Origin of the sequence: Streptomyces asoensis (genome assembly GCF_016860545.1) — a bacterium.
Lineage (GTDB): Bacteria > Actinomycetota > Actinomycetes > Streptomycetales > Streptomycetaceae > Streptomyces > Streptomyces asoensis.
The window spans coordinates 1,938,455-1,996,125 of record NZ_BNEB01000003.1 but is presented as its reverse complement, the minus strand read 5'-3'; the positions used below and the strand labels follow the sequence as shown (position 1 = coordinate 1,996,125).

Below are 57,671 nucleotides of genomic sequence, written 5' to 3'. Positions count from 1 at the left end.
TCCAGTACCTGGCGCCCGTCTTCCAGTTCCTGCTCGGCGTCGTCTACTTCCACGAGGCCATGCCGGCCGAGCGCTGGGCCGGGTTCGCGCTGGTGTGGCTGGCGCTGGTGCTGCTCACCTGGGACGCGCTGCGCACCTCGCGCCGGTCGGCCCGCGCGCTCGGCCCCAGGGCCGCCCGGTCCGCCGGGCCCGTGGAGCCCACCGGCGGGACCGAGGGGACCGGGGTCCCGGAGCCCGTGGGCGCCGCGGCGGCCGCCGTGCCCGGCGGCGCCTGCGACCTGCCCGGCATCGCCGACATGCCCGGCGCCCCGGTCGCGGAGGCGGGCACCGCTCCCCTCCCGAAGCCGTAGATCCACCGGCACCGCCGGGGTGGCCGGACGGCGGCCGACGGCGACCGCGGGAGCCGGCCGCTCACGGCGTGGGGGCCGCCCGACCCGGGCGGGGCTGCTAGAAGTGACCGCATGACCGAGACATCAGGAGTACCCGAGGCACGGCCCGCGCCCGTCCACTGGAAGCTCGTGGTCGACTGCGCCGACCCCCATGCCCAGGCCGATTTCTGGGCCGGCGCGCTGCACTACGAGGTCGAGGACAACAGCGCGCTCGTCGAGCGGCTGCTGGAACTCGGCGCACTGCCGGGGGCGGCGACGGTGGAGTTCCACGGCCGCCCGGCGTTCCGCGATCTGATCGCCGTACGCCACCCCGACGACCCGTACGACCCCGACAGCGGGACCGGGCTGGGACGGCGGCTGCTGTTCCAGCGGGTGCCGGAGGCGAAGACGGTCAAGAACCGGCTCCATCTCGACCTGCACCCCGGGGCGGAACTGCGCGCCGCCGAGGTCGGGCGGCTGACGGCGCTCGGGGCGAGCGTGCTGCGGGAGGTGCGGGAGCCGTCCGGGCAGTGGGTGGTCATGACGGACCCGGAGGGCAACGAGTTCTGCGTGCACTGAGAGGGGGGCTCCGGTAGGTGAACCCGCTGTCCGGATAGCGCTCTTGACGGAATGTTGGCCACGGCTTCACCATCCAGTCACCCCAATCACTGTGGATTACCTGTGGGCGCCCAGGTGTTCGACGGGCGCCCATGGTTGTCCCCCCTGGAATTCGGAGCCCCCCACCATGAAGCTCCCCGTTTCCGGGCGCGCGACGGCCACCGCCGTCCTCGCGGCCGCCACCCTGCTCACCACCGGGTCCATAGCCGGGGCGGCGCCCGCCCCCGAGTCCGCGACGATCGCCGCCGCTCCCGACATCCCGGTGGCCAACGTCAAGGCGCACCTGACCCAGCTCCAGTCCATCGCCACCGCCAACGGCGGCAACCGGGCGCACGGCCGGACCGGCTACAAGGCGTCGCTCGACTACGTGAAGGCCAAGCTGGACGCCGCCGGCTACACCACCACCGTCCAGCAGTTCACGTCGTCCGGCCGCACCGGCTACAACCTCGTCGCCGACTGGCCCGGCGGGGACACCAACAAGGTCCTCATGGCCGGCTCCCACCTGGACTCCGTGACGGCCGGGGCCGGGATCAACGACAACGGCTCCGGCTCCGCGGCCGTCCTGGAGACGGCACTCGCCGTGGCCAGAGCCGGCTTCCACCCCACCAAGCACCTGCGGTTCGGCTGGTGGGGCGCTGAGGAACTCGGCATGGTCGGCTCCCGGTACTACGTCAACAACCTCTCCTCGGCCAACCGGGCCCGCATCACCGGCTACCTCAACTTCGACATGATCGGCTCGCCGAACCCCGGCTACTTCGTCTACGACGACGATCCGACCATCGAGAAGACCTTCAAGGACTACTTCGCCGGCGTCGGCATTCCCACGGAGATCGAGACCGAGGGCGACGGCCGGTCCGACCACGCCCCGTTCAAGAGCGCGGGAGTGCCGGTGGGCGGCCTGTTCAGCGGCGCCGACTACATCAAGACGGCGGCGCAGGCGGCCAAGTGGGGCGGCACGTCAGGACGGGCGTTCGACCGCTGCTACCACTCGTCCTGCGACACCACGGCGAACATCGACGACACTGCCCTGGACCGCAACGCGGACGCCGTCGCGTACGCCGTCTGGGCCCTGTCCTCCTGACCGGCCGGCGCGCACCCGGCTGACCGGCCCGCGCGCACCCGGCCGACCGCTCGTGCCGCTACCCGCCCGCCTTACGGGCGCGGGCGGCCAGCCGGAGCATGCGCGCGCGGGCCGACTCCAGCTCTTCGACGTCGTCGGCGGCCGGACCCTCCTCGGTGGTGAGTTCCGTCCACAGGGCGAGGAGTTCGGTCCCCAGGTTCAGGCCCTGGAAGGGGTCGCGTACGGCACGCCAGGCCGAGGCCGCGCTCTGGACGTTGCCGTACGCGGCCTCCGCGTCCCCGGCCCGGCGGTGGATCCGGGTCAGGTCGAGGGAGACGTGGAAGGCGCGCAGCGGATCGCCCGCCAGATAGGCGATGTACGCCGTGAGTTCGCGCAGCCGGAGCACCTCGGGGTGTTCGGGGCCCAGTGTCGCGGACGCCTCCACCACGGTCCGCTCCGCGAGCGCGGCCGCGTCTTCCGTACGGCCCGAGCGCACGGCCTCGTTGATCCGCGCGTTCGGTTCCGCGAGGAGGGCCGGGCCGCTCCCGTCGCCGTGCAGGGTGCGGGGGTCGTCCCCGAGCACCGCCTCGGCGATGGCGTCGAAGCCGCGGGCGGGCGCGGGCTTGGTACCCGGGTCGGGTTCGAAGGCCGCGTCGGGGACGAGGCCCTCGGGGAGCAGGGGCATGAGCGCGGGACCGGTGCCGGTACCGCTCACCGGGGCGGGCGCGGGAACCGGGAGCGGAAGCGGGACGGGGGCGGGGATCGGGCTCGGGGCGGAAGCGGTGGCCCTGGGTGGCGTGGGGACGGAGGTGCCGGTGGTGTTGTCCGGGGCCGGCCGCTCGTCCATCGACGGGGGCGGGCCGAAGACGCCCGTGGGCGCGATGACCGTCCCCGGAGGCAGGGTGCCTTCCCCGTGGGAGGCCGGCCGCGGTGCCCGGTCCGCATCCGGGTCGGACAGCGCGCGCATCCGGAAGGTCGGGGCCGAGTCCCCCGCCGCCGGGTCCGGCACCTGGCGCAGGAGATGCGTGGCCTCGTCGCGCTCCACCCGAACGGGTGACTCGTCGTCGACGAAATCCGGCGCGTCCACGAACGCGGGCCCGTCGGCGAACTCCGAGACGTCCGTGAACGCCGAGACGTCCTCGAACTCCGAGACGTGCGTGAAGGCGGGCGCCTCCGGGAACGCGGGCGCGTCGGCGAACGCGGGCGCGGGCGCGTCGGACGGCGCCGGACCGGCGGCAGGCGCGGGAAGGCCCGCGGGGGGTGCGGGAGCGGCGGGGGCGGGATCGGCCGGGCCCTGCGGGGCCGGGGCCGCGACCGGTGCCGTCTGTGCCGTCTCCTCACGGGGCGCCGATGCCGCCGCGGGCAGCCGCGAGGGTTCCCCCGTGAAGTGGCTGGAGCCGTCCGGGTCCACGCGCAGGGCGACGACGTAGCCGATGCGCTCGTCGTGGACCGTGGCGCACACCGGATGCCCGGTGGCGAGGGCGATGCGGTGCAGGTGGCTCAGAACGGCGCGCTGGATCTCCTCGCCGTCGGCCGCCACGACGGGTACGCCGCCCATCGTCGCGGTCCCGCCCGTGCGGACGTGGACGTCGAGCGGTGCCACCACGCCGGCCGTACGGTCGGCGTGCTTCTGTTCCCGCTTCTTCTCGCGGCTGAGTCGAGACATCGGTTCCTCACTCGGATGCGTCGTCACGATCCGGTCGTCCAGGTACGCGTACGTGTACACGTACTGTTGAGTCTCTCCGAGCACTCCCGGTCCGCGCGTCACCACGACGTCACAGCCTCGTTCCAGGAACCCACGCGCCGCTTTCCGCGGCGGCCGCGGGACCGCCAGGATCGGGGGCGTCCCGGAGGGACGGCGACGACTGGGAGGAACGCGGGTCATGGGGACGACGGACGGGCGGCGCGGACCGGAGATCTGGATCCGCGGGCCGGTGGCCGCACCCGATCCGGTCCCGGTGCCGTACGCCGCCGTGGCCACGCCCCGGCGGTTCTCCTGGGTGTCCACGCACGGCGGGGCCGGTGGCTCCACGCTCGCGGCGGTCTACGGCGGCCGGGACTGCGGACGCGGGTGGCCCGGTGCCGGTGATCCCCCGTCCGTGCTGCTGGTGGCGCGGACCCATGCGGCCGGGCTGGCGTCCGCCCTGCGGGCCGTCGAGTCCTTCCGGCGCGGCGAGGCACCGCACGGGCTCGACCTGGACGCGGTGGTCCTCGTCGCCGACGCGCCCGGCAGGCTTCCCCGGGAGCTCGTCCGGCAGGTGCGCGTGATCGAGTCCGTCATCGACGTGTACCGCGTCCCGTGGGTGACCGACTGGCGCCTCGGTGACCTGGGCGGGAACCCGCCCCGTGAGACGGCGCCGCTGTCCCGGCTCACCGGGACCCGCTGAGCTGGGCGGGACCCGGTTCCCCCGGTGGCCGCCCGCCGTGGAGCTCGCCGCGGCCGTGCGGACGGGTTCACCGTCGGCCGTGGAGGTGGTCGGCGAGGCACTCGGACGGATCGAGCGGTTCGACCGCTTCCTGTGCGCCTTCGCCGAGGTGTGGGACGAGCGGGCGCGGGCGTGGGCGCGTGAGGTCGACGGGCGGGTCGCCGCGGGCGAGTGGCTGCCGCTGGCCGGGGTGCCGATCGGCGTCAAGGGACGTCACGGGTTGCGCGCGGCAGCCCCGCTGGTCGCCGCCGGATGCGTGCCGGTGGGGGCGACCGCCGTACCCGGTCCCGGCACCCCCTGGCAGACCTGGGGCCTCGGCGCGCACGGGCGCACGGTGAATCCGTGGCGCCCCGACCGCACGCCGGGCGGCTCCTCGGCGGGGTCCGCCGCCGCGGTGGCCGCCGGACTGGTCCCCCTGGCGACCGGCAGCGACGGGGCGGGCTCGGTGCGGATCCCGGCCGCGTGGTGCGCGGTCATCGGCCTGAAGACCACCAACCCGCGGGCGCCGTCCGGGCCCGCGGTACCGGCCGCCTCCCGGGACCGTACGGGGCTGGCGGCGCCCGGTGTGCTCGTCCGCCACGCGGTCGACGCCGAGGCCTACCTCCTGGCCATGACCGCGGCACGGGCACCGATACCGGTGCCGGCCTTGCCTCCGGCTCCGGCTCCGGCTCCGGCTCCGGCTCCGGCTCCGGGTGGCGCGTCCCCGCCCCTCGCCGTCTTCTCCGCCGGTCTCGGATTCGTCGATCCCGACCACGGTCCGCTCGCCCTGGCCCGTGCCGCGGCCGGCCGTCTCGCCGAGGCCGGTGCCGTCCGGACGGCGCCGGCTCCCGCGCCGCCCCGGCTGGCCGACCCCGCCGCGGCCTGGCTCGCGCTGCGCACCCCGGGCTCGGACACGCGGTCCGCGGAACGCGTCCGTGACGTCAACGACCGGGTGCTGGCCGGCTTCTTCGCCCACGCCGACCTGCTGCTGACCCCGACCACCCCCCACGCGGCACACGGCCACGAAGGACCGGGCGACCGCTACTCGACGGCGCTCACCTGGGCGTTCAACCTGAGCGGCCACCCGGCGATCAGCGTCCCGGCGGGGGTCGGCGCCGACGGGTGCCCGGTGGGCCTCCAGATCGTCGCGGCGCACGGCGGGGAATCGGCCCTGCTGGCCGCGGCCCGAGCCGTGCGGCCCGGCGCGTAGTCCGGCGTGCGGCACGGGCGGGGAGCCCGGCGTGCGGTCCGGCGTGCGGTCCGGCGTGCGAAGGACCCCTGCCTAAAGGTTGCGCACGCATATAATGCAGGTGCAGAATATCGTCGTACGCCGACTACCTGGGGGACCGGATCATGAGCCGTCGCAGTTTCCTGTTCGTGCTGGGCAGCAGCCGCCCGGACGGCAACACCGAGTCGCTGGCCCGCGCCGCCGCCGAGCAGTTGCCCGCCGACGTCGGGCAGACGTGGATCAGCCTGCTCCAGCACCCGCTGCCCGACTTCGAGGACCAGCGGCACGACGCCGACCGCGTCCGGCCCACCGAGGGCGCCGAGGCACTGCTGCTCGACGCCACGCTCGCCGCGACCGACATCGTGATCGTCTCGCCGCTGTACTGGTACTCGGTGTCCGCCCAGACCAAGCGCTACCTGGACCACTGGGCGGGCTGGCTGCGCACCCCCGGCCTCGGCTTCAAGGAGAGGCTCGCCGGGCGCACCCTCTGGGGCGTCACCGCCCTCGCGGACGACCAGCCGGTGGTCGCCGATCCCCTCGTCGGCACGCTCCACAACTCCGCCGCCTACCTGGGGATGTCGTTCGGCGGGGTCCTGCTCGGCAACGGCAGCAAGCCCGGTGACGTCCTCGGGGACACGCAGGCGCTGACGCGCGCGAAGACGTTCTTCGCCCAGGAGGCCCCGCCGGCCCGCTTCCTGTACGACGGCTGACCCCGCACCCCGCCGCGCGGGGCCGCTATGCCGTGACGTCCCTCGTCGTGAAGCGGGCCCAGGCCGCCGAGCCGAAGACGGCCGCGTACAGGACCTGGAGGCCCAGGTTCTTGCGCAGGTCCTCCCAGTAGACGGGTTCGCGCATCAGGTCGGCGAAGGACAGCCAGTGGTGCGAGAAGAAGTACGGCTGGATCGCGTGCAGTTGGGGGATCTGGTCGAGGATCTGGACGGTGATCAGCAGACCCACCGTCGTGGCCATCGCCGCGATGCCGCTGCCGGTGAGCGTGGAGACGAACAGTCCGAGGGCCGCGACGCCGGTCAGCGAGGCCGCGACGACCAGGGCGATCAGGAACGCGCGCAGCAGCCCGTCGCCGAAGCCGATCCGGGTGCCGGAGATCGTCGTCAGGTCACCCAGCGGGAACAGCAGCGCTCCGACGGTCAGTGCCGAGACGGCGACCACGAGGGTGGCGACCAGGCAGAAGACCATGACGGTCGCGTACTTGGCCAGCAGCAGGCGGGTCCGCCCGGCGGGGGCGACCAGGAGGTAGCGGAGGGTGCCCGCGTTGGCCTCTCCGGCGATCGAGTCGCCCGCGATCACACCGATCGCCATCGGCAGGAAGAACGGCAGGGTCACGGCCAGCGCGGTGAAGACCAGGAAGAGGCCGTTGTTGGTGACCTGGGAGATGAACGCCGGCCCCTCGCCACCGCCCCCACCGCCTCGGCCGCCCGGCGAGCCGTCGTTCGTCTCGATCTTCACGGCGATGCCGACCAGGACCGGCACGGCCGCGAGCACGCCGAGCAGCGCCAGGGTCCGCCAGCGCCGGAAGGTGGTCAGCAGCTCGCTGCGCAGCAGCCCGAACGTCCAGGTCCAGGACCGGGGCCGGGACGGATCCGCCGGGCGGGCCGCCGGAGTCGTCCCGTCACCGTCCGCCTTCGCCACCTGGTCAACCCGCGACATCGAATCCCTCTCCCGTGAGAGCCACGAACGCGTCCTCCAGGGAGGCCCGCTCGACGGCGAAGCCGCGGACGCGGACGCCCGCGGTGACCAGTGCGGCGTTCAGGTCGGCGAGATCGCGGTCCGCGGGCGGGACCTCGGCGCTCACCCGGTCCTCGCCCGGTACGACGTCCTCCGCGCCCTGCTCCTTCAGCACCCGGGCGGCGTCCGCCGGATCCGGGGTCATGACCACCAGGCGGCCGCGGGTGCCCGCCGCGAGGTCGGCCACCGGACCCTGGACGAGGAGCCTGCCCTGGGCCATCACCGCCGCGTGCGTGCACACCTGCTCGATCTCGTCGAGCAGGTGCGAGGAGAGGAAGACGGTCGTGCCCTCCGCGGCCAGTTCCCGCACCAGCGAGCGGATCTCCCGCATGCCCTGCGGGTCCAGGCCGTTGGTCGGCTCGTCGAGGACGAGCAGCCGGCGGGGCTGGAGCAGTGCGGCGGCGAGGCCCAGCCGCTGTTTCATCCCGAGGGAGTACGCCTTCGCCTTCTTTCCGGCGGCGGCGGTCAGTCCCACCCGCTCCAGCGCCGCCGTGACCCTGACCCGCCGGGTGCGCGGGTCGGCGGTCGGGTCGGCGGCGTCGTAGCGCAGCAGGTTGTCGCGGCCGGAGAGGAAGCCGTAGAGCGCGGGACCCTCGATGAGCGTCCCGACGTGGGGCAGTACGGCGCGCGCGGCGCGCGGCATGGGCTGCCCCAGGACGCGGGCCGAGCCCGCCGTGGGTTCGATGAGCCCCATCAGCATGCGGATGGTGGTGGTCTTGCCGGAGCCGTTGGGGCCGAGGAAGCCGAAGACGCTGCCCGCCGGGACGGTCAGGTCGAGACCGTCGACGGCTAGCTGTCCGCCGCGGTAGCGCTTGGTGAGGCCGTGGGTACGGATGACGGCGTCGTCGTCCTCGGGCTCCGTCACTGACTCCCCCATCGGCCTCACCGTTCTTCGGGACCTCGTCGTGTCCGGCGCCTACTTCGCCGCGTCCGCCGCCTTCACCAGGGCGTCCTTGGTGACCGCACCGGCGTAGATCTTGCCGTCGTCCGTGATCAGGGCGTTGATCAGGCGGGTGGAGAAGACGGTGCCGGAGCCGAACCTGCCGGTCACCTTGTCGCCGAAGGAGCCGAGGAAGCCGCCGAGGTCGCCGCCGGCCGCGGCGCCCGAAGGCACGCCCTCGCCGCCGGTGTCGAAGGTGGCGACGGACGTCCAGCCCTCGCCGAGGACTTCGAGACCCTCGAGGCCGGCCGGGCCCTGGAGATCCTTGTCGAGGTCGCCGGGCTTGCCGGAGCGGCCGGGCGCGGTCCCGTCGGCCTTGCGCTCGCCCACCCCGCCGGTCTCGTCGCCGCCCTCGGTGACCTTGGCGCCCTTGGGCGCGGTGAAGTCGAAGGTGGACGCGGCGGGCTTGGTGAAGTCCACCTGGGTGAAGCCCGCGTCCACGACGGCGGCGCCGCCGCTCGCCGGGGTGAGGGTGAACTTCAGCGGCAGGCCGGTCTTCGCGTCCACGGCCACGCTGATCGCGCCGACCGTCGAACCGGACTGCTTCGGCTTCACCAGCAGCTTGTAGGCGTCGCGGCCGGCGACCTGGACGGTGCCGTCGACGGTCACGGACGTCGTGTCGTCGACCGCCTTGAGCGCGTCCTCGGTGAGGTCCTTGGGCGTGGCGGGCACGGGGGTCCGCGCCGTGCCGGAACCCTCGCCTGCGCTCTTGTCGACGGTGGAGTGGTAGACCTCGTTGGAGGCGCTGTCGTAGCCCCACAGGTTCGTGCCGTTGTGGATGACGCTGTATTCGGCGGCGTTCTCCAGCAGCGAGAGCTTCTGGCGGTCGGGGCCGTCGGCGGCGACGCGCAGGGTGTGCGTGCCCGCGGCGAGTTCGGTGAGCTTGGCGGACGGGTCGGCGGACGAGCCGTCGCCGCCCTTCCCGGTGGCCCCGGACAGCAGGCCGCTCTCCAGACCGCCGAGGTCCGGCAGCCCGAGATCGGTGGTGATCTTCACCGTTCCGGACAGCTGCTGCACGTCCGACGCGGCGATCTTGTCGAGGAGCTGCTGTGCGGTGATCTTCGGCAGGTCGGGGTCGCCGGAGTCGGCGAGCGCGGGGACCAGCCCGATCGTCGCCGCCGCGACACCGATCACGGTGACCGGGACGATGTACCGGGCCGCCTTGCGCCGTCCGAGGCGCAGGTCGTCGGCCTCGCCGCCGGTCGGCCCGCCACCGGTCGTGGTGTCGTCGGATGCCTTCGGTGCCATGTGTGCCTTACCTCCGTCGTCGGCGGCGGCTGGTCATCTCACGGTTGAACGTCCCCACCCCAAGCCGCCATTCTCACCCGAATCGGTGAGGAGTGGTGTTTTCCTTGGTTCCCATCTGACCAAATCAGACACGGGCAAGCGTCAGCCCGAGGACTCAACTCCGCATACGCCTGCGGTATGACACGAGGAGGACGGGGCGGGGGCCGACCCGTAGGGGTCACGACCGGCCCGTAGGGGTCACGGGCCGCCGGGGCACCGGCGGCGACCCGACGGCGGCGGCGACCCGACGGCGGCGGCGACCCGACGGCGGCCGCACCTCGGGGAGGGCGGCCGCGGCCGTCAGCCGGCCCGGTGGACCACCGCGTCGCAGAGTTCCATCAGCGCCGCCTTCGCGTCGCACTCCCGCAGCGGCGCCAGCGCGGACCGCGCCTCCTTGGCGTAGCGCACGGTGTCCCGGCGGGCCTGCTCCAGCGCCGGGTGGGCGCGGAGCGCCTCCAGCGCCTCGGTGTGCCGGGCGTCGTCGCTGAGGTCGGAGTCGAGCAGCTCGCACAGGGCGATGTCCTCGGGCAGCGACAGCCGTGCCGCCCGCTCCCGCAGCCGCAGCACGGGCAGGGTGGGAACGCCCTCGCGCAGGTCCGTCCCCGGGGTCTTGCCCGACTCGTGGGAGTCGGAGGCGATGTCCAGGACGTCGTCCGCCAGCTGGAAGGCGACGCCGAGGCGCTCCCCGTACTGGGTCAGCACGTCGACGACCGTCTCGTCGGCGCCCGACATCATCGCCCCGAACCGGCACGCCACCGCCACGAGCGACCCCGTCTTGCCGCCGAGGACGTCGAGGTAGTGGTCGACCGGGTCGCGCCCGTCCGTCGGCCCGGCCGTCTCCAGGATCTGGCCGGTGACCAGGCGCTCGAAGGCCTCGGCCTGCACCCGCACCGCCTCGGGTCCGAGGTCGGCCAGGATGTGGGAGGCGCGCGCGAAGAGGAAGTCGCCCGTGAGGACGGCGACGGAGTTGCCCCAGCGGCTGTTCGCGCTGGACACGCCGCGGCGCACGGCCGCCTCGTCCATCACGTCGTCGTGGTAGAGCGTGGCCAGGTGGGTCAGCTCCACGACGACGGCCGAGGGCACGACGCCCGGCGCGTACGGGTCGCCGAACTGGGACGCGAGGACCACGAGCAGCGGCCGGAACCGCTTCCCGCCCGCTCGCACGAGATGCTGTGCGGCCTCCGTGATGAACGGGACGGCGCTCTTGGTGGCCTCGAGCAGGCCTTCCTCGACAGCCGTCAATCCGGCCTGGACATCGGCTTCCAGAGCCTGGTCCCGCACGCTCAGCCCGAACGGCCCGACGACGGTCACGAGGGGTCTCCTGTCTGCTGGTGTCTTCCGGCGATTACGCGGTTTGTCGATAGGTCTCTGCCATCACTCAAGTCAGCGTATCCGGTCACGTTTCGATCACCGATAGCCCCCACGTCCACCGGGCTCGAATGGGCTCGCCCGGGAGGCGCTCCGCAGGCCAGGCGGTTTCGGATCACGCCCGATTTGTTTTTGATCAGCTCACATGAACGTACATGGACAGAATTGCCGGGAACCGGCGATTCATGTCCGGCGAGAGGTGCGGCGCGAGGGCCGACACCGGGCCCGACGGGGCACGGCGTGAGGCTCGGCGCCGAGTCCGACGGGGGCCCGGCGTGAGGCTCGGCGCGGGGCCCGGCTCGAGGGCCACGGCGTGAGGCTCGGCGCGGGGCCCGGCTCGAGGGCCACGGCGTGAGGCTCGGCGCGGGGCCCGGCTCGAGGGCCGTAACCGGGTCCTGGGCGGGCCCGGCGCGGGGCCCGGCGCCGAGGGCCGACGTAAGGCCCGGCGTGAGGCCCGGCGTACGGCCCGGGCGGGGCCCGGCACTGGATCCGGCGCGGGGCCCGGCGTGAGATCCGGCGTGAAGCCCGGCGGCGGGGCGGCCGACGGGCCGGCGATTCCCGCCCACCCCCTCCCCCTGCCCCCTCCTCCCCCTCGCCCCCTTGCGCGTGACGACGGTCACGCGCATTTCCGGACACCTCTCCCGGGCGGCCGCCTCCGCCGGCCCGGCCTCGAGACCCGGATCGTGCCGCCGCCCCATCCGCAGTGCTTTGCAGATGAGTTGGGATGAATGCCCGATTAGCCCCTCTTGTGGACGCTGGTGAGTTGGCTCACTCCGGCGCCCGCCCCACCCTCCCCCAAACCTTCACCGATCCTCCGCACCCCTCAAGCAAGTTGAAGCTTTGCACCCACAAAGGATCAAGCACCCCATAGGCACCGGACCAAGGTCAATAGGGGTCAACTGTGAATCCGGCACTTGTTCCGGACATGTGCTCTCGCATACGTTCCCGGCCTGTCGGGCGGAACGCCGAATCCTGCCGCCGCCCGAACCACCCATCGAGAAACGCTCGGCAGGAGCGGGGGAACCAGGTAAGTCGCCGAAACGGACCTTACGGACGTGCTGGATGTATCAGGACGTTCCGAACGGCTCTGTCCGGCTTGGGGTGAAGTCGCGGCCGTCAGGCCGCGACCGGGCAACTCCCGCCCGAACCCGACAGCTCACCTCGCAGGCGAAGGAGAGGAATTCCGTCATGCCCGCTGCCGCCCAGCCGCGCCGCAACCGTCTCGTCCGCAAGCTCACCGTCGTCGCCACCGGCGCGGCCGTGCTCGCCCTCCCGCTCATCGGCGCGACCGGCGCCTCCGCCGCCACCCCGACCGTCGCCACCGCCACCAGCCTCGGCTACAGCAACAACCTCGACGGCTGGATCCGCGCCTCCCTCCAGGTCATGGGGCAGCACGGCATCCCGGGTACGTACAACGGCATCTACCGCAACGTCATCCGCGAGTCCTCCGGCAACCCCTACGCCATCAACCTGTGGGACTCCAACGCTGCCGCGGGCATCCCCTCCAAGGGTCTGCTCCAGGTCATCGACCCGACCTTCCGCGCCTACCACGTCTCCGGCACCTCGTGGGACTCCTACGACCCGGTCGCCAACATCACCGCCGCCTGCAACTACGCGGCCGACCGGTACGGCTCCATCGACAACGTGTTCAGCGCGTACTGACCTGCCCGTCGGTACCGTTCGGCGGACCGGTACCGACCCTCCCGCTCACGGGAACATCTGTTCGAGGACGACGGCCACGCCGTCGTCCTCGTTCGACGTGGTGACCTCGTCGGCCACCGCCTTGAGCTCCGGATGGGCGTTGGCCATGGCGACTCCCCGGGCCGCCCAGTCGAACATCGGGATGTCGTTCGGCATGTCCCCGAAGGCGATGGTGTCCTCGGGCCGCATGCCCAGACGCTCGGCGGCCAGGGCCAGCCCCGTCGCCTTGGTGATCCCGCAGGGCTGGAGCTCGACCGTGCCGGGCCCCGACATGGTGACGGTGGCCAGCGAACCGACCACCGAGCGGGCCGTCGCCGCCAACTCGTCGTCGGACAGGGCGGGATGGCGCAGCAGCACCTTGCTGATCGGCTCGCACCACAGGTCGTCGCGCCGGCCGACGCGCAGGGCCGGCAGCGTCGGGTGCGGCATCCGGTAGCCCGGTTCGATGAGCGTGAGCCCGTCGACACCGTCCTGGTCCACGGCCGCGTACAGCTGCCCGACCTCCGCCTCGATCTTGCCGAGCGCGTTCTCGGCGAGCTCCCGGTCCAGGGTGACGGACCACAGCAGACGGTCCGCGCCGGCGTCGTACAGCTGCGCGCCCTGTCCGCAGACCGCGAGACCCCTGCTGTGCATGCGCTCGAGCAGCGGTCGCACCCGGGGCGCGGGGCGTCCCGTCACCACCAGATGGCGTGCCCCGGCCGCCGCCACCCGCGCGAGCGCGTCGAGCGACCGGTCGGAGAACGTGTCGTCGCCGCGGAGCAGCGTGCCGTCCAGGTCGGTGGCGATGAGGGAGTACGCGGTGCGCGCGGCATATGCGGTGGGTGCGGCCATGATCAGAGAATACGGATCCCACGCCCCCCTGGTTCGACGTGAACCGGACGACGGCCGGTCCTGTCCTGTTCTGCCAACTCCCCTTGTGCGCATGGCTTTGTACGACTGAGTGGGGACCCCTCGGGACTGCCTGACCCGCACCCGCAACCGGCCCCTCCCTTCTCCCCCTCCCTTCTCCTCTCTTCTCCTCTCTTCTCCGCGGGGTGGTCGCGCCGGTCCCGGCCCCCGTGTCGCTTCCGCGGTGTCGGCCGTAACGTGTGGCGCGGCCCGGCGCACCCGGCGCGCCACCCGCCCGGGGCCCGTCGAGCCCGACATGGCGAGCACCAAAGAGCGCACGAAAGAGAGGCAGTACCCGATGCCCCCCTTCGACCTTCCCGAGGGCGATCCCTTCGGTCCGCACAACCTCCCCTACGGTGTCTTCTCCCTCCCGGGCTCCACGGAGCGCACCGTCGGCGTCCGGCTCGGCGACCACGTGCTCGACGCGGGCGCCGCGGCCCGCGCGCTCGGCTCGCCGCACGTCGGCCTGCTTGCCGCGCCGACGCTGGACCCGCTGCTGGCGGCCGGCCGGACGACCTGGTCGCAGGTGCGCCGCGCCCTGACCGAGTGGGTCACCGAGCCCGCCCACCGCAGCACCGTGGAACCGCTTCTCCACCCGCTCTCCGGTGTGACCCTGCACCTGCCCTTCCAGGTCGCCGACTACGTCGACTTCTACTCCTCGGAGCACCACGCCCGGAACGCGGGAGCGATCTTCCGCCCGGACGCCGGGGACACCCTCCTGCCCAACTGGAAGCATCTGCCGATCGGTTACCACGGCCGGGCCGGCACGGTCGTGGTCTCCGGCACGGACGTCGTGCGTCCGTCGGGCCAGCGCAAGGCGCCCGCCGACCCGGCGCCGGTCTTCGGCCCGTCCGTGCGGCTCGACATCGAGGCGGAGGTCGGCTTCGTCGTCGGCGTGCCCTCGCGGCAGGGCGACCCGGTGGCGCTGACCGACTTCCGCGAGCACGTGTTCGGGCTCTGCCTGCTCAACGACTGGTCGGCCCGCGATCTCCAGGCGTGGGAGTACGTCCCGCTCGGCCCGTTCCTCGCCAAGTCGTTCGCCACGTCCGTGTCGGCGTGGATCACCCCGCTGGAAGCCCTGGAGGACGCGCGGGTGGCGCCCCCGGAGCGGACCCACCCCCTGCTGCCCTATCTGGACGACGCGAGCACCGAACCCGCCGGTTACGACCTGCGCATCTCCGTCGCGCTGAACGGCCGCGTGATCTCCGAGCCCCCCTTCGCCGGCATGTACTGGACGGCGGCCCAGCAGCTCGCCCACCTCACGGTCAACGGCGCCTCGCTGCGCACCGGGGACCTGTACGGCTCCGGCACGGTGAGCGGGCCGGAGCCGCACGAGCGCGGTTCCCTGCTGGAACTGACCTGGAACGGCCGCGACCCGCTGGAGCTGCCCGACGGCAAGCGCACGTTCCTGGAGGACGACGACGTGGTGACCCTGTCGGCGTGGGCCCCCGGCCCCGGCGGCGCACGGGTGGGGCTGGGCGAGGTGAGCGGACGTGTGGTCCCGGGCCGCGCCGACGGCTGAACCCGGCGGCGGACCGCCCCGGGCGACGACGGATCGGGGTGCCTTCTCGGGCTGACTCCCGGGGTAACCGCCGTCATACTGGCGACGGGCACGGTCTTCGGGCCGAGCCCGCCGCCTGCGGCGGTCCGCCCACCTCCGGGTACGGGGCGGACCATCCGCGCGCATGTGGCGCCCGCCCCCTTCCCGACCAGGATCCGGAGCCCACGGCATGACCCTCTGCCTGCTCCTGCTGAGCGTCGTCGCTCTGTCCGCCGCCGTGCCGGTCCCGCGTGCGCTGACCCGGTCCTCGTGGCCCGAGCGGGAACCGGTGCTCGGGCTGTGGGTGTGGCAGTGCCTGGTCGCCACGGTGCTGCTGTGCTGTCTGACCGCCCTGACGCTGGGCGCCGCCGCCGTGTTCCACACCGTCCGTGCCCGGGTCTTCGCCCCCGCGCCGCCCGGGGTGTCGCAGGCGTACGACCTCTCCGCCGCCCCGCCGTGGGCCGCGGCCCTGACCCTGCTGCTGGCCTGCGGGGCCGCCTGGACGACCGCGATGCTGGCCCGGGAGCTCTTCGACGCCCGCCGGCGCCGCGGCCAGGCCAGGGCGCACCTGCGCGAACGCGCCCCCGACCTGCCCGCCGGGCTGCCGTCCGCCCGGGGCCCGCTGCTGGTCCTGGAGGACGAGTACCCCGACGCCTGGTGGATGCCGGGCAGCCCGCCCCAGCTGATCGTGACGACCGGCGCCCTGCACCGCCTCACCTCCCACCAGCTGGACGCCGTCCTCACCCACGAGCGCGGCCATGCCCGCGCCCACCACGACTGGCTGCTCCACCTGTCGACAGCCCTTGCCACCGGCTTCCCCCGCGTTCCGCTCTTCTCCCACTTCTGCGACCAGACCCACCGCCTGGTCGAACTCGCCGCCGACGACACAGCGTCCCGCCGCTGCGGTCACCTGACGACGGCGCTCGCCCTGATCGAGCTGAACCAGCACCGGGGCGTCCTGTCCTGCGCCTCCAGCCACCGTCTCCTGGGCGAGCGCGTCGACCGCCTGCTCCAGCCGCCCCCGCGCCTGCTCCGCCGGCAGCGGGCGCTGACCACGACGGTGGCCACGCTGGTGCCCCTGCTGCCGCTGCTGATCACCTTCGCCCCGGGACTCACCGCGCTGTCCTGACCTGGCAGATCTTGTGCGGGCCGGCCCTGTCCTCGCAGGTCAGCGCCGCGTCTGACGTGCCGGCAGGTGGCGCAACACTCCGGCAACACCGCTTTTCCTACCGGCTCGCTATGGTTCGAAACATGCCACCCACCGACCGCATCCGGGACCACGCCGGCCAGGGCGCGACCACCGTCGCCGCCCACCGCGCGCGTCGTCGGCTGCGTGCGGACCAGGCACGTCAGCTGGCCGATCTGCTGCGCCGCCAGCTGCTCACCGACGGTTTCCCGGACGGCACGCTCCCCCACGAGTCGACCCTCGCGGCGGACTACCGCGCCTCCCGCAACACCGTCCGCCAGGCCCTCGACCTCCTGCGGGCGGAGGGGCTCGTCGCACGCCTGCCGGGCGTGGGCACCGTCGTGGTGGCGCAGAAGTACCCGCACGGCCTGGACCGTCTGATGGGTCTCGCGGAGACCCTGCACGAGCACGGCCGGGTCACCAACGAGGTCCGCACGATGGGCCCCGTCGCCGCACCCGCCCCGGTGGCCGACCGCCTCCACGTACCGCCCGGCACCGACGTGCTCTACATCGAACGCCTGCGCCGCCTGGGTGGCATCCCCCTCTCCCTCGACCTCACCTACCTCCCGCTCGACATCGGCACCGCCCTGCTCGGCGCCGACCTGGAGAACACCGACGTCTTCCGCCTGCTGGAAGCCGTCACCGGACAGCGCCTCGGACAGGCCGAGATCACCCTCGAGGCGGTGACCGCGGACGCCCACTCCGCCGCCGTGCTGGAGGCACCGCGCGGCGCGGCCGTCCTGATGCTCGAACGCCTCACCCACCTCGCCGACGGCCGCCCGGTGGATCTGGAGTTCATCCGCTTCCGCGGGGACCGCATCTCGATGAGCGGCCTGCTGCACCGCTCCCTCTGACCTCCCTCCCCGGCGGTACGGCTTCCGCCCTCGACCCTTCATCGTTCGGCACGGCCTCATCGGTTCACTGCCGCCCGGGATTTCTCCGGAATCCTCCCGGGACCTTCCTGGAGACAGCCATGACCCTGGCACCCCAGCGGGCCGACGTGCCCGTGACCATCGACGAGTCGAAGTGCATCGACGGCTGCACGCTCTGTGTGGACATGTGCCCGCTGGACTCCCTGGCCATCGACGAGAGCAACGGCAAGGCCTACATGCACGTCGACGAGTGCTGGTACTGCGGCCCGTGCGCGGCCCGCTGTCCCACCGGAGCCGTCACGGTCAACATGCCCTACCTGCTCCGGTGAAAGGCCCGAATCCCCATGAAGACCCCAGCGACGAAACCCGCGGCGATCGCCGCGTCCACCGCCCTCCTCCTGCTCCCCGTCACGGGATGCGGCAGCGCCGAGGCGGGCAGCGGCTCCACGGTCACCGTGACCGTCGGCTACCAGTCCAAGACCATCAACACCGTCACGGCGGGCACCCTGCTGCGCTCGCTCGGCTACTTCGAGAAACAGCTCGACGCCCTCGGTGACGGCACGACCTACAAGGTGGACTGGCAGGACTACGCCACCGGCGCCCCCATCACCGCGCAGATGACCGCCGGGAAGATCGACATCGGCTCCATGGGCGACTTCCCGCTCCTCATCAACGCGGCCCGCGGCAAACAGCTCGGCAGACCCACCCACCTGGTCTCGGTCACCGGCTACAACCTGCGCGGCGGCCTCAACACCATCGTCACGGCGCCCGGCTCCGATCTGGCCTCCGTCGAGGACCTCGACGGCAAGAAGGTCTCCACCAGCGTCGGATCGGCCGCCGACGGCACCCTCGTACGGGCCCTGCAACGCGCCGGGATCGACCCGGACAAGGGCATCGAGAAGCTCAACCAGCAGCCGGCCGTGGGCGCGTCGGCCCTCACCGCGGGCAGCGCCGACGCGCTCTCGCAGTTCGTCGCCTGGCCCGGTCTGCTGGCCTACCAGGGCAAGGCGAAGGCCCTGTACGACGGCGCCCAGCTCGACCTGCCGACCTTCCACGGCGTCACCGCGCGCGAGGACTTCGCGAAGAAGCGTCCGGCCGTGCTCGAGGCGTTCCTGAAGGCCCAGGCGGAGGCGACCGTCTATCTCGACGCGCACCCCGTGGCCGCCGCCGAGAAGGTCGCCGGGGCCACCGGCCTGCCCGCCGAGGTCGTCTACCTCTACAACGGCGCCCACGGCATCGCCACCTTCGACCCGGCCGTCAAGCCCCGGCTCGTCGCCGCGCTCAAGGAGGACGTGTCCGTCCTGAAGGCGGCGAAGCTGACCGGGGACGTCGACGTGGACGCGTTCGTCGACGACCGGTACGTGAGGAAGGCGCTCGGCCCGTCCTACGCGAAGCAGCTCGCCGCCGCGCCCCCGCCGGCCGCGAGCGAGGTCTGGCCCAAGGGCGCAGGCGGGACCCGTTCCTTCGGCACCCCCGCCGAGCTGCTGGCCTACGTGGCGCAGCACGAGGACGGCATCCGCGCCGCCTACGTCCCCGACGCCACCACCGGCACCCTGTGGTTCGCCGACCGGGCCGTCTGGGTGGCGGACGGCCGAAGCCTCCTGCCCTTCGTCGCCCCGGCGACCGCGCGGGCCTACCTCGGCGCCCACGGCGGCGCCCGGGTCGTCACGTACGCCGAAGCGCTGGGGCGCGCGTCGTGACCCGGTACGCGCTGCGGGTGGCCTCGGTGGCGGCGGCCCTCGGCCTGTGGCAGCTGCTGACCGGCCTGGACGTCGACCTGTGGCTGCGTTTCTCGCAGTTCCCCACGGTCGCCGACGTGGCCCGCGCGTTCGCCGACCGGCTGGCGGGCGACGACTACTGGACGGACCTCACCGACAGCCTCACCCGTATCGTCACCGGATTCCTCCTGGCCGCCGTGCTGGGTGTGGCCACCGGTGTGCTCGTGGCGCGCTCGCGCCTGGCCGAGGACCTGCTCGGACCGGTCCTCGAAGTCGTCCGCCCGATCCCCGCGATCGCCCTGGTGCCCGTCGCGATCCTGCTCTTCCCCTCCAACGAGCAGGGCATCGTCTTCATCACCTTCACCGCCGCCTTCTTCCCGGTGACGGTCTCCACCCGGCACGCGGTGCGCGCGCTGAGCCCGGGGTGGGAGGAGGCGGTGCGCACCATGGGCGGCGGCCGGTGGCGCGTCCTCGGCTCGGTGGTGCTTCCCGGGGCCCTGCCGGGCATCTTCAGCGGTCTGTCGGTCGGCATCGGGGTGTCGTGGATCTGTGTGATCTCCGCCGAGATGATCTCCGGCCAGTACGGCGTCGGTTACCGCACCTGGCAGGACTACACGGTCGTCGACTACCCGGGGGTCTTCGTCGGCATGGTCACGATCGGCGTGCTCGGCTGGGCCACGTCCACCGCCGTGGAGCTCCTCGGCCGCCGTCTCACCCGCTGGCTGCCCCGCACGTCGTACGTCCCGGCGGGCCGGACCCGGCCGGTGAGCGCCCGGCCGGCCGCCCCGGCACCGGCGGTCCCCGCCGTCCCCACCGGCCACGACTCCGGGGAGGCCCGCGATGAGCACCTCGTCTGAGACCCGCGGGACCACCCGCACGACGACCGCGGACACCGGCACCGGCACCACGCCCGCCGCCGGTACGGGCACGAGCACCGGCACCGGCACGGCCGCACGTGGCACCCGGCTCACCCTGCGCGCCGCCACCCTCGGCCGCCCCGACGCCGCCGCCCTGGCCGAGGTGGACCTCGACGTGGCCCCGGGCGAGATCCTGACCGTCGTGGGGCCCTCGGGCTGCGGCAAGTCGACGCTGCTGCGCACCCTGGCCGGGCTGCTGCCCGTGCTCGCCGGTGCCGCCGAGCAGGACGGCCGTCCGATCGGCGGACCGGCGGCGGACCGCGCGCTGGTCTTCCAGGAGGACGCCCTCCTCCCCTGGCGCACCCTGCTGTCCAACGTAGAACTGCCCCTCGCCATCCAGGGCGCCCGGCGCGCGGAGCGCAGGAAACAGGCCGGGGCCTGGCTGGAGCGGGTCGGACTCGCCGACCGTGCCCGGCAGTTGCCGCACCGCGTCTCCGGAGGCCAGCGCCAGCGGGCCCAACTGGCCCGGGCCCTCGCCGCCGGTGCGCGCGCCGTCCTCATGGACGAACCCTTCGGCGCCCTCGACGCCCAGACCCGGGCCGGCATGCAGGACCTGCTGGTCGAGGTGCTGCACGGCACGGGCGCCACCGTCGTCTTCGTCACCCACGACGTGGACGAGGCCCTGTTCCTCGGCGACCGCGTGGCCCTCCTCGGCACGGGCCGCCTCCTCTCCGTACGGGACGTGCCGCGCCCGCGCGACCGGGCCGCCCACGACGACCCCGCGCGGATGGCCCTGCGGCGCGACGTCCTGACCTCACTGAGCATCTGAAAGGCACCCCGGTGGACACCCTGCTGGAGATCCCCGCGCTCGGCGACGCCGACGAGCTGACCTGCGACGTCCTCGTGATCGGCGGGGGCACCGCCGGCACCATGGCCGCCCTCACCGCCGCCGAGCGCGGCGCGGCGGTCCTGCTCCTGGAGAAGGCGCACGTGCGCCACTCCGGGGCGCTCGCCATGGGCATGGACGGCGTCAACAACGCGGTCGTCCCGGGCCGCGCCGAGCCCGACGACTACGTCGCCGAGATCACCCGCGCCAACGACGGCATCGTCGACCAGTCCACCGTGCGCCGGACCGCCACCCGCGGCTTCGCGATGGTGCAGCGCCTGGAGTCGTACGGCGTGAAGTTCGAGAAGGACGAGCACGGCGACTACGCGGTCCGCCAGGTCCACCGCTCCGGCTCCTACGTGCTGCCCATGCCGGAGGGCAAGGACGTCAAGAAGGTCCTGTACCGGCAGCTGCGGCGGCGCGAGATGCGGGAGCGGATCCGGATCGAGAACCGGGTGATGCCGGTGCGCGTGCTGACCTCCCCCGAGGACGGGCGGGCCATCGGCGCGGTCGGCTTCCACACCCGCACCGGGCGGTTCGTCACCGTCCGCGCGGGCGGGGTCGTCCTCGCGACCGGGGCCTGCGGCCGCCTCGGCCTGCCCGCCTCCGGCTACCTCTACGGCACGTACGAGAACCCGACCAACGCGGGCGACGGCTACGCCATGGCCTACCACGCGGGCGCCGAGCTGACCGGTATCGAGTGCTTCCAGATCAACCCGCTGATCAAGGACTACAACGGTCCCGCCTGCGCCTACGTCGCCAATCCGTTCGGCGGCTACCAGGTCAACCGGCACGGCGAACGCTTCGTCGACTCCGACTACTGGTCGGGCCAGATGATGGCCGAGTTCGCCGCGGAGGTCGCCAGCGACCGGGGCCCGGTGTACCTGAAGCTGAGCCACCTCCCCGAGGAGTCGGTGTCGGCCCTGGAGTCGATCCTGCACTCCACCGAACGCCCGACCCGGGGCACCTTCCACGCGGGCCGCGGCCACGACTACCGCACCCACGACATCGAGATGCACATTTCGGAGATCGGCCTGTGCGGAGGCCACTCCGCCTCGGGGGTACGGGTGGACGACCACGCCCGGACGACCGTCCCCCGCCTGTACGCCGCCGGCGACCTGGCCTGCGTCCCGCACAACTACATGATCGGCGCGTTCGTCTTCGGCGACCTGGCGGGCGCGGACGCCGCCCGGTACACGGCGTACGACGGTGAGCTGCCCGCCGACCAGCTGCGCGAGGCGCACGAGCTGATCTACCGCCCGCTGCGCAACCCGCAGGGACCGCCGCAGCCGCAGGTCGAGTACAAGCTGCGCCGCTTCGTGAACGACTACGTGGCCCCTCCCAAGTCGGGCGCGCGGCTCTCGCTGGCCCTGGAGTCCTTCGAGCGGATGCGCGACGACATCGCCGGGATGGGCGCCCGTACCCCGCACGAGCTGATGCGCTGCGCCGAGGTCGGCTTCATCCGCGACTGCGCGGAGATGGCCGCGCGCGCCTCCCTGGCCCGGACGGAGTCCCGCTGGGGCCTCTACCACGAGCGCCTCGACCACCCGCTGCGCGACGACGCCTCGTGGTTCCACCACCTCGATCTGCACAAGTCCCCTTCCGGTGCGATGGAGTTCACGGCCCGTCCGGTGGCTCCCTACCTGGTTCCGGTCGACGGGTTCACGCCCGTCGGCGGCCCCTCCCGGCAGCTGGGCGAGGTCCACCCCGAGCAGGTCGCCACGGCCGGCTCACGGGATGTGGCGCCCGTCGCCGCGGGAGCCGGAGTGCCGTCGCCGGCGGCCGCCTCCGGCGTGGCCGGAGTCCCGACGCCGGCGGCCTCCACGAGCGGGCCGGGGGCCGGGGTTGACGCCGCAGCCGAGTCCGGTGCCGGGGCTGTTGCCGACACTGACGCCGGTGCCGTTCCCGACGCCGGGGCAGCGCCCGGCCTGGAGTCCTCGCACCGCTCCTCCACCCGTCTCCTCGAACTCGTCGCGCTCGCCGAGGAGGAGCCCGAACTCACCTCTCTCGTGCCCTACTTGACCGACCCCGTGCCCGCCGTCCGGCGCGAGGCCGTCGCCGTCCTCACCGAGACCGTGCCGCCGGGCACCGGGGCCGCCCTCGCCGGTTCGCTGCGCGACCCCGCCCCGGAGGTACGGGCCGCGGCGGCGGCCTCGCTGCGGGAGCTCGTCGAGACGCTGCCGCCGGAACCCGCCCTGCGCGACGCTCTGGCCGCCGCCCTCGCCGAGTCCGACCCCGTCGTCCGGGCCGCGGCGCTGGACGTGCTGCGGGCCCTGCGCCTCGGCGACGCCGCCCTGTTCGCGGGCTCCCTCAAAGACGCCGACATCGCCGTGCGGATCGAGGCCGTCCGCGCCCTGGTGTCCGTCGACGCAGCCGAGGAACTGGCCCGGGCGGCGAGCGCCGACCCGTCCCGCGAGGTCCGCGTCAGCATCGCCAGGTCGCTGGCCACGGTGGCCGCGGGCCGCCTGAGCGAGCCGCCCCCGTCCGGCTCCGGCTCCCCCGGGGACACGGGTTCCGGCTCCGGCTCCGGCTCCGGGACAGGCTCCCCGGTCGAGTCCTCGGTCGGGGCAGGCGCCGCCGTCGAGCCGGACGCCGTCCACGCGGCTCTCGCCGGGCTGGTCGACGACCCCGACGCCCTGGTGCGGGCGGCCGCCTACGGTGCGCTGGGCACCACCGGCTGCCCGGCTCCGTTCGCCGAGCGGGCCGTGGCAGCCCTGGCCGACCCGGCCTGGCAGGTCCGCGCCGGTGCGGCCACCGCGCTGTCCGTGGCCCGCTCGGACACGGCGGTCCCGGTCCTCGCCAAGGCCCTCGCCGACCCGAACGCCGACGTCCGCAAGGCCGCCGTCCTGGCGCTCACCCGGCACCGCGGCTCGCAGGCCGCCCGCGCGGCCCTCGCCACGGCGACGACCGACTCCGACGCGGACGTCAGGGCCTACGCCACCCGCGCCCTGTGACCCACCGGACAAGCTCATCCGGCCCTCGGCACCGGACCGGCTGATCCGACCTCCGATCTCCGCCCCGGCCCTCCCGACCGTCCCGGCAGTCCTGGCCGTCCGGTCCTCCCGGTCCTCCCCGCCGTCCCGGCCCCGGCCGTACCGGCCCTCCCGGCCGTCCTGGCAGTCCTGGCCGTCTTGGCCGTCCCGGTCCTCCCGGTCCTCCCGGTCCTCCCGGCCGGACGGTCCGGGGACCGTCCGGACGACCGGGCGCCGAGCCGCCGGTCCGCTTCCCCTGCCCCTACATCCAGTCCTCTACATCCAGTCCTCGGGCTCGGGTTCCGCGTCCATCTCGGGCCAGTGGTCGGGGTATCCGGGGTCCGTCCGGGCACCCGGCACCGCGCCGGACGCGGCATCCGCGGCGCCGGCGGGAGCGGAGCCCGGGCCGGGGCCGGATCCGGAGCCGGTTACGGGGGCGGGGGCGGTGTCACCGGCCGGCTCCGGTGCGGGCGTGGCCGGTGTCCCGCCCAGGGAGGCCAGCACGGCGAGCACGCCCTCCCCGTACGTCACCAGCTTCTTCTCGCCGACCCCGCCGATACCGCCGAGCTGCTGTGTCGAGGTCGGCCATGCCAGGGCGATCTCGCGGAGGGTGGCGTCGTGGAAGATGACGTACGCCGGTACGCCCTGCTCCCGCGCCTGTTCGGCACGCCAGGCGCGCAGGGCCTCGAAGGCGGGCCGTAGTTCCTCGGGCAGTTCGGCCACGGCCGCCTTGGCCTTGCCCCGGCCGGTGGAGCCCGATGTCTTCGCCGCCGCAGGCTTCTTCGGTTCCTTGCGCAGCGGTACTTCCCGCTCCCGGCGCAGCACCGCCCCGCTGGCCTCCGTCAGCACCAGAGTGCCGTACTCCCCTTCGACGGCGAGCAGCCCCTGCGCCAGCAACTGCCGTACGACGCCCCGCCACTCGCCCTCGGACAGGTCCTCGCCGATACCGAACACCGACAGCTGGTCGTGGTCGAACTGGATCACCTTGGCGGTGCGCTTGCCCGTCAGGATGTCGATGATCTGCACCGCGCCGAACTTCTGGCCGCGCTCGCGCTGGAGCCGCACGATGGTCGAGAGGACCTTCTGGGCCGCGACCGTCCCGTCCCAGGTCTCCGGCGGGGTGAGGCAGGTGTCGCAGTTGCCGCAGCCGGTCGGCCCGGCCTCCTGGCCGAAGTAGGCGAGGAGCTGTCCGCGGCGGCACCGGGCGGTCTCGCACAGCGCCAGCATCGAGTCCAGGTGGGCGGCGGCCCGCCGCCGGAACGCCTCGTCGCCCTCCCCGGACTGGATCAGCTTGCGCTGCTGGATGACGTCGTTGAGCCCGTAGGCCATCCAGGCCGTGGAGGGCAGTCCGTCCCGGCCGCCGCGTCCCGTCTCCTGGTAGTAGCCCTCGATGGACTTGGGCAGGTCGAGGTGGGCGACGAAGCGTACGTCCGGCTTGTCGATGCCCATGCCGAAGGCGATGGTCGCGCACACGACCAGGCCCTCCTCGCGGAGGAAGCGGGACTGGTGCGCCGCGCGGGTGCCCGCGTCCAGGCCTGCGTGGTAGGGCACCGCCTCGACGCCGTTGCGGGAGAGGAACTCGGCCGTCTTCTCCACGGAGTTGCGCGAGAGGCAGTAGACGATGCCCGCGTCGCCTGGGTGCTCCTCGCGCAGGAAGCTCAGCAGCTGCTTCTTCGGGTCGGCCTTCGGCACGATCCGGTACTGGATGTTGGGCCGGTCGAAGCTGGCCTCGAAGTGCCGGGCCGCCGGCATGTTCAGCCGCTGGGTGATCTCCTGGTGCGTCGCCCGGGTGGCCGTCGCCGTGAGCGCGATCCGCGGGACGTCCGGCCAGCGCTCACCGAGCAGGGAGAGGGAGAGGTAGTCCGGGCGGAAGTCGTGGCCCCACTGGGAGACGCAGTGCGCCTCGTCGATCGCGAAGACGGAGATCTTGCCGCGGGAGAGGAGGTCGAGCGTGGAGTCCAGGCGCAGCCGCTCCGGGGCCAGGTACAGCAGGTCCAGCTCGCCTGCGAGGAACTCGGCCTCGACCACGCGCCGCTCGTCGAAGTCCTGCGTGGAGTTGACGAACCCGGCGCGCACACCGAGCGCCCGCAGCGCGTCGACCTGGTCCTGCATCAGCGCGATCAGCGGGGAGACGACGATGCCGGTGCCCGGTCTGACCAGGGCGGGGATCTGGTAGCACAGCGACTTTCCGCCGCCGGTCGGCATGAGGACGACCGCGTCCCCGCCGGTCACCACGTGCTCGATGACCGCTTCCTGCTCGCCGCGGAAGGCGTCGTACCCGAAGACCCGGTGGAGCGTGGCGAGCGCCTCGCTCCCGGTCCGCTCCGGTGTCTGGGTGTTCCCTGTCATCTCGCTGATCCCGCCCGTCCCGCCCATCGACTGGTCCCCCGTACGTCGTCCCTCGACCACTGCTTCCACGATAGGGGTCGGGACCGACAGCGCCGGAGTTGTCCACAGGCTCTTTCCGGTGACTCCGTGTGCCCGCCCTGACGCGGATCGCACCGCGTGTGCCGGTGGACACGCCGGTGGGCCCGGCTCCCCCTCGGGGAACCGGGCCCACCGTACGCGCAGGCCGCCGGCCGGCGGCGCCGCGGTCAGCGCACGAACACTCCCGCCTGGTTCGCCAGGTCCAGGAAGTACTGCGGCGCCACGCCGAGCACCAGCGTGACCGCCACGCCCACCCCGATCGCCGCCATGGTCAGCGGCGACGGAACGGCGACGGTCGGACCGTCGGGCCGCGGTTCGCTGAAGAACATGAGCACGATCACCCGGATGTAGAAGAACGCGGCGATCGCCGACGAGATCACACCCACCACGACCAGGGGGGCCGCGCCGCCCTCGGCCGCCGCCTTGAAGACGGCGAACTTCCCGGCGAAGCCGGAGGTCAGCGGGATGCCGGCGAAGGCCAGCAGGAAGACCGCGAAGACGGCCGCCACCAGGGGTGACCTGCGCCCGAGCCCGGCCCACTTGGACAGGTGGGTCGCCTCGCCACCCGCGTCGCGCACGAGGGTGACCACGGCGAAGGCGCCGATCGTCACGAACGAGTACGCGGCCAGGTAGAAGAGCACCGAGGAGACCCCGTCCTCGGTGGTGGCGATCACACCCGCGAGGATGAATCCGGCGTGCGCGATGGACGAGTACGCCAGGAGCCGCTTGATGTCGGTCTGGGTGATCGCGACGATCGCACCGCCCAGCATCGTGATCACGGCCACGCCCCACATGACCGGCCGCCAGTCCCAGCGCAGCCCCGGCAGGACGACGTACAGCAGGCGCAGCAGCGCGCCGAAGGCGGCCACCTTGGTCGCCGCGGCCATGAAGCCGGTCACCGGGGTGGGCGCGCCCTGGTACACGTCGGGTGTCCACATGTGGAAGGGCACCGCGCCCACCTTGAACAGCAGCCCCATGACGATCATCGCGGCGCCGACGAGCAGCAGCGCGTCGTTGCCCATGGTGTCGGCGAGGGCCGGGTTCACGTTCTGCACGGTGCCGTCGACGACCTGCGCGATCGTGCCGTACGACACCGAGCCCGCGTACCCGTACAGCAGGGCGATGCCGAAGAGGGTGAACGCGGAGGCGAACGCGCCGAGGAGGAAGTACTTGACCGCGGCCTCCTGCGACATGAGCCGCTTGCGGCGGGCCAGGGCGCACAGGAGGTACAGGGGCAGCGAGAAGACTTCCAGGGCGATGAAGAGGGTCAGCAGGTCGTTGGCCGACGGGAAGACCAGCATGCCCGCGACGGCGAACAGCAGCAGCGGGAAGACCTCGGTGGTCGTGAACCCGGCCTTGACCGCGGCCTGTTCGCTCTCGCTGCCGGGCACGGAGGCCGCCTGGGCGGCGAAGGAGTCGACCCGGTTGCCGTGCGCCTCGGGGTCGAGGCGCCGTTCGGCGAAGGTGAACAGGCCCACCAGGGCGGCCAGCAGGATCGTGCCCTGGAGGAAGAGGGCCGGTCCGTCGACGGCGATCGCGCCCATGGCCGCGATGCGCGCCTTCGTGGTGCCGTAGCCGCCCTCCGCGAGCGCGACCACGGCGGCGAACGCGGCGACCAGCGCGACGACGGACACGAACAACTGGGCGTAGTAGCGGTGTCTGCGCGGCACGAACGCCTCGACCAGTACCCCGATGATCGCCGCGCCCACGACGATCAGGGTGGGCGAGAGCTGCCCGTATTCGATCTTCGGCGTGTCGATCTTCGAGATCGGGTCGGCCGCGGTTGTCCACAGGCTGTGGACGGCTGATGCGCTCACTTGGCCGCCTCCACCTCGGGCTGGGGGTCCTTCTTGTGTACGTCGGACAGGGTCTGCTGGACCGCCGGATCGACGATGTTCGTGACGGGCTTCGGATAGACGCCCAGGAAGATCAGCAGCACGATCAGCGGGGCGACGACCAGGAGCTCACGGGGGCGCAGGTCGGGCATCGCCGAGACCTCGGGTTTCACCGGGCCGGTCATGGTGCGCTGGTAGAGCACGAGGGTGTAGAGCGCGGCGAGGACGATGCCGAAGGTGGCGATGATGCCGATCGCCGGGTACCGCGCGAACGTGCCGACCAGGACCAGGAACTCGCTGACGAAGGGTGCGAGACCGGGCAGCGACAGGGTGGCCAGGCCGCCGATCAGGAAGGTGCCGGCGAGCACCGGGGCGACCTTCTGCACACCGCCGTAGTCGGCGATGAGCCGCGAGCCGCGCCGGGAGATCAGGAAGCCGGCGACCAGCATCAGCGCCGCGGTCGAGATGCCGTGGTTGACCATGTAGAGCGTGGCACCGGACTGGCCCTGGCTGGTCATCGCGAAGATGCCCAGGATGATGAACCCGAAGTGCGAGATCGAGGCGTACGCCACCAGGCGCTTGATGTCCCGCTGTCCCACCGCGAGCAGCGCCCCGTAGATGATGCTGATCACGGCGAGGACGAGGATGAACGGCGTCGCCCACTTGCTCGCCTCCGGGAACAGCTGGAGGCAGAACCGGAGCATCGCGAAGGTGCCCACCTTGTCGACGACCGCGGTGATGAGCACGGCGACCGGGGTGGTCGCCTCGCCCATGGCGTTGGGCAGCCAGGTGTGCAGCGGCCACAGGGGCGCCTTCACCGCGAAGGCGAAGAAGAAGCCCAGGAACAGCCAGCGTTCGGTGTTCGTCGCCATGTCGAGCGTGCCGTTGGCGCGCGCCTCGGCGATCTCGGTGAGGGAGAAGTTCCCGGCGACCACGTAGAGGCCGATCACCGCGGCCAGCATGATCAGGCCGCCGACCAGGTTGTACAGGAGGAACTTCACGGCCGCGTACGACCGCTGGGTCGACGCCGCCACCTCTCCGTGCTCGTGGGCCCGGTCCCCGAAGCCGCCGATGAGGAAGTACATCGGGATCAGCATGGCTTCGAAGAAGATGTAGAACAGGAAGACGTCGGTCGCCTCGAAGGAGAGGATCACCATCGCCTCGACGGCCAGGATCAGGGCGAAGAAGCCCTGGGTCGGACGCCAGCGCCTGCTGCCGGTCTCCAGCGGGTCCGCGTCGTGCCAGCCCGCGAGCATGATGAACGGGATCAGCAGCGCGGTCAGCGCGACGAGCGCGACCCCGATGCCGTCCACGCCCAGCTCGTAGCGGACGCCGAAGTCCGCGATCCAGGCGTGGGACTCGGTGAGTTGATAGCGGGCGCCGTCCGGGTCGAAGCGGACCAGGACGACGATCGCCAGGGCGAGGGTGGCCAGGGAGAACAGCAGGGCCAGCGCTTTGGCGGCGTTGCGCCGGGCGGCCGGGACGGCGGCCGTGGCCACCGCCCCGATCGCCGGGAGCGCCGCTGTCGCTGTCAGCAGAGGAAAGGACATCGGTATCAGACCGCCCTCATCAGCAGGGTCGCGGCGATGAGGAGCGCCGCACCACCGAACATCGAGACCGCGTACGACCGGACGAAGCCGTTCTGCAGTCGGCGCAGCCGTCCGGAGAGGCCGCCGACCGAGGCCGCCGTTCCGTTCACGACTCCGTCGACCAGGGTGTGGTCGACGTAGACCAGGGAGCGCGTCAGGTGCTCGCCGCCGCGGACCAGCACGACATGGTTGAAGTCGTCCTGGTAGAGGTCCCGCCGGGCCGCCCGGGTGAGCAGCGACCCGCGGGGGGCGACGACCGGGACGGGGCGGCGGCCGTACTGGGCGTAGGCGACGGCCACGCCGATCACCAGGACCACCATCGTGGCGAGGGTGACGGTGAGGGCGCTGACCGGCGAGTCGCCGTGCGAGTGGCCGGTGACGGGCTCCAGCCAGTGCAGGAAGCGGTCGCCGATGCTGAAGAAGCCGCCGGCGAAGACCGATCCGAAGGCCAGCACGATCATGGGGATCGTCATGACCTTGGGCGACTCGTGCGGGTGCGGCTCCGCGTGCTCGCCGTGGTGTGCGGCGGCGGGCTCCGCGCCCGGCGCCTCGGGCGACGGGGTCGGCCGGTTCTTCCAGCGCTCCTCGCCGAAGAACGTCATCAGCATCACGCGCGTCATGTAGTACGCGGTGATCGCCGCACCGAGCAGGGCGCAGGCGCCGAGGATCCAGCCCTCGGTCCCGCCCTTGGCGAACGCCGCCTCGATGATCTTGTCCTTGGAGAAGAAGCCGGACAGGCCCGGGAAGCCGATGATGGCGAGGTAGCCCAGCCCGAAGGTCACGAAGGTGACGGGCATGTACTTGCGCAGACCGCCGTACTTGCGCATGTCGACCTCGTCGTTCATGCCGTGCATGACCGAACCCGCGCCGAGGAACAGCCCGGCCTTGAAGAAGCCGTGCGTCACCAGGTGCATGATCGCGAAGACGTAGCCGATGGGGCCGAGGCCCGCGGCCAGCACCATGTAGCCGATCTGCGACATGGTCGAGCCGGCCAGCGCCTTCTTGATGTCGTCCTTCGCGCAACCGACGATCGCACCGAACAGGAGCGTGACGGCGCCGACGACGGTGACGACCAGCTGCGCGTCGGGGGCACCGTTGAAGATCGCGGCGGACCGGACGATCAGGTACACGCCCGCCGTCACCATGGTCGCCGCGTGGATGAGGGCCGAGACCGGGGTCGGGCCCTCCATCGCGTCGCCGAGCCAGGACTGGAGCGGCACCTGGGCGGACTTGCCGCAGGCGGCGAGCAGCAGCATCAGGGCGATGGCGGTGAGCTTGCCCTCCGTCGCGTCCCCCGCGATGCCGGGCTCGCCCTCCGACCCGAGCAGCGGGCCGAACGCGAACGTGCCGAACGTGGTGAACATCAGCATGATGGCGATCGACAGGCCCATGTCGCCGACGCGGTTGACCAGGAAGGCCTTCTTCGCGGCGGTGGCGGCGCTGGGCTTGTGCTGCCAGAAGCCGATGAGCAGGTAGGACGCGAGACCCACGCCCTCCCAGCCGACGTACAGCAGCAGGTAGTTGTCGGCGAGGACCAGCAGCAGCATCGCCGCGAGGAACAGGTTCAGATAGCCGAAGAAGCGGCGGCGCCGCTCGTCGTGCTCCATGTACCCGATCGAGTACAGGTGGATCAGCGAGCCGACGCCCGTGATCAGCAGCACGAAGGTCATCGACAGCTGGTCCAGGCGGAAGGCGACGTCCGCCTGGAAACCCTCGACCGGGATCCAGCTGAACAGGTGCTGGGTCAGCGTGCGGTCCTCGGCGGTCCTGCCGAGCAGGTCGGCGAAGAGGACGACACCGAACACGAAGGAGACGGCCGACAGGAGCGTGCCGATCCAGTGGCCGACGGCGTCGAGCCGGCGGCCGCCGACCAGCAGGACGGCCGCTCCGAGCAGGGGCGCCGCGATGAGCAGCGCGATGAGGTTCTCCACGATTCTTCCGACCCCTTACAGCTTCATCAGGCTGGCGTCGTCGACCGAGGCCGAGTGGCGGGAACGGAACAGCGACACGATGATCGCGAGTCCGACCACGACCTCCGCGGCGGCGACGACCATCGTGAAGAAGGCGATGATCTGCCCGTCGAGATTGCCGTGCATCCGGGAGAAGGTGACGAACGCGAGGTTGCAGGCGTTGAGCATGAGCTCGATGCACATGAAGACGACGATCGCGTTACGCCTGATCAGCACGCCCGTCGCGCCGATCGTGAACAACAGGGCAGCGAGGTACAGGTAGTTGACGGGGTTCACTTCGACGCCTCCTCGGTCCGCTTCAGGTGCGGCGGCGCGATCGCGGCACGCTCCAGGCGCTCCTCGGCGCGCTGCTCCAGCGCCTTGAGGTCGTTCAGCGCGTCGGCGGACACGTCCCGCATCTGGCCGCGGTCGCGGAGCGTCTTGCTGACCGTGAGCTCCGACGGGGTGCCGTCGGGCAGCAGGCCCTGGACGTCGACGGCGTTGTGCCGCGCGTACACGCCCGGCGCGGGCAGCGGCGGTACGTGCTTGCCCTCGCGCACCCGCCGCTCGGCCATCTCCCGCTGGGTCATGGCCCGTTCGGTGCGCTCGCGGTGCGTGAGCACCATCGCGCCGACGGCGGCGGTGATGAGCAGGGCGCCGGTGATCTCGAAGGCGAACACGTACTTCGTGAAGATGAGGGCCGCGAGACCCTCCACGTTGCCGTTGGCGTTCGCCTCGGTGAGGCCGGTGAACTCCGTCAGCGAGGCGTTGCCGATGCCGGCGAGCAGCAGGATGCCGAAGCCGAGGCCGCTGAGGAGGGCGAGCCAGCGCTGTCCCTTGATGGTCTCCTTCAGGGAGTCCGCCGCGGTGACGCCGACGAGCATCACCACGAACAGGAACAGCATCATGATCGCGCCGGTGTAGACGACGATCTGCACGATGCCCAGGAAGTAGGCGCCGTTGGCCAGGTAGAACACCGCGAGGACGATCATGGTTCCGGCGAGACAGAGCGCGCTGTGCACGGCCCTGCGCATGAACACGGTGCACAGGGCGCCGGCCACCGCGACGGTGCCGAGCACCCAGAACTGGAAGGCCTCGCCGGTCGAGGTGGAGTAGGCGGCGAGCTGCGCGCTCATCGTCCGACCACCTCCCCCGACGCCGGTTCGTCCGTACCGGAGTCGGCGGCGGCCTCCTGCGGGGCCTCGCCCTGGGAGAGGGCCGGCTGCCGTTCCGTGCCCGGCGCCGCCTCCGTCACCAGACCGCGGTAGTAGTCCTGCTCGTCCGTACCGGGGTAGATGGCGTGCGGCGAGTCGACCATGCCGTCCTCGAGACCGGCGAGCAGCTGTTCCTTGGTGTAGATCAGGTTGGCGCGGCTGGAGTCGGCCAGCTCGAACTCGTTGGTCATCGTCAGCGCCCGGGTGGGGCACGCCTCGATGCACAGGCCGCACAGGATGCAGCGCGCGTAGTTGATCTGGTAAACGCGCCCGTACCGCTCGCCCGGCGAGTAGCGCTCCTCGTCGGTGTTGTCCGCGCCCTCGACGTAGATGGCGTCGGCGGGGCAGGCCCAGGCGCACAGCTCGCAGCCGACGCACTTCTCCAGGCCGTCCGGATGGCGGTTGAGCTGGTGCCGTCCGTGGAACCGGGGAGCGGTGGTCTTCTGCTGCTCCGGGTACTGCTCGGTCAGCCGCTTCTTGAACATGGCCTTGAAGGTCACGCCGAAGCCGGCCACGGGGTTCTGGAACCCGGGCGTCGTCCGCCCGGCCTCCTTGGGCTCCTCAGCCATCGGACGCCTCCTTTCCGTCACGCGATCCGTCACTCACAGTGTCCGTACCACCACTGACAACGAGCTCCCGCTCCTGACGCGAGCGGCGCCTGGGCACCGGAGGCAGTTCCTGTCCCGGCAGGGGCGGTACGGGGAATCCGCCCGCCATCGGGTCGAAGCCGGCGGGTTCGGCGGGCGCCGGTGCGCTCTTGCCCCCGTTGCGGAACATGTCCACGACGAAGGAGAGCACCAGCAGCGCCAGGGCGCCGCCGCCGACGTAGAGGAAGATGTCGGCGAAGTCGTAGTTCTCGTTGCGCAGGGTCCGCACGGTCGCGACGAGCATCAGCCAGGTCACCGAGACCGGGATCAGGACCTTCCAGCCGAGCTTCATCAGCTGGTCGTAGCGCACGCGCGGGAGCGTGCCGCGCAGCCAGATGAAGAAGAACAGCAGCAGCTGGACCTTGAGGACGAACCAGAGCATCGGCCACCAGCCGTGGTTCGCGCCCTCCCAGAAGGTGCTGATCGGCCAGGGGGCACGCCAGCCGCCGAGGAAGAGCGTGGTCGACACCGCGGAGACCGTCACCATGTTCACGTACTCGGCGAGCATGAACAGCGCGAACTTGATCGACGAGTACTCGGTGTTGAAGCCGCCGACCAGGTCGCCCTCGGACTCCGGCATGTCGAAGGGGGCGCGGTTGGTCTCGCCGACCATCGTGATGACGTAGAGGACGAAGGAGACCGGCAGCAGCAGGATGTACCAGCGGTCCTGCTGCTGCTCGACGATGGTCGACGTCGACATCGACCCCGAGTAGAGGAACACCGAGGCGAACGCGGCGCCCATGGCGATCTCGTAGGAGATCATCTGCGCGCAGGACCGCAGGCCGCCGAGCAGCGGGTAGGTGGAGCCGGAGCTCCAGCCCGCCAGCACGATCCCGTAGATGCCGATGGAGGCGACCGCGAGGATGTAGAGCATCGCGATCGGCAGGTCGGTCAGCTGCATGGTGGTGCGCTGGCCGAAGATCGAGACCTCGTTGCCGGCCGGCCCGAAGGGGATCACCGCGATCGCCATGAAGGCCGGCACGGTCGCGACGATCGGCGCGAGGACGTAGACGACCTTGTCCGCGCGTTTGACGATGAGGTCTTCCTTCAGCATCAGCTTCACGCCGTCGGCGAGCGACTGGAGCATGCCCCAGGGGCCGTGCCGGTTGGGACCGATGCGCAGCTGCATCCAGGCGACGACCTTGCGCTCCCAGACGATGGAGAACAGCACGGTCACCATCAGGAAGGCGAAGCAGAAGACGGCCTTGACGACGACCAGCCACCAGGGGTCGTGGCCGAACATCGAGAGGTCCTCAGCGGCGACGTACGGGCTCACGCCTCCACCTCCTTGGGGGCGTCGGCGGCGGTCTTCGCCGGGCCGATACGGACGAGGGTGCCGGGTGTGGCCCCGGAGTCGGACGCGACGCCGGCGCCGGTGGAGTTCAGCGGGAGCCAGACCACCCGGTCGGGCATCTCGGTGATCGCCAGCGGGAGTTCGACCGCTCCGGCGGGCCCGGTCACGGCGAGCACGTCGCCGTCCTCGACGCCCGCCTCGGCGGCCGTGGCGGCCGACAGGCGCGCGTACGCGGCGTGCCGGGTCCCGGCGAGCGCCTCGTCGCCCTGCTGGAGGAGACCCCGGTCGAGCAGCAGCCGGTGCCCGGCGAGAACGGCCTCCCCCGCGGCGGGCCGCGGCAGCGGCACACCGGACTCGCGGGGCGCGTCGGCGCGGGGGCCGTCCCAGGCGCCGAGCCGGTCGAGCTCCGCGCGCGTGGTGCGCAGATCCGGCAGGCCGAGGTGGACGTCCATGGCGTCGGCGAGCATCTGGAGCACGCGCGCGTCGGCGGGGGCCGGCCGGCGGGTCATCTGGTCGGGCTTGAGCGCCGTCCCGAAGAAGCGGACCCGGCCCTCCCAGTTGAGGAAGGCGCCCGCCTTCTCGGCGACCGCGGCCACCGGGAGGACGACGTCGGCGTGCTCGGTGACCTCGCCGGGCCGCAGCTCCAGCGACACCACGAAGCCGGCCTCGGCGAGTGCCGCACGCGCACGTGCCGGGTCGGGCAGGTCCGCGACCTCGACGCCCGCGACGAGCAGCGCCTGGAGTTCGCCGGACGCGGCCGCCTCGACGATCTGACCGGTGTCGCGGCCGTGACGGTGCGGAAGCTGGGCCAGCCCCCAGACGGCGGCGACCTCCTCACGCGCGCGTGGGTCGGTGGCGGGACGGCCGCCGGGCAGCAGCGACGGCAGCGCGCCGGCCTCGATCGCGCCCCGCTCCCCCGCCCGGCGGGGGATCCACACCAGGCGCGCGCCGGTCGCGGCGGCGGCCCGCACGGCGGCGGTCAGACCGCCCGCCACGCCGGCCAGGCGCTCGCCGACGACGATCAGCGCGCCCTCGGTCCGCAGCGCCTCGGCGGCCGTGCCGCCCGCTTCCTCCAAGCCGACACCGCCCGCGAGCGCGTCCAGCCACTCCGTCTCGGTCCCCGGAGCGGCCGCGAGCAGCGTGCCGCCCGCCTTCTCCAGACCGCGTGTGACGTGCGTGGCGAGCGAGAACACCCGCTGCCCGTGCTTGCGCCAGGCCTTGCGCAGCCGCAGGAAGACGCCGGGCGCCTCCTCCTCCGACTCGAACCCGACCAGCAGGACGGCGGGCGCCTTCTCCAGCAGGGTGTACGTGACGCCCGTGCCGTCGAGGTCACGGCCGCGGCCCGCGACGTGGGCGGCCAGGAAGTCGGCCTCCTCGCCGCTGTGCACCCGCGCGCGGAAGTCGATGTCGTTGGTGTCCAGCGCCACGCGCGCGAACTTGCTGTACGCGTAGGCGTCCTCGATGGTGAGGCGGCCGCCGGTCAGGACGCCGGTCCTGCCCCGCGACGCCAGCAGGCCCTGGGCCGCGATCTGGAGCGCGTCCGGCCAGGAGGCCGGTACGAGCTCCCCCTCGGCGTTGCGCACCAGGGGCGTGTCGAGCCGGTCGCGCTGCTGCGCGTACCGGAACGCGAACCGGCCCTTGTCGCAGATCCACTCCTCGTTGACCTCGGGGTCCTCGCCGGCCAGTCGCCGCATGACCTTGCCCCGGCGGTGGTCGGTGCGCGTGGCGCAGCCGCCGGAGCAGTGCTCGCAGACCGACGGCGAGGAGACCAGGTCGAAGGGCCGGGAGCGGAACCGGTACGCCGCCGAGGTCAGCGCGCCCACCGGGCAGATCTGGATGGTGTTGCCGGAGAAGTACGACTCGAAGGGGTCGCCCTCGCCGGTGCCGACCTGCTGGAGCGCGCCGCGCTCGATCAGCTCGATCATCGGGTCGCCCGCCACCTGGTTGGAGAACCGGGTGCAGCGCGCGCACAGCACGCACCGCTCGCGGTCGAGCAGGACCTGCGTGGAGATCGGCAGGGGCTTCTCGTAGGTGCGCTTGCGGCCCTCGAAGCGGGACTCGGCCTGGCCGTGCGACATGGCCTGGTTCTGGAGCGGGCACTCGCCGCCCTTGTCGCAGACCGGGCAGTCCAGCGGGTGGTTGATGAGGAGCAGCTCCATCACACCGTGCTGCGCCTTCTCGGCGACCGGTGAGCTGAGCTGGGTCTTCACCACCATGCCGTCCGTGCACGTGATCGTGCAGGACGCCATGGGCTTGCGCTGGCCCTCCACCTCGACGATGCACTGGCGGCACGCGCCGGCGGGGTCGAGGAGGGGGTGGTCGCAGAAGCGGGGGATCTCGACGCCGAGTTGCTCCGCGGCCCGGATGACCAGGGTGCCCTTGGGCACGCTGATCTCGGCGCCGTCGATCGTCAGCGTGACGAGATCTTCCGGCGGGACCGCCGCCTCGCCGCCCCCGGAGGGAGCGCTGGTGGTCACCGTCATGCGTTCACCTCCGTGTGCTTGTCCGCCCAGAGCGTCGACTTGGCCGGGTCGAAGGGGCAGCCGCGGCCCGTGATGTGCTGCTCGTACTCCTCGCGGAAGTACTTGAGCGAGGAGAAGATCGGCGAGGCCGCGCCGTCGCCGAGGGCGCAGAAGGACTTGCCGTTGATGTTGTCGGCGATGTCGTTGAGCTTGTCGAGGTCGGACATCGCGCCCTTGCCGGCCTCGATGTCGCGCAGCAGCTGCACGAGCCAGTAGGTGCCCTCACGGCAGGGGGTGCACTTGCCGCAGGACTCGTGGGCGTAGAACTCGGTCCAGCGCGTCACGGCCCGTACGACGCAGGTCGTCTCGTCGAAGCACTGGAGGGCCTTCGTGCCGAGCATGGAACCCGCGGCGCCGACTCCCTCGTAGTCCAGAGGGACGTCGAGGTGCTCCTCGGTGAACATCGGCGTGGAGGAGCCGCCGGGCGTCCAGAACTTCAGCCGGTGTCCGGGCCGCATGCCGCCGCTCATCTCGAGGAGCTGGCGCAGGGTGATGCCGAGCGGGGCCTCGTACTGGCCGGGGGAGGCGACATGGCCGCTGAGCGAGTAGAGCGTGAAGCCCGGGGACTTCTCGCTCCCCATCGACCTGAACCACTCCTTGCCGTTCTGGAGGATCGCGGGAACCGAGGCGATCGATTCCACGTTGTTCACCACAGTGGGGCACGCGTACAGGCCCGCGACGGCAGGGAAGGGAGGGCGCAGCCGCGGTTGCCCACGGCGGCCTTCGAGCGAGTCGAGCAGCGCGGTCTCCTCACCGCAGATGTACGCGCCGGCGCCGGCGTGCACGGTGAGTTCGAGGTCGAGTCCGCTGCCCAGGACGTTCTCGCCGAGGTACCCCGCCGCGTAGGCCTCGCGCACGGCCTCGTGCAGCCGCCGCAGAACGGGGACGACCTCGCCCCGCAGATAGATGAAAGCGTGCGACGACCGGATGGCGTAGCACGCGATCACGATGCCCTCGATGAGGCTGTGCGGGTTCGCGAAGAGGAGCGGGATGTCCTTGCAGGTCCCGGGCTCCGATTCGTCGGCGTTGACCACGAGATAGTGCGGTTTTCCGTCGCCCTGCGGGATGAACTGCCACTTCATTCCGGTCGGGAATCCCGCGCCGCCCCGGCCCCGCAGACCGGAGTCCTTGACGTACGCGATCAGGTCGTCCGGCGACATGGCGAGTGCCTTGCGCAGGCCCTCGTACCCTTCGTGCCTGCGGTAGACGTCCAGGCTCCAGGACCGGTCCTCGTCCCAGAAGGCCGACAGCACGGGTGCGAGCAGCTTCTCCGGGCTGCCGCCCTTCAGCTCGGGTGCCAAGGTCATCACTCCCCCTCCTCGGCGGTGGGCCCTGCCGGGTGGGCCGGGTCGGAGGCCGACGTGTCCTGCGGCGCGTCGTGCGAACTGAGGTGTTCGCCGGGTGACGGTTCGTGCGGTGCGGTGTCGCCGGGCGTCCTGCCGTGCGGCTCGTCGTGCGGGCCGCCGTCGCGGGGGTGGACCACGCGCGCGGGTGCGGTCTCCCCCTTGGCCAGGCGAAGGCCCACCAGGGAGGCCGGTCCCGCGCTGCCGCCGGCCTCGACGGCCCCGTCCCGCTCGTCGGGGAAGCCCGCCAGGATCCGGGCGGTCTCCTTGAAGGTGCACAGCGGCGCACCACGCGTCGGGGTGACGGTGCGACCGATCCGCAGGTCGTCCACCAGGCGCTTGGCGCTCTGCACGGTCTGGTTGTCGAAGAACTCCCAGTTGACCATCACGACCGGCGCGAAGTCGCAGGCCGCGTTGCACTCGATGTGCTCGAGGGTGATCTTGCCGTCGTCGGTGGTCTCGCCGTTGCCGACGCCGAGGTGCTCCTGGAGTTCCTCGAAGATCGCGTCGCCGCCCATCACCGCGCACAGCGTGTTGGTGCAGACGCCGACCTGGTAGTCACCGCTGGGGCGGCGCCGGTACATGGTGTAGAAGGTGGCGACCGCGGTGACCTCGGCCGTGGTCAGGCGCAGCACGTCCGCGCAGAACTGCATCCCGGTGCGCGTGACGTGTCCCTCCTCCGACTGCACGAGGTGCAGCAACGGCAGGAGCGCGGACCGGGAGTCGGGATAGCGCGCGATGATCTCGCGCGCGTCCGTTTCCAGCCGGGCCCGGACGTCGTCCGGGTAGGCGGGCGCGGGCAGTTCGGGCATGCCCAGGCTGACGCCCCGCTCGGAAGAAGAGGTGGTCACCGGTCGACGCCTCCCATCACGGGGTCGATGGACGCGACGGCGACGATGACGTCGGCCACCTGGCCGCCCTCGCACATCGCCGCCATGGCCTGAAGATTGGTGAAGGACGGGTCCCGGAAGTGGACCCGGTAGGGGCGGGTGCCTCCGTCGGAGACGACGTGCACCCCGAGTTCGCCCTTGGGCGACTCGACGGCCGCGTACGCCTGTCCCGGCGGTACGCGGAAGCCCTCGGTGACCAGCTTGAAGTGGTGGATCAGGGCCTCCATGGAGGTGCCCATGATCTTCTTGATGTGGTCGAGGGAGTTGCCGAGACCGTCGGGGCCCAGCGCGAGCTGGGCGGGCCAGGCGATCTTCCGGTCGGCGACCATGACGGGGCCGGGCTGGAGCCGGTCCAGGCACTGTTCGACGATCCGCAGCGACTGGCGCATCTCCTCCAGCCGGATGAGGAAGCGGCCGTAGGAGTCGCAGGAGTCCGCGGTCGGGACGTCGAAGTCGTACGTCTCGTAGTCGCAGTACGGCTGCGCCTTGCGCAGGTCGTGCGGGAGGCCGGTGGAGCGCAGGATCGGGCCGGTGGCGCCGAGGGCCATGCAGCCGGCCAGGTCGAGATGGCCGACGTCCTGCATCCGGGCCTTGAAGATGGGGTTCCCGGTGGCGAGCTTGTCGTACTCGGGAAGGTTCTTCTTCATCTTCTTCACGAACTCGCGGATCTGGTCCACCGCGCCGGGCGGCAGGTCCTGGGCGAGTCCGCCGGGGCGGATGTACGCGTGGTTCATCCGCAGGCCCGTGATGAGCTCGTAGATGTCGAGGATCATTTCACGATCACGGAATCCGTAGATCATGATCGTGGTCGCGCCGAGTTCCATGCCGCCGGTGGCGACGCACACCAGGTGGGAGGACATCCGGTTCAGCTCCATCAGGAGCACCCGGATGATCTTGGCCCGCTCGGTGATCTGGTCCTCGATGCCGAGGAGCTTCTCGACGCCGAGACAGTAGGCGGTCTCGTTGAAGAAGGACGTCAGGTAGTCCATGCGCGTCACGAAGGTGGTGCCCTGGGTCCACGTGCGGTACTCGAGGTTCTTCTCGATGCCGGTGTGGAGGTATCCGATGCCGCAGCGGGCCTCGGTGACCGTCTCTCCCTCGATCTCCAGGATCAGACGGAGCACCCCGTGGGTGGAGGGGTGCTGGGGACCCATGTTGACGACGATGCGCTCGTCGTCGGCGCGGGCCGCGGACTGGACGACCTCGTCCCAGTCGCCACCGGTGACCGTGTAGACCGTGCCCTCGGTGGTCTCACGTGCGGATGCCATCGAAGAGGTGGTCCCGGAGGGACTCGACGAGGCGTGGCCGGGCGACGGGTGGGGAGTGCTCATGAGTACGACCTCCGCTGGTCCGGAGCCGGGATCTGGGCGCCCTTGTACTCGACGGGGATGCCGCCGAGGGGGTAGTCCTTGCGCTGCGGATGGCCCTGCCAGTCGTCCGGCATCATGATCCGCGTCAGGGCCGGGTGGCCGTCGAAGACGATCCCGAAGAAGTCGTAGGTCTCGCGTTCGTGCCAGTCGTTCGTGGGATACACGGAGACCAGGGACGGGATGTGCGGGTCGGCGTCCGGGGCGCTTACCTCCAGGCGGATCAACCGGTTGTGGGTGATCGAGCGCAGGTGGTAGACGGCGTGCAGCTCGCGGCCCTTGTCGTTCGGGTAGTGCACGGCGCTGACGCCGGTGCACAGCTCGAAGCGCAGGGCGGGGTCGTCGCGCAGGGTGCGGGCGACCCGGAGCAGATGCTCGCGCTCGATGTGGAAGGTGAGCTCGCCCCGGTCGACGACGGCCCGCTCGATCGCGTTGGCGGGGAGCAGTCCCTGCTCCTCCAGCGCGCCCTCGAGTTCGTCGGCGACCTCGTCGAACCAGCCGCCGTAGGGCCGGCTCGCCGCTCCCGGGAGCCGGACGGAGCGGACCAGTCCGCCGTAGCCGGAGGTGTCGCCACCATTGTCGGCGCCGAACATGCCGCGCTGGACGCGGACCTCCTCGCCCCCCTGGCCGCGCTGGCCGGGCAGGTTGGAGGCGGAGAGGTCCTTCTCGGGGTTCACCCCCTCCGAGGAGCCGTTCACCCCGTCCGCCGAGCCGTTCGCGCCGTGGGTGCCGTTCGCGTCGCTCACCGCAGCAGCCCCTTCATCTCGATCATGGGCAGGGCCTTGAGCGCCGCTTCCTCCGCCTCGCGGGCCGCCTCTTCGGCGTTCACGCCCAGCTTTCCGTTCTGGATCTTGTGGTGGAGCTTGAGGATCGCGTCCATCAGCATCTCGGGGCGCGGCGGGCAGCCCGGGAGATAGATGTCGACGGGCACGATGTGGTCGACGCCCTGGACGATCGCGTAGTTGTTGAACATGCCGCCGGAGGACGCGCACACGCCCATGGAGATGACCCACTTGGGGTTCGGCATCTGGTCGTAGACCTGCCGGAGCACCGGCGCCATCTTCTGGCTCACCCGGCCGGCGACGATCATCAGGTCGGCCTGGCGGGGCGACCCCCGGAACACCTCCATGCCGAAGCGCGCCAGGTCGTAGCGGCCGGCGCCGGTGGTCATCATCTCGATGGCACAGCAGGCGAGGCCGAACGTGGCGGGGAAGACGGACGCCTTGCGCACCCAGCCCGCGGCCTGCTCGACGGTGGTCAGCAGGAATCCGCTCGGCAGTTTTTCTTCGAGTCCCATGACTAAAGGCCCCTCAGTCCCATTCCAGGCCGCCGCGCCGCCATACGTACGCGTACGCCACGAAGACGGTGAGCACGAAGAGCAACATCTCCACGAGCCCGAAGACACCCAGGGCGTCGAAGGTGACGGCCCAGGGGTAGAGGAAGACGATCTCGATGTCGAAGACGATGAAGAGCATCGCCGTCAGGTAGTACTTGATGGGGAAGCGCCCGCCGCCGGCCGGCGTGGGGGTCGGCTCGATACCGCACTCGTAGGCCTCGAGCTTGGCGCGGTTGTACCGCTTCGGCCCGATCAGCGTGGCCATGACCACGGAGAAGATCGCAAAGCCTGCCCCGAGGGCTCCCAGTACGAGGATGGGCGCATACGCGTTCACCGCTCCTCGCTCCTCTCAGTCGGCACTGACTGCTGGCGATGACGTGGGATCGGCCCGCCCCGCAGGTACGTGAACCCCGCCCGTCCCGGCGAAGATCGCGAACATGTGAAGCAGGTCACAAGCCCAACTGCCTCGCATCTTATGCCCGCCGCTCTGTGATCTGCGACACGGGGTATTACACAAGCTTTGTGATCTCCACCACCTGACGAAGGATCATGAAGTCATATCGACGGTGATCTTCGTACGCGAAGCGTCAGAGTGATCACAAGAAGTGACATTTACGCTCGTCACCGCAGGAAACGCGGGTCGTCTCCATATCAAGAGGCTTCCCTTGCATGCAAATTGGCGATGGACGGGGGGCCCTGATAGTGGCGCGCGTTCACACATCAGGGGGAGACGGGGGCCGGATGTGGACGTGTGCACGCGTTCACGAGCGGAGGCCGCCGTACCGCTCGCGCGGGACGCGGCGGTCACGGTGACCGTTCCGTGATGTGCGCCACATCCGTGAGAGGCGCCCAAGAAGCGGGCTTGGCCAACGGTCTCAACCGGTGGTAGGCGGCGGGCAATCCGGGCGTATCGACGAAAGTCCATGATCACAGGCTTGATCACCTGAGTCCGCAATGTCCGTTACGGCGTCAATAAGAACCCGCGGCAAGGAATTTGGGCCGCCCGTTGAACAACTGTGGCGCACCACACGTTTCTTGAAGGTATGGAGGAGCCCCTGATACCGGTTGTACCCATGTCCCACACCGCTCACATACGCAGCCACCGGAAACCCCGCCGCAGCGCGTCGACGATCGCGATGCGGGCCGGAGTCGCCAGTGGTGTCCTCGGCACGCTGGCCGTCGCCACAGCAGCCGGCACGGCCAACGCCGCCGAGCCGGTGACGCAGACGCTCGAACTGCCCGTGCTCACCGGTGACCTGGCCGCCCAGGTCGCGCAGTCCGCTCAGGCCACGCAGCAGGCCGCGGCGAACTACCAGCTCCACGCCGAGCGTGACGCGGCCGCCTCCGCGGCCGCCAAGGAAGCCAAGAAGGACCTCGCCCACGCCAAGGCCGAGGCGAAGAAGAAGAGCGAGGCCGCCCGCAAGGCCGCCGCCGAGCGCGCCACGCGCTCCGCGGAGCGGACCACGCTCTCCACGACGGCGAGCAGCGCGGACGCCCCCAGCTCCAGCAGCTCCACCGCGACCGGCTCGGCCGCGGCCGTCATCGCCTTCGTGAAGGCGCAGATCGGTGACGCCTACGTCTCCGGCGGCACGGGCCCCAACTCGTGGGACTGCTCGGGCCTGATGCAGACCGCGTTCAAGCAGGTCGGCGTCGACCTGCCGCGCGTCTCCCAGGACCAGTCCACCTTCGGCACCCAGGTGTCACTGGACAACCTCCAGCCGGGAGACATCCTGTACTGGGGCAGCGCGGGCAGCGCGTACCACGTGGCGGTGTACGTCGGCGACGGCATGTTCGTCGGCGCGCAGAACCCGTCCACCGGCGTCGCCGAGAAGCCGCTGTCGTACGACCCGCCGACCGGCGCGGTCCGGGTGCTCTGACACCCCCTGGTGCCCTTCTGGGGCACCTCACGCACGCAAGGGCCGCAGCCGCTCGGGGGCAGCGGCCCTTCGTGCTGCCCGGGACGCCCAGCCGTGTCCCGACATGTCCGACACTTCGTCAACGCCGCGCCGTCCCGGCGCCCGTGAGCGGGCCCGGGCGGGCGCGAGGGCCGCGGACAGGGTGCGGCCCGGCGGGAGGGTCCTCGCACGCCGGGCCGCGGATCGGGAGGCACTCCCCCTCCCGGAGGGTCACGCCTTGGGCGCCACCTTGCTCAGGCCGTTGATGATGCGGTCCATCGCGTCGCCGCCCGTGGGGTCCGTCAGGTTCGCGAGCATCTTCAGGGTGAACTTCATCAGCAGCGGGTGGGTCAGACCGCGCTGGGCCGCGATCTTCATGACCTTCGGGTTGCCGATGAGCTTCACGAAGGCCCGGCCCAGCGTGTAGTAGCCGCCGTAGGTGTCGGCGAGGATCTGCGGGTAGCGCTGGAGGGCCAGTTCGCGCTGGCCCGGGGTGGCGCGGGCGTGGGCCTGGACGATGACGTCGGCGGCGATCTGCCCGGACTCCATGGCGTAGGCGATGCCCTCGCCGTTGAAGGGGTTCACCAGACCACCGGCGTCACCGACCAGCAGCAGGCCCTTGGTGTAGTGCGGCTTGCGGTTGAAGGCCATCGGCAGGGCGGCCCCGCGGATCGGGCCGGTCATGTTTTCGGGGGTGTATCCCCAGTCCTCCGGCATGGACGCGCACCAGGCCTTGAGGACCTCGCGCCAGTCGAGCTCCTTGAAGGAGTCGGAGGTGTTCAGCACGCCCAGGCCCACGTTGGACGTCCCGTCGCCCATGCCGAAGATCCAGCCGTAGCCGGGCAGCAGACGGTCCTCGCCCGGGCCGCGGCGGTCCCACAGCTCCAGCCAGGACTCCAGGTAGTCGTCCTCGTGGCGCGGCGAGGTGAAGTAGGTGCGGACCGCGACGCCCATCGGGCGGTCCTCGCGGCGGTGCAGGCCCATCGCCAGCGAGAGGCGGGTGGAGTTGCCGTCGGCGGCCACCACGAGCGGGGCGCGGAAGGTGACTTCGCGCTTCTCCTCGCCCAGCTTGGCGTGCACGCCGACGATGCGGCCGGTGCGGTCGTCGACGATCGGGGCGCCCACGTTGCAGCGCTCGTACAGGCGGGCGCCCGCCTTCTGGGCCTGCCGGGCGAGCTGCTCGTCGAAGTCGTCCCGCTTGCGGACGAGCCCGTAGTCCGGGAAGGAGGCGAGATCGGGCCAGTCGAGCTGGAGACGGACGCCGCCGCCGATGATGCGCAGGCCCTTGTTGCGCAGCCAGCCGGCCTCCTCGGAGATGTCGATGCCCATGGCCACGAGCTGCTTGGTGGCGCGCGGGGTGAGGCCGTCGCCGCACACCTTCTCGCGCGGGAACTCGGTCTTCTCCAGCAGGAGTACGTCGAGTCCGGCCTTGGCGAGGTAGTACGCGGTCGTGGAACCGGCCGGTCCCGCGCCGACGACGATGACGTCCGCGGTGTTCGCGGCGAGGGACTCGGGGGCGGTCTCGGAGGCGGACTCGGAGTGGGGCTCGGTCACGGCGGGATCTCCCCAAGTTCGTAATCTGCGTGCCGGCCGGCACTGGACATGGGCAGTCTATTCAGCAGAATTGATCACCCGGCTGAAGGGCTGCCCCGTGAACAGAGCTCTCCCCGTAGTACGGCTGCGTGTCCCCACGGACGAGGACGCGGTCGCCTGGCACCGGGCGTTCGACGACCCGGACGTGATGGAGTTCCACGGCGGACGGTCCGCGGAGCTGTCGGCCTACGAGGAACTCACCGCCCGCCAGCGCCGGCACGACGCGGAGCACGGTTTCTGCCTGTGGACGATGCTGGACCGCGACGACCGGGTCATCGGGTTCACGGGCGCCCAGCCGTGGCCGCAGGACTGGGGCCCCAAGGGCGAGATCGAGATCGGGTGGCGGCTCGGACGCGAGCACTGGGGCCGGGGGTACGCGACGGCGGCCGCGCGGATGACACTGGAGCGGGTCCGGGCTGCCGGGGTGCCCGGGGTGGTGGCCATGGTCGACGCGCGCAACGCGCGCTCCATCGCCGTCACGGAACGGCTGGGCATGCGGCTCGCGGAGGTCTTCACCACGCCGAGGTCGCAGCGGGAAGGGCGCTGCTACCGCCTCACCTGGTGATCTCCGCCCGCCCCACCGGTCACCCTCTGTAGTCGTCGGCTACAGAAAGACACCCGCTACTTCCGGACGGCACCCCCGGGCGGTTACCCTTCCAGTACCGCTGGGGGTGACATTTGTGCCCATACCACCAAAAACACCCGAAGTGCTCGTGCCGAGACTCGTCGGTCTGATGGCCGTCGACGCGCGCGAGGCGGCCGCGGCGCGGGGCGTGCTGCTGGCCGCGCCGGACCGGCCGGAGTTCCATCGCGCGGTCGTGGACTACGTCGTGCGCCAGTACCCGCCGCCCGGGGTCGAGGTGCCGCGGGGCGCCGTCGTCACCGTGTGGTTCGAGTTCGGCGAGGGCGAGGGCGGCGGAGGCGCGGGCGTGCGCGAGCCGCGGGTGCCCCGGCCGGGCGGAGGCGGGCTCCAGCGCGAACTGGACCGGCCGCCCGGGCTGCCGTTCGAGGCGATCACCGGATGAGGCGGGGCGACCGCGGTCTCAGGCCTCCTTGAAGCCGCGGTGCAGGGTCACCACGCCGCCCGTGAGGTTGCGCCAGGCGACCTTCGACCAGCCGGCCTTGCGCAGGTGTCCGGCCAGCGCGGACTGGTCGGGCCAGGCGCGGATGGACTCGGCGAGGTAGACGTAGGCGTCCGGGTTGGACGAGACGGCGCGGGCCACCGGCGGCAGGGCGCGCATCAGGTACTCGGTGTAGACGGTCCGGAAGGGCGCCCAGGTCGGGTGCGAGAACTCGCAGATCACGACGCGGCCGCCGGGGCGGGTCACCCGGTACATCTCGCGCAGCCCCGCGTCGAAGTCCTGCACGTTGCGCAGGCCGAAGGAGATGGTGACGGCGTCGAAGACGTCGTCCTTGAAGGGCAGCCTCGTGGCGTCACCGGCCGTGAACGGCAGCCAGGCGTGGTTCTTCTTGCCGACCTGGAGCATGCCGAGGGAGAAGTCGCAGGGGACGACGTAGGCGCCGGTCCGCGCGAAGGGGAGGGAGGACGTCGCCGTGCCCGCGGCGAGGTCCAGGACCTTCTGGGCGGGGCGGGCGTCCACCGCCCTGGCGACCTCCTTGCGCCACCTGCGGTCCTGGCCGAGCGACAGGACGTCGTTGGTCAGGTCGTACCGTTCCGCCACGCGGTCGAACATCGAGGCGACTTCGTGGGGCTGCTTGTTCAGGGAAGCACGGGTCACCCGCCCATTGTGGCAGCCCCGCCCTCACCGGCTCACGGCAGGAGCCTCGGTTTCTTCCGTGCCGCGACGTCCTCGACCCACCCGCAGACCAGCACGAACAGCGCGATCAGCAGCCAGCCCACGCCGAACATGAACCACTGGCTGTCCAGCGGCAGGTACGTCTCGAACGCCGGGACGTCCCAGAACCGGTCGATCAGCGGCACGGCCAGGATCAGGGCGATCTCGTGCCAGAGGTAGATCGTGACCGCGCGCGCGTTGAAGACGGTGACGATCCGGTTCGTGCGCCGCAGGCGCGTCAGCCAGGCGAAGTCGATCCCGAAGTACGCCTTGGCCCACATCAGCAGCATGACGAAGCCCGCCGACCAGAAGGCCTGCGCGAGGGGGTCCTCGTCGAGGTCGTAGGTGCCGAACTCGGCCTGGTGCGTGAAGGCGTACCAGCCGCCGAACCCGATCGCCGCCAGCGAGACCACGATCACCAGGGCCGGTTTCATCCGCTGGAGGACACCGTCGCGGTGGGCGAAGCCGAGCAGCCAGCAGAACAGGTACGTCGACAGGTCCCAGAGCGCGGCGCCCACGCGGTTGTCCGGGCCGGCCCAGACGAAGGTCAGTACGAGGACCGGCGCGAGGGAGAGCGCCAGCACCGGGACGGGGGCGAGCCGGAACAGCCGGAGCAGCAGCGGGGAGAGCAGGACGAACCAGAGGTAGGTCCGCAGGTACCAGAGGATCTCCCAGGCCTGCTCGCCCCAGGCGTTCCCCGGCGGGTCGCCGAGCGGCACCACCCAGTAGACGATCTCCCAGCCAGGCATCCAGCCGTGGACCAGCATCGCCAGGACGACGAAGACGCCCCAGAACCAGAAGGGGGGAAGGAGCCGGCGCAGGCGGCTGCGCACCACCTTCGGCGCCGGGCGCTCCAGTGACTTCGCCATGAGGGTGCCGGCCAGGCCGAACATGATCCCCATGGAGGGGAAGACCATGCCCGCCCAGGCCCAGCCGAAGGTGTGGTAGGCCACGACGCGGATGAGCGCGAGGGCCCGGAGCGTGTCGAAGTAGCGGTCGCGCTGGGGAGCGGCGGGCTCCGCCGGGGGCGGGGTCTCCTCCGTCACCGCCTCGGTGACGGACACCGGAACCCCGGCCCCCCGGGCGGGCTCCGCACCCGGCTCCGGGTCCGGGTCCGGACAGGGCTCCGGGTCCGGATACGGGTTCGCGTCCACCGCCGGCAGGGGCGCCGTCCCGTCGACGGCGACACCCTGCCCGTACTGCGCGTACTCCGTGTGCTGCACGTACTCCGTGTTCCGCACGGGCTCCGCGTACTGCGCGGGCTCCGCGTACTCCGGCCAGATCGGCTGCTGCGGGTACGGCTGCTGGGCGTACCCGTCGTGCCCGTCGTGCCCGTACGGGTACGGCGACGGCCGCCCGTACTCGTGGCCGTACCCCTGGCCCTGGCCGGGGCCGTGGCCCTGTTGCTCCCAGCTCATCGGCTCACCCCGGCCGGGGTGCCGACCTCGCCGGTGCGCTTCAGTTTCTGCCAGCGCAGGCGGCCGCCGGTGAGGGCGGTGATGCAGGAGTGGATGAGGACCAGGTACATCATCTGGCGGTAGGCGAGCTGCTGGAGCGGCATCATCAGCAGGTAGCGGTACTTCTCCCGGTCCAGCCGGAAGGCGTAGGCCGCGCAGCCCAGTTGGACGCCGAGCACCGCCAGCCAGGCCAGCAGGGCCGCCTGGAAGTCGACGAAGATCATCGAGTAGACGGTGAACACGTCGATCAGCGGGGCGAAGACGGGCGTGATGATCTGGAAGAGCACCACGAGCGGCATGCCCACGCGGCCGAAGCGGCCCGAAGGCCCCTTGTCCGTCAGGGACTTGCGGTGCTTCCACAGCGCCTGCATGGTGCCGTAGGACCAGCGGTAGCGCTGGGACCACAGCTGCTTCAGGGAGCCGGGGGCCTCGGTCCAGGCCTTGGCGTGCTCCTGGTAGACGACCTGCCGGCCCGCGCGGTGCATGGCGATGGTGATGTCGGTGTCCTCGGCGAGGGTGTCCTCGCTCATGCCGCCGACCTCGAGCACGGCGTCGCGCCGGAACGCGCCGATCGCCCCCGGGATGGTCGGCATGCAGCGCAGCAGGTCGTACATGCGGCGGTCGAGGTTGAAGCCCATCACGTACTCGATGTGCTGCCAGGCGCCGATGATCGTGTCGCGGTTGCCGACCTTGGCGTTGCCCGCGACCGCGCCGACGCCCGGGTCGGCGAAGGGCTGCACGAGCTGGTGCACGGCGTCGGGCTCGAAGACGGTATCGCCGTCCATCATCACGACGATGTCGTAACTGGCGCTGCGGACACCGTTGTTGAGGGCGGCCGGCTTGCCGGCGTTCTCCTGCCGGATGACGCGGACGTTCGTCATGCCGAGGGCTCTTGCCGCCTCGCGCGAGATCTCGGACGTGTTGTCGTCCGAACCGTCGTCCACGACGATGATCTCGATCGGATGGGTGCTCTTGGCCAGCGATTCGAGGGTGTTGGCGATGCACTCCTTCTCGTTGTACGCCGGGACGATCACGCTGACCGGCCGGGTGACGGTGGGCCCCCAGCTGAAGCGGCGCTTGTTGCGCTTTCTGTAGTGGCGGCGGGCAAGGATCAGCATCATCCCGAACCGGCCCATGACCGCCACGCCGACGATCATCAGTCCCACGGAGAGGGTCGGGACGGTCCACTCGGCGAGGGTGACCGCCGCGATGAGGGCCTTGCCCTCGTAGAGGGTCACGCCGGTGGCCTCACGGTGGGCCGCCTGGAGACGGTCGGCGGTCCCGCCCGTCCCGCCGTTGCCTCCGTTGCCGATCCCGCTCTCGCTCTCGCCGCCGGGCAGGGTGCCGGGCTGCTCGCCGGCCGTTCCCTGCGCGCCGGCCGTCGCGGTGCCCGCGGCGGCCCCGGCCGTGGCGGAGGCCTGGCGGGCGGCGGCGTTCTGCTCCTGCATCACACCGCTGATGGTGGTGAAGGTGTAGCCCGCGGCCTTCATCTTCTTGATGTACGCCGGCAGCGCCTTGATCGTCTGCGAGCGCTCGCCGCCCGCGTCGTGGAAGAGCACCGACGCGCCCTTGCCGTCCTCCGGCGTGGCCCACTTGATGATCTTCGAGACGCCGGGCTTCTTCCAGTCGTCGCTGTCGGTGTCGACGAAGACGCTGGTGTATCCGTCCTCACCGAGCTTCTCGTAGACGGGCCAGCTGTAGTTGTCGATGGCGTCCGTCTCGGAGGAGTACGGGGCGCGGAAGAGCGTCGTCGTGATGCCGGCCGCGCCCGCGAGGGCGAGCTGCGTCTGCTCCATCTCACGGTCGACGCGGGCGTCGGACTGGTAGGAGAGGTCGACGTGGGTGAAGGTGTGGATGCCCACCTCGTTGCCCTCCTCGACCATGTCCCGCACGATGCCCGGGTAGCGCGAGACCATCGAGCCGACCAGGAAGAACGTGCCCGGCACGTCGTACTTGCGGAGGATCTCCAGCACCTGGGGCGTCCAGGTCGGGTTCGGGCCGTCGTCGAAGGTCAGCGCGATCGTCTTGTCGGGCACCGAGACGGTGGTGGCCCGGCCGCCCTGGAAGGTCAGGATCGGGCCGCCGTCCAGGATCTTCTCGGGCACCTTGCCGGCGCTGGCCCCGGTGCGCACCCGCTGGTCGCCGCCGACCTCGGCGCGCAGATAGCCGTCGAGGAGCATCACGCTGGTCAGCGCGAGCAGGAGCAGCAGGGCGAGGATGACACGCGGCTTCTGGAGCGCCGCGGCCCGGCCCGCGGCGCGCGACATACGGGTCGGGGCGCGGCGGCGGCCGCGGGAGGTACGGGTGCTCGTCATGGCAGTGGCTGCGCTCCGGTCAGTTGGCGGCCGCGGAGGCGGTCGCGGTCGGGGCGGAGCTCGGCGGCTCGCCGGTGGCGACGCCCGAGGGCGGGGTGCCGGTGGGCCGGGAGGGCGGGGTGCCGAGACCGCCCTGCGGCTGGTAGCCACCGGGGCCGGAGTTCTCGGTGCCGCGCGGGCCCCCGTTGCCGAACGGCAGCAGGGAGGACGGGGCCAGGGAGGTGCCCCAGCCCATGAAGGCGGCGCCGAGGACGACGGCGTACACGAGACAGCCGACCCCCATGAGGAGACCGATCCGGCGCAGCACCTTGGACCTGCGTCCGGAGTTGTCAACGAACACGGGCCCCTCGGCAGAGGCGTCGTCACGTTTGCGGCTGCGACGGCTGCCGCGAGCGGCGGCACGGCTTTCGATGGCAGGCTCGGATTGCATTCCACGGATATTAGAGAGCCTTTATATGGCATAAACTCTGCGCCGCTTGTGAGCGACCCGTGAGAAACACCTGAACCTGTCTCTTCCCTGAGAGATCCCTCAATCCCCTGCGCGGTTCCCGGTCGACATGGGAGGGTCGATTGTCCCTTTTGGGCGCGCGGATATCACCTTTTGCGCACTTACCTCCATGGACCGCCCGTGTGTCCACTGTTCCGGCGCGATCCGCCCCCGTGTGAGACATTTCCATTCCAGAAACGCGTTCTGTTTCCGCGCTGAGACAGAAATCACGAAAGCGGGTGCATACGCAATGAGGAGTTTCCTGATGCCGACGGCCGGGTTCGCCTGCCTGTTCGCCCTGGCCGTGACGGGATGCTCCGCGGACCCCGGCGGCACGTCGGACGCGGCCCCGTCGGCGGCGGGCGAACGGGCGGACGGGAGCCCCTCCCCCTCGGCGAGCCCGAGTGGGTCCGGCAGCGGCACCTCCTACGCGCCGTACGTGAGCGCGGTGGAGGCCGACGCCAACGACTCCGCAGGGTCGCCGACGACGTACAACCTGGCGTTCGTCATCTCCGGCGACAGCGACTGCACACCGGAGTGGAACGGCACGAACGCCGTCGGCGACGCCGCGGTGAAGTCCCGTGTCGCGGCGCTGACCTCGTCGGGCGCCACCGCGCGCGTCTCCTTCGGCGGTGCCTCGGGCAAGGAACTGGCGGCCACCTGCGACAGCGCCTCGGACCTCGCGAAGGCGTACGGGGAGGCGCTCGACGCGGTGGGTTCCAGCCAGGCCGACTTCGACATCGAGGGCGACGAACTGACCGACTCCGCCTCGGTGGCCCTGCGTTCACAGGCCATCGCCGCGCTCCAGGAGGAACGCCCGGACCTCGAGGTCTCCTTCACCCTGCCGGTGATGCCCTCGGGCCTGGACTCCGACGGCCTGGCGCTGCTGGCGTCCGCGAACAAGTACGACGTCCAGGTCTCCACCGTCAACCTCATGACGATGAACTACGGCGAGTCCTACGCCGGGGACATGGGCGGATACGCGATCACCTCGGCGACGGCCGCGCAGGCGCAGCTCAAGAAGGTCTTCGGGACGACGGACGCCGGCGCGTGGAAGGGGATGGCGCTGACCTCGATGATCGGCACCAACGACGTCGCCCACGAGACGTTCTCGCTCTCGGACGCGGCGCAGGTGCGGGCCTTCGCCGAGCAGAAGGGCATCTCCTGGGTGTCCATGTGGTCGACGTTCCGGGACCGCGCGTGCGAGGACGGCACCGCCTCGGACGACGCGCTGACCAATTGCAGCGGGGTCGAGCAGAGCGCGGGCGCGTTCGCCGAGGCGTTCTCCCAGTAGCACGGGGCAGGTCGCGGGAGGCCGGGGCAGCGGCGGTTCATCGCCTCCGGTATACCAGGCGGCCCTCGATCACCGTGGCCACGCAGGTCGCGGCGCCCCGTTCGGCCAGGGCCGTCTCGTCGGGTACGTCGAAGACGGCGAAGCGGGCGGCGGAGCCCTGCTTCCTGGGCGGGGCGAACTCCACCGGGAGGCCGCACGCGTACGGGTCCAGCGAGGGCACCCCGCCGGGTCTGCCGAGCCGCCCGACGACCGCCGGACCGGAGCGGGCCAACGCGTCCCGCACCGCGCGCCGGCGCAGTTCCTCGCAGGCCACCGCGACCGTGCCGTGGGCCAGCATGCGCTGCACCCCGCGCCGGGCGCTCGCACCCCAGCGGGCTTCGTCCGGGGCCAGCGCCGCGAGTGCCGCTCCGGTCAGCGGTTCGGTGCCCAGTTCGCCGGCCTCGCGCGGGTCGGGGTGGTAGGCCTCCTCCAGCAACTCCGTGCCGTGCGGGTTGACCAGACCGGGCGTCAGGATGCCGGGCCACCGACGCACCCGCGCCGCCGGATGCGCGGCGACGAGGTCGTCGAGGGGTGCGGCACCGGCGATCCACGCGCCGCGGACGGCGAGCGCCCGGCCCCTGGAGTCCGCGTGGATCGTCAGCATGCGCGGGCTAGTTGGAGGCCAGGAGCTTCAGCTCGGGGTGGGCGGTGCCGCCGGCGATCGCGGTCGACGAGATGTGGGACATGACCCGCTCGTCCACCGGGTCGTTCGCCGGGTCGTCGTGCACGAGGAGGTGCTCGTACGTCGTGGCGCGCTGGGCCGGGACGCGGCCCGCCTTGCGGATCAGGTCGATGATCTCCAGGCGGTTGGAGCGGTGCTTGGCACCGGCCGAGGAGACGACGTTCTCCTCCAGCATGATCGAGCCGAGGTCGTCAGCGCCGTAGTGCAGGGACAGCTGGCCGACCTCCTTGCCCGTCGTCAGCCAGGAGCCCTGGATGTGGCGGACGTTGTCGAGGAACAGCCGGGCGATCGCGATCATCCGCAGGTACTCGAAGAGGGTCGCCTGCGTACGGCCCTTGAGGTGGTTGTTCTCGGGCTGGTACGTGTACGGGATGAAGGCCCGGAAGCCGCCCGTCCGGTCCTGCACGTCACGGATCATCCGCAGGTGCTCGATGCGCTCGGCGTTGGTCTCGCCGGTGCCCATCAGCATCGTGGACGTGGACTCGACGCCCAGGCCGTGCGCGATCTCCATGATCTCCAGCCAGCGCTCGCCGGACTCCTTGAGCGGGGCGATGGCCTTGCGCGGACGCGCGGGGAGCAGCTCGGCGCCCGCGCCGGCGAAGGAATCGAGCCCGGCGGCGTGGATCCGGGTGATGGCCTCCTCGACCGTCACCTTCGAGATCCGCGCCATGTGCTCGACCTCGGACGCGCCCAGCGAGTGGATGACCAGCTGGGGGAACGCCCCCTTGATGGCCGCGAAGTGCTTCTCGTAGTACTCCACGCCGTAGTCCGGGTGGTGCCCGCCCTGGAACATGATCTGCGTGCCGCCGAGCTCGACGGTCTCGGCGCACCGCCGCAGGATGTCGTCGAGATCGCGCGTCCAGCCCTTGGCGGTGTCCTTCGGAGCCGCGTAGAAGGCGCAGAACTTGCACGCCGTGACGCACACGTTCGTGTAGTTGATGTTCCGCTCGATGATGTACGTGGCGATGTGTTCGGTCCCCGCGTACAGCCGGCGGCGGACCGCGTCGGCGGCGGCGCCGAGCGCGTGCAGGGGCGCGTCGCGGTAGAGGTCGAGGGCCTCTTCGGGGGTGATCCGCCCGCCGGCCGCGGCGCGGTCGAGCACGGACTGGAGGTCGGCCTTCTCGGGCACCGGAGCGTCCCTTCGTCAGGGGTGGGGGGCGGGCCGAACCAGCCTACGCCAGCCGTCCCGGCACCCGGACGTCAGGCCGCGTACGCGCCGATCAGCAGCCCGGCGAGGGTCCCGGCGAGCATGAACGGCCCGAACGCGACGACGGTCTTGCGGCCCGCCCTTCCCGCGACGGCCAGGGCGCCGCCGTACAGCGCGCCGAGCAGGAACGCGGCGAACGTGCCCAGCATGAGCGTCGGCCAGCCGTACCAGCCGAGGACGGCGCCCGCCGGGAGCGCCAGCTTCACGTCGCCGAACGCCATTCCGCCGGGGTTGAGCAGGTGCAGCACGAGATAGCCGGCGCCGAGGGCGAGCGCGCCCAGCAGGGCCGTCGTGAAGTCGCCCGCGTGCTCGGGCAGCAGCGCGGCCCCGGCCAGCAGGAGCAGGGCGGCTGCCGCGAGCGGGAGGGTGAGCGGATCCGGCAGCCTGCGCACCCTCAGATCGACGGCGCTCAGCAGCACCCCGGCCGGTGCGAGCAGCAGCCAGACGGCGAGTTCGGGCCGCACCCCGGTGGCGGCGGCGAGCGCGACGCACACGGCGGCGGTGAGGACGGCGAGACGCGGGGCGCCCGGCCCGTAGGAGGGGGCGCCCGCCCCGGCGCACCGCGGGCACCTCGCCCGCCCGAGCCACCCGCGGAGCGGATGCCCGGCCGGGCAGTGCGTCCGCCAGCCGTCGTCCCTCTCCTCCCACGGCACGCAGAAGCGGTGGACGGCCCGCGGCAGCAGCGCCCCCGCCAGGGCGCCCCACAGCGCGGCGAGGACGGCCGGTGCCAGGTCGGCGAGGAGCGCGGTCACCGGACCTTCGACATCCGGGCCACCGGATTGCCCTCCGCCGCGCTGTCCGAGGTGTACGTCAGGTCGTCGCCGGCCGGGGTGAGCCGGATCGTGTGGGCCTGCGGGTTGCAGCCGGAGTGATTGCTCTTCGCCCCGACCGAGGTGGCGACCACCGCGTCCGGCGTCACCTGCTTCAGTGTCAGGACGTCGACGCAGATCCCGCCGAGCACGTCGGTCTGGCGCAGTTCGCCGAGTTCGTCGCCCACGTCCGCCTGCCGGACCGTCACCCGGAACGTGCCCATCGGCAGCGTGCCGCCGAGGCCGCTGCCCTCGCCCTCCCAGGTGCCGACGTAGCGGGCGGGGAGCGCGGTGGACGCCGTCGGGGAGGCGGGGCCGGGAGTGGTCGCGCTCGCCGGGGCCGAGGCGGCCGGGCCGGAACGCGACCCGTCCGCCGGGGCGGAGGAGCGGGCGTCGCTGCCCGCGGCGTCCTGGCGCTCGCCGTCGCCCGGCAGCAGCTGGAACACCAGCACCGAGCCGACCGTGACCGCCGCCAGCGCGCCCGCGACCGCGAGCGCCACGGTGCAGCTCAGCCGCCGCCCCCGGCCGCCCTCGCCGGGGGCGGCGGCGGCCGCCACGGTGACGGAGACCTTGCCCGGCCGGTCGGGCGCCGCCGGTCCGGCGTCCCTCGGTCCGGGGACGTGGCCCGGCCGGTCCGCCGGCGTAGGCGCACCGCCGGCCTCTGCCGGTCCGGTACCCGCGGCGGTCGCCGGGCTCCCGTCCATCACCGGCGGCGGCCCGAACTCTCCCGGGCGCGCCGCGGGTCCGCCCGCCGTCACGGCGGCACTGCTGAAGCCCACCGGACCGGACGCCACCGGCTCCGCGGCCGGCCCGGCACCCGTCCCCTCCAGGTTCAGCAGCTGTACGGCGCTGCGCCCCAGCTGCTCCACCAGCGCACCCGGCAGCCAGCCGCCCGCGACCAGCCGGGCGGCTCCCCCCGGGGCGAGCCGCCGGGCCACCTCGGCGGGGGCCGGCCGGGCGGCCGGGTCCTTGGCGAGGCAGGCCTCGGTCACCGCCCGCAGGTCGCCCCGGAGCGCGCCGTCCGGATCGCCCAGCTCCGGCTGTTCGTGGACGACCTTGTAGAGGAGGGCGGCCGAGGAGTCCCCGGGGAACGGCGGCCGCCCGGTCGCCGCGAAGGCCAGGACCGCGCCGAGGGAGAACACGTCGGCCGCGCCGGAGGCGCCCCTGCCGAGGATCTGCTCGGGGGCCATGTAGCCGGGCGAGCCGACCGAGACGCCGGTGGAGGTGAGCGAGGCGGTGCCGTCGGTCGCCCGGGCGATACCGAAGTCGATCAGCAGCGGGCCGTCCACGGTCAGCAGGACGTTGGAGGGCTTCACGTCCCGGTGCACGAGGCCCAGTCCGTGCACGGTCGCCAGCGCCTCGGCGAGGCCCGCGCCCAGCGCCCGTACGGAAGGCTCGGGCAGCGGTCCGCCGGAGGAGACGGCCGCGGCCAGCGACGGACCCGCCGCGTAGCCCGTGGCGACCCAGGGCACCGCCGCCTCCGGGTCGGCGTCCAGCACCGGCGCGGTCCACGCGCCGCCGACCCGCCGCGCGGCCTCGACCTCGCGCCGGAAGCGGGCCCGGAACTCCTCGTCGAGCGCGAGGTGCGGGTGCACGATCTTGACGGCGACCGTGCGGCCGCCGGCGCTGCGTCCCAGGTAGACGCGGCCCATCCCGCCGGAGCCGAGCCGGCCGAGCAGCCGGTAGGGCCCGACGGTCGTCGGTTCGTCGACTCCGAGCGGCTGCATGGACGTCCACCCTTCCCCCGAAAGGCGCCCGGCGGGGCCCCGTTGGACTCGGCAGCAGCGTAGTGCCGTTGCTAAGGGGTGAGCAGCTCGACTCTGACGTCCGCCGGGAAGCCGGTGGTGGGACCGACACGGCGGGCGAACTCGGTCACGGCCGCCAGCTGGGGTCCGCCGAAGCGGAAGTCGAGGGTGGTGAAGTACTGCTCCAGCACCCGCTCGTCGAACTCCTCCCAGCGGGCCGCCTGCTCGGCGACCTTGGCGACCTCTTCCAGGGAGAGGTTGCGGGACTCGATGAAGGCCTCGTGGACCTTGCGGGTGAT

At 72.0% G+C, this 57,671-nt stretch carries 50 protein-coding genes and 1 riboswitch (2 of these 51 running past the window's edge); of the genes, 19 read left to right on the top strand and 31 right to left on the bottom strand.

Translation table 11 applies throughout. The annotated features are described in order from the left end of the window. The 3 genes from rarD to Saso_RS21570 all read left to right on the top strand — a co-directional run. Positions 1 to 350, top strand: partial view of an EamA family transporter RarD gene (rarD, locus tag Saso_RS21580; protein WP_189925367.1) — the 3' end only. It extends 742 nt beyond the left edge of the window; the window shows 350 of its 1,092 coding nt (coding positions 743–1,092); the start codon falls outside the window, past its left edge; it ends in the stop codon at positions 348 to 350. 111 nt (positions 351 to 461) lie between these two features. Then, on the top strand, positions 462 to 947 hold the full coding sequence (locus Saso_RS21575) for a VOC family protein (protein ID WP_189925369.1): 486 nt from the start codon (positions 462 to 464) through the stop codon (positions 945 to 947). Between the two features lie 166 nt (positions 948 to 1,113). Next, the gene (locus tag Saso_RS21570) at positions 1,114 to 2,067 is read left to right on the top strand and encodes a M28 family metallopeptidase (RefSeq protein ID WP_189925371.1); all 954 of its coding nucleotides are present in this window, start codon (positions 1,114 to 1,116) and stop codon (positions 2,065 to 2,067) included. A gap of 58 nt (positions 2,068 to 2,125) precedes the next feature. Here the strand turns inward: Saso_RS21570 and Saso_RS21565 are convergent, their stop codons facing one another. Continuing rightward, on the bottom strand, positions 2,126 to 3,712 hold the full coding sequence (locus Saso_RS21565) for a tetratricopeptide repeat protein (RefSeq protein ID WP_189925373.1): 1,587 nt from the start codon (positions 3,710 to 3,712) through the stop codon (positions 2,126 to 2,128). 217 nt (positions 3,713 to 3,929) lie between these two features. Here Saso_RS21565 and Saso_RS21560 point away from each other — a divergent pair, with 217 nt between their 5' ends. From Saso_RS21560 to Saso_RS21550, 3 genes are all read left to right on the top strand, one after another. Next, positions 3,930 to 4,433, top strand: coding sequence for a hypothetical protein (locus tag Saso_RS21560; protein ID WP_189925375.1), 504 nt, complete (start codon positions 3,930 to 3,932; stop codon positions 4,431 to 4,433). A 37-nt stretch (positions 4,434 to 4,470) separates the two neighbouring features. Then, entirely contained in the window at positions 4,471 to 5,661 is a 1,191-nt protein-coding gene (locus Saso_RS21555; protein WP_189925377.1) for an amidase family protein, read from the top strand. Between the two features lie 143 nt (positions 5,662 to 5,804). Then, positions 5,805 to 6,389, top strand: a complete 585-nt coding sequence (locus tag Saso_RS21550) for a flavodoxin family protein (RefSeq protein WP_189925379.1) — start codon at positions 5,805 to 5,807, stop codon at positions 6,387 to 6,389. A gap of 25 nt (positions 6,390 to 6,414) precedes the next feature. On the opposite strand, the gene Saso_RS21545 is transcribed toward Saso_RS21550, so the two are convergent. From Saso_RS21545 to Saso_RS21530, 4 genes are all read right to left on the bottom strand, one after another. Then, a complete protein-coding gene (locus Saso_RS21545; RefSeq protein ID WP_189925381.1) occupies positions 6,415 to 7,347 on the bottom strand; it encodes an ABC transporter permease in 933 nt (310 codons plus the stop codon). After that, positions 7,334 to 8,302 (bottom strand): ABC transporter ATP-binding protein, encoded by a 969-nt coding sequence (locus Saso_RS21540; RefSeq protein ID WP_189925383.1) that lies wholly within the window; start codon positions 8,300 to 8,302, stop codon positions 7,334 to 7,336. The genes Saso_RS21545 and Saso_RS21540 overlap by 14 nt, the downstream gene beginning before the upstream one ends. A gap of 39 nt (positions 8,303 to 8,341) precedes the next feature. After that, positions 8,342 to 9,613, bottom strand: coding sequence for a LolA family protein (locus Saso_RS21535; RefSeq protein ID WP_189925385.1), 1,272 nt, complete (start codon positions 9,611 to 9,613; stop codon positions 8,342 to 8,344). Positions 9,614 to 9,952: 339 nt separating this feature from the next. Next, positions 9,953 to 10,963: a polyprenyl synthetase family protein gene (locus Saso_RS21530; protein ID WP_189925387.1), complete on the bottom strand. Its 1,011-nt coding sequence runs from the start codon at positions 10,961 to 10,963 to the stop codon at positions 9,953 to 9,955. A gap of 1,026 nt (positions 10,964 to 11,989) precedes the next feature. Further along, a riboswitch (cyclic di-AMP (ydaO/yuaA leader) is annotated at positions 11,990 to 12,203 on the top strand. Between the two features lie 5 nt (positions 12,204 to 12,208). Between Saso_RS21530 and Saso_RS21525 the strand changes: the two genes are divergently transcribed. Continuing rightward, the gene (locus Saso_RS21525; RefSeq protein WP_189925393.1) at positions 12,209 to 12,682 is read left to right on the top strand and encodes a transglycosylase SLT domain-containing protein; all 474 of its coding nucleotides are present in this window, start codon (positions 12,209 to 12,211) and stop codon (positions 12,680 to 12,682) included. A gap of 45 nt (positions 12,683 to 12,727) precedes the next feature. On the opposite strand, the gene Saso_RS21520 is transcribed toward Saso_RS21525, so the two are convergent. After that, a complete protein-coding gene (locus Saso_RS21520) occupies positions 12,728 to 13,552 on the bottom strand; it encodes an HAD family hydrolase (RefSeq protein ID WP_189925395.1) in 825 nt (274 codons plus the stop codon). 355 nt (positions 13,553 to 13,907) lie between these two features. Between Saso_RS21520 and fahA the strand changes: the two genes are divergently transcribed. The 8 genes from fahA (at position 13,908) to Saso_RS21480 (ending at position 23,622) form a co-directional block, all read left to right on the top strand. Continuing rightward, positions 13,908 to 15,131, top strand: a complete 1,224-nt coding sequence (gene fahA / locus Saso_RS21515) for a fumarylacetoacetase (protein WP_189925563.1) — start codon at positions 13,908 to 13,910, stop codon at positions 15,129 to 15,131. Between the two features lie 208 nt (positions 15,132 to 15,339). Next, positions 15,340 to 16,278 (top strand): M56 family metallopeptidase, encoded by a 939-nt coding sequence (locus tag Saso_RS21510; RefSeq protein ID WP_189925397.1) that lies wholly within the window; start codon positions 15,340 to 15,342, stop codon positions 16,276 to 16,278. A gap of 122 nt (positions 16,279 to 16,400) precedes the next feature. Next, positions 16,401 to 17,189 (top strand): GntR family transcriptional regulator, encoded by a 789-nt coding sequence (locus tag Saso_RS21505; RefSeq protein WP_189925399.1) that lies wholly within the window; start codon positions 16,401 to 16,403, stop codon positions 17,187 to 17,189. A 119-nt stretch (positions 17,190 to 17,308) separates the two neighbouring features. After that, entirely contained in the window at positions 17,309 to 17,536 is a 228-nt protein-coding gene (locus Saso_RS21500) for a 4Fe-4S dicluster domain-containing protein (protein ID WP_020130156.1), read from the top strand. Positions 17,537 to 17,551: 15 nt separating this feature from the next. Beyond that, entirely contained in the window at positions 17,552 to 18,907 is a 1,356-nt protein-coding gene (locus Saso_RS21495) for an ABC transporter substrate-binding protein (RefSeq protein ID WP_189925401.1), read from the top strand. Further along, positions 18,904 to 19,782: an ABC transporter permease gene (locus Saso_RS21490; protein ID WP_189925403.1), complete on the top strand. Its 879-nt coding sequence runs from the start codon at positions 18,904 to 18,906 to the stop codon at positions 19,780 to 19,782. The genes Saso_RS21495 and Saso_RS21490 overlap by 4 nt, the downstream gene beginning before the upstream one ends. Next, entirely contained in the window at positions 19,766 to 20,611 is an 846-nt protein-coding gene (locus Saso_RS21485; protein WP_189925405.1) for an ABC transporter ATP-binding protein, read from the top strand. Before Saso_RS21490 ends, Saso_RS21485 begins: the two co-directional genes overlap by 17 nt. A gap of 11 nt (positions 20,612 to 20,622) precedes the next feature. Continuing rightward, complete coding sequence (locus tag Saso_RS21480; RefSeq protein WP_189925407.1) at positions 20,623 to 23,622, top strand: fumarate reductase/succinate dehydrogenase flavoprotein subunit; 3,000 nt, start codon at positions 20,623 to 20,625, stop codon at positions 23,620 to 23,622. A gap of 294 nt (positions 23,623 to 23,916) precedes the next feature. Here Saso_RS21480 and recQ read toward each other — a convergent pair whose 3' ends face one another. From recQ to Saso_RS21405, 15 genes are all read right to left on the bottom strand, one after another. After that, positions 23,917 to 26,016, bottom strand: coding sequence for a DNA helicase RecQ (recQ, locus tag Saso_RS21475; protein WP_189925565.1), 2,100 nt, complete (start codon positions 26,014 to 26,016; stop codon positions 23,917 to 23,919). 218 nt (positions 26,017 to 26,234) lie between these two features. Beyond that, positions 26,235 to 27,884, bottom strand: coding sequence for an NADH-quinone oxidoreductase subunit NuoN (gene nuoN / locus Saso_RS21470; RefSeq protein ID WP_189925409.1), 1,650 nt, complete (start codon positions 27,882 to 27,884; stop codon positions 26,235 to 26,237). Next, a complete protein-coding gene (locus tag Saso_RS21465) occupies positions 27,881 to 29,452 on the bottom strand; it encodes an NADH-quinone oxidoreductase subunit M (protein ID WP_189925412.1) in 1,572 nt (523 codons plus the stop codon). Before Saso_RS21465 ends, nuoN begins: the two co-directional genes overlap by 4 nt. Positions 29,453 to 29,457: 5 nt before the next feature. Beyond that, a complete protein-coding gene (gene nuoL, locus Saso_RS21460; RefSeq protein ID WP_189925414.1) occupies positions 29,458 to 31,422 on the bottom strand; it encodes an NADH-quinone oxidoreductase subunit L in 1,965 nt (654 codons plus the stop codon). Positions 31,423 to 31,437: 15 nt separating this feature from the next. Then, entirely contained in the window at positions 31,438 to 31,737 is a 300-nt protein-coding gene (gene nuoK / locus Saso_RS21455; protein WP_020130147.1) for an NADH-quinone oxidoreductase subunit NuoK, read from the bottom strand. Beyond that, a complete protein-coding gene (locus tag Saso_RS21450) occupies positions 31,734 to 32,576 on the bottom strand; it encodes an NADH-quinone oxidoreductase subunit J (RefSeq protein WP_189925416.1) in 843 nt (280 codons plus the stop codon). The genes nuoK and Saso_RS21450 overlap by 4 nt, the downstream gene beginning before the upstream one ends. Next, positions 32,573 to 33,223, bottom strand: a complete 651-nt coding sequence (nuoI, locus tag Saso_RS21445) for an NADH-quinone oxidoreductase subunit NuoI (RefSeq protein WP_189925418.1) — start codon at positions 33,221 to 33,223, stop codon at positions 32,573 to 32,575. The genes Saso_RS21450 and nuoI overlap by 4 nt, the downstream gene beginning before the upstream one ends. Beyond that, positions 33,216 to 34,577 (bottom strand): NADH-quinone oxidoreductase subunit NuoH, encoded by a 1,362-nt coding sequence (gene nuoH / locus Saso_RS21440; protein ID WP_189925420.1) that lies wholly within the window; start codon positions 34,575 to 34,577, stop codon positions 33,216 to 33,218. Before nuoH ends, nuoI begins: the two co-directional genes overlap by 8 nt. Further along, a complete protein-coding gene (locus tag Saso_RS21435) occupies positions 34,574 to 37,078 on the bottom strand; it encodes an NADH-quinone oxidoreductase subunit G (RefSeq protein WP_189925422.1) in 2,505 nt (834 codons plus the stop codon). The genes nuoH and Saso_RS21435 overlap by 4 nt, the downstream gene beginning before the upstream one ends. After that, positions 37,075 to 38,424 carry an NADH-quinone oxidoreductase subunit NuoF gene (gene nuoF / locus Saso_RS21430; protein WP_189925424.1) on the bottom strand — a complete coding sequence of 450 codons (1,350 nt, stop codon included), beginning with the start codon at positions 38,422 to 38,424 and terminating at the stop codon, positions 37,075 to 37,077. The genes Saso_RS21435 and nuoF overlap by 4 nt, the downstream gene beginning before the upstream one ends. Continuing rightward, positions 38,424 to 39,311, bottom strand: coding sequence for an NADH-quinone oxidoreductase subunit NuoE (gene nuoE, locus Saso_RS21425; RefSeq protein WP_189925426.1), 888 nt, complete (start codon positions 39,309 to 39,311; stop codon positions 38,424 to 38,426). Before nuoE ends, nuoF begins: the two co-directional genes overlap by 1 nt. Beyond that, positions 39,308 to 40,681 carry an NADH-quinone oxidoreductase subunit D gene (locus Saso_RS21420; protein WP_189925428.1) on the bottom strand — a complete coding sequence of 458 codons (1,374 nt, stop codon included), beginning with the start codon at positions 40,679 to 40,681 and terminating at the stop codon, positions 39,308 to 39,310. Before Saso_RS21420 ends, nuoE begins: the two co-directional genes overlap by 4 nt. Beyond that, positions 40,678 to 41,463, bottom strand: a complete 786-nt coding sequence (locus Saso_RS21415) for an NADH-quinone oxidoreductase subunit C (RefSeq protein WP_359769080.1) — start codon at positions 41,461 to 41,463, stop codon at positions 40,678 to 40,680. Before Saso_RS21415 ends, Saso_RS21420 begins: the two co-directional genes overlap by 4 nt. Beyond that, positions 41,460 to 42,014, bottom strand: coding sequence for a NuoB/complex I 20 kDa subunit family protein (locus Saso_RS21410; protein WP_020130138.1), 555 nt, complete (start codon positions 42,012 to 42,014; stop codon positions 41,460 to 41,462). Before Saso_RS21410 ends, Saso_RS21415 begins: the two co-directional genes overlap by 4 nt. A 13-nt stretch (positions 42,015 to 42,027) precedes the next feature. Next, on the bottom strand, positions 42,028 to 42,387 hold the full coding sequence (locus Saso_RS21405; RefSeq protein ID WP_007383963.1) for an NADH-quinone oxidoreductase subunit A: 360 nt from the start codon (positions 42,385 to 42,387) through the stop codon (positions 42,028 to 42,030). Positions 42,388 to 43,126: 739 nt separating this feature from the next. On the opposite strand from Saso_RS21405, the gene Saso_RS21400 reads away from it, so the two are divergent. Beyond that, positions 43,127 to 43,930, top strand: coding sequence for a C40 family peptidase (locus tag Saso_RS21400; RefSeq protein ID WP_189925430.1), 804 nt, complete (start codon positions 43,127 to 43,129; stop codon positions 43,928 to 43,930). A gap of 249 nt (positions 43,931 to 44,179) precedes the next feature. Here Saso_RS21400 and Saso_RS21395 read toward each other — a convergent pair whose 3' ends face one another. Further along, positions 44,180 to 45,502, bottom strand: coding sequence for a geranylgeranyl reductase family protein (locus tag Saso_RS21395; protein WP_189925432.1), 1,323 nt, complete (start codon positions 45,500 to 45,502; stop codon positions 44,180 to 44,182). Between the two features lie 97 nt (positions 45,503 to 45,599). Between Saso_RS21395 and Saso_RS21390 the strand changes: the two genes are divergently transcribed. Both Saso_RS21390 and Saso_RS21385 read left to right on the top strand, forming a co-directional pair. Continuing rightward, entirely contained in the window at positions 45,600 to 46,106 is a 507-nt protein-coding gene (locus Saso_RS21390; protein WP_189925434.1) for a GNAT family N-acetyltransferase, read from the top strand. A gap of 142 nt (positions 46,107 to 46,248) precedes the next feature. After that, on the top strand, positions 46,249 to 46,566 hold the full coding sequence (locus Saso_RS21385; protein WP_268253236.1) for a PASTA domain-containing protein: 318 nt from the start codon (positions 46,249 to 46,251) through the stop codon (positions 46,564 to 46,566). A gap of 18 nt (positions 46,567 to 46,584) precedes the next feature. On the opposite strand, the gene Saso_RS21380 is transcribed toward Saso_RS21385, so the two are convergent. The 4 genes from Saso_RS21380 to Saso_RS21365 are packed head-to-tail and all read right to left on the bottom strand — an operon-like array spanning position 46,585 to position 51,449. Continuing rightward, on the bottom strand, positions 46,585 to 47,280 hold the full coding sequence (locus Saso_RS21380; RefSeq protein ID WP_189925438.1) for a demethylmenaquinone methyltransferase: 696 nt from the start codon (positions 47,278 to 47,280) through the stop codon (positions 46,585 to 46,587). 32 nt (positions 47,281 to 47,312) lie between these two features. Next, complete coding sequence (locus tag Saso_RS21375) at positions 47,313 to 48,755, bottom strand: acyltransferase family protein (protein ID WP_189925440.1); 1,443 nt, start codon at positions 48,753 to 48,755, stop codon at positions 47,313 to 47,315. Continuing rightward, complete coding sequence (locus tag Saso_RS21370; RefSeq protein WP_189925442.1) at positions 48,752 to 51,109, bottom strand: bifunctional polysaccharide deacetylase/glycosyltransferase family 2 protein; 2,358 nt, start codon at positions 51,107 to 51,109, stop codon at positions 48,752 to 48,754. The genes Saso_RS21375 and Saso_RS21370 overlap by 4 nt, the downstream gene beginning before the upstream one ends. Before the next feature lie 19 nt (positions 51,110 to 51,128). Beyond that, positions 51,129 to 51,449: a hypothetical protein gene (locus tag Saso_RS21365; RefSeq protein WP_307822241.1), complete on the bottom strand. Its 321-nt coding sequence runs from the start codon at positions 51,447 to 51,449 to the stop codon at positions 51,129 to 51,131. 397 nt (positions 51,450 to 51,846) lie between these two features. On the opposite strand from Saso_RS21365, the gene Saso_RS21360 reads away from it, so the two are divergent. Then, entirely contained in the window at positions 51,847 to 52,890 is a 1,044-nt protein-coding gene (locus Saso_RS21360) for a chitinase (RefSeq protein WP_189925446.1), read from the top strand. Between the two features lie 37 nt (positions 52,891 to 52,927). Here the strand turns inward: Saso_RS21360 and Saso_RS21355 are convergent, their stop codons facing one another. From Saso_RS21355 to Saso_RS21335, 5 genes are all read right to left on the bottom strand, one after another. After that, on the bottom strand, positions 52,928 to 53,533 hold the full coding sequence (locus tag Saso_RS21355) for an amidohydrolase family protein (RefSeq protein WP_189925447.1): 606 nt from the start codon (positions 53,531 to 53,533) through the stop codon (positions 52,928 to 52,930). A 7-nt stretch (positions 53,534 to 53,540) separates the two neighbouring features. Further along, positions 53,541 to 54,740: a cyclic dehypoxanthinyl futalosine synthase gene (gene mqnC / locus Saso_RS21350; RefSeq protein ID WP_189925449.1), complete on the bottom strand. Its 1,200-nt coding sequence runs from the start codon at positions 54,738 to 54,740 to the stop codon at positions 53,541 to 53,543. 71 nt (positions 54,741 to 54,811) lie between these two features. After that, complete coding sequence (locus Saso_RS21345; protein ID WP_229901428.1) at positions 54,812 to 55,570, bottom strand: prepilin peptidase; 759 nt, start codon at positions 55,568 to 55,570, stop codon at positions 54,812 to 54,814. Then, the gene (locus tag Saso_RS21340; protein ID WP_189925450.1) at positions 55,567 to 57,354 is read right to left on the bottom strand and encodes a serine/threonine-protein kinase; all 1,788 of its coding nucleotides are present in this window, start codon (positions 57,352 to 57,354) and stop codon (positions 55,567 to 55,569) included. The genes Saso_RS21345 and Saso_RS21340 overlap by 4 nt, the downstream gene beginning before the upstream one ends. Before the next feature lie 71 nt (positions 57,355 to 57,425). Beyond that, positions 57,426 to 57,671, bottom strand: the 3' portion of a protein-coding gene (locus Saso_RS21335) for a menaquinone biosynthetic enzyme MqnA/MqnD family protein (RefSeq protein ID WP_189925452.1). It continues 603 nt past the right edge of the window; only the last 246 of its 849 coding nucleotides appear in the window; its start codon lies off the right edge, out of view; the stop codon is at positions 57,426 to 57,428.

Bases quoted from the DNA above. Each gene is read 5' to 3' on its own strand.
- Saso_RS21575 (WP_189925369.1), top strand. From the start codon at position 462: ATGACCGAGACATCAGGAGTACCCGAGGCACGGCCCGCGCCCGTCCAC.
- Saso_RS21570 (WP_189925371.1), top strand. From the start codon at position 1,114: ATGAAGCTCCCCGTTTCCGGGCGCGCGACGGCCACCGCCGTCCTCGCG.
- Saso_RS21565 (WP_189925373.1), bottom strand. From the start codon at position 3,712: ATGTCTCGACTCAGCCGCGAGAAGAAGCGGGAACAGAAGCACGCCGAC.
- Saso_RS21560 (WP_189925375.1), top strand. From the start codon at position 3,930: ATGGGGACGACGGACGGGCGGCGCGGACCGGAGATCTGGATCCGCGGG.
- Saso_RS21550 (WP_189925379.1), top strand. From the start codon at position 5,805: ATGAGCCGTCGCAGTTTCCTGTTCGTGCTGGGCAGCAGCCGCCCGGAC.
- Saso_RS21545 (WP_189925381.1), bottom strand. From the start codon at position 7,347: ATGTCGCGGGTTGACCAGGTGGCGAAGGCGGACGGTGACGGGACGACT.
- Saso_RS21540 (WP_189925383.1), bottom strand. From the start codon at position 8,302: ATGGGGGAGTCAGTGACGGAGCCCGAGGACGACGACGCCGTCATCCGT.
- Saso_RS21535 (WP_189925385.1), bottom strand. From the start codon at position 9,613: ATGGCACCGAAGGCATCCGACGACACCACGACCGGTGGCGGGCCGACC.
- Saso_RS21525 (WP_189925393.1), top strand. From the start codon at position 12,209: ATGCCCGCTGCCGCCCAGCCGCGCCGCAACCGTCTCGTCCGCAAGCTC.
- Saso_RS21520 (WP_189925395.1), bottom strand. From the start codon at position 13,552: ATGGCCGCACCCACCGCATATGCCGCGCGCACCGCGTACTCCCTCATC.
- fahA (WP_189925563.1), top strand. From the start codon at position 13,908: ATGCCCCCCTTCGACCTTCCCGAGGGCGATCCCTTCGGTCCGCACAAC.
- Saso_RS21510 (WP_189925397.1), top strand. From the start codon at position 15,340: ATGACCCTCTGCCTGCTCCTGCTGAGCGTCGTCGCTCTGTCCGCCGCC.
- Saso_RS21505 (WP_189925399.1), top strand. From the start codon at position 16,401: ATGCCACCCACCGACCGCATCCGGGACCACGCCGGCCAGGGCGCGACC.
- Saso_RS21500 (WP_020130156.1), top strand. From the start codon at position 17,309: ATGACCCTGGCACCCCAGCGGGCCGACGTGCCCGTGACCATCGACGAG.
- Saso_RS21495 (WP_189925401.1), top strand. From the start codon at position 17,552: ATGAAGACCCCAGCGACGAAACCCGCGGCGATCGCCGCGTCCACCGCC.
- Saso_RS21485 (WP_189925405.1), top strand. From the start codon at position 19,766: ATGAGCACCTCGTCTGAGACCCGCGGGACCACCCGCACGACGACCGCG.
- recQ (WP_189925565.1), bottom strand. From the start codon at position 26,016: ATGGGCGGGACGGGCGGGATCAGCGAGATGACAGGGAACACCCAGACA.
- Saso_RS21465 (WP_189925412.1), bottom strand. From the start codon at position 29,452: ATGTCCTTTCCTCTGCTGACAGCGACAGCGGCGCTCCCGGCGATCGGG.
- Saso_RS21450 (WP_189925416.1), bottom strand. From the start codon at position 32,576: ATGAGCGCGCAGCTCGCCGCCTACTCCACCTCGACCGGCGAGGCCTTC.
- nuoI (WP_189925418.1), bottom strand. From the start codon at position 33,223: ATGGCTGAGGAGCCCAAGGAGGCCGGGCGGACGACGCCCGGGTTCCAG.
- Saso_RS21435 (WP_189925422.1), bottom strand. From the start codon at position 37,078: ATGACGGTGACCACCAGCGCTCCCTCCGGGGGCGGCGAGGCGGCGGTC.
- nuoF (WP_189925424.1), bottom strand. From the start codon at position 38,424: ATGACCTTGGCACCCGAGCTGAAGGGCGGCAGCCCGGAGAAGCTGCTC.
- Saso_RS21420 (WP_189925428.1), bottom strand. From the start codon at position 40,681: ATGAGCACTCCCCACCCGTCGCCCGGCCACGCCTCGTCGAGTCCCTCC.
- Saso_RS21410 (WP_020130138.1), bottom strand. From the start codon at position 42,014: ATGGGACTCGAAGAAAAACTGCCGAGCGGATTCCTGCTGACCACCGTC.
- Saso_RS21400 (WP_189925430.1), top strand. From the start codon at position 43,127: ATGTCCCACACCGCTCACATACGCAGCCACCGGAAACCCCGCCGCAGC.
- Saso_RS21375 (WP_189925440.1), bottom strand. From the start codon at position 48,755: ATGAGCTGGGAGCAACAGGGCCACGGCCCCGGCCAGGGCCAGGGGTAC.
- Saso_RS21370 (WP_189925442.1), bottom strand. From the start codon at position 51,109: ATGACGAGCACCCGTACCTCCCGCGGCCGCCGCCGCGCCCCGACCCGT.
- Saso_RS21360 (WP_189925446.1), top strand. From the start codon at position 51,847: ATGAGGAGTTTCCTGATGCCGACGGCCGGGTTCGCCTGCCTGTTCGCC.
- Saso_RS21355 (WP_189925447.1), bottom strand. From the start codon at position 53,533: ATGCTGACGATCCACGCGGACTCCAGGGGCCGGGCGCTCGCCGTCCGC.
- Saso_RS21340 (WP_189925450.1), bottom strand. From the start codon at position 57,354: ATGCAGCCGCTCGGAGTCGACGAACCGACGACCGTCGGGCCCTACCGG.